The sequence below is a fragment of the Roseinatronobacter sp. NSM genome, assembly GCF_052379845.1.
Taxonomy (GTDB): domain Bacteria; phylum Pseudomonadota; class Alphaproteobacteria; order Rhodobacterales; family Rhodobacteraceae; genus Roseinatronobacter.
Map to the genome: position 1 here is coordinate 1 of NZ_JBQTCF010000021.1, position 56,411 is coordinate 56,411.

54 protein-coding genes, 1 tRNA gene and 1 pseudogene are annotated in these 56,411 nt (G+C 61.0%); 32 read left to right on the top strand and 24 right to left on the bottom strand.

What is annotated here, in order from left to right; genetic code table 11:
* On the bottom strand, positions 1 to 190 hold a 190-nt coding region (locus ACTZWY_RS12190; protein WP_444790989.1), incomplete at its 3' end, for a hypothetical protein.
* A gap of 52 nt (positions 191 to 242) precedes the next feature.
* Between ACTZWY_RS12190 and ACTZWY_RS12195 the strand changes: the two genes are divergently transcribed.
* From ACTZWY_RS12195 to ACTZWY_RS12235, 9 genes are all read left to right on the top strand, one after another.
* A complete protein-coding gene (locus ACTZWY_RS12195; RefSeq protein WP_444790990.1) occupies positions 243 to 1,358 on the top strand; it encodes an MHYT domain-containing protein in 1,116 nt (371 codons plus the stop codon).
* A gap of 165 nt (positions 1,359 to 1,523) precedes the next feature.
* On the top strand, positions 1,524 to 2,378 hold the full coding sequence (locus tag ACTZWY_RS12200; protein ID WP_444790991.1) for an FAD binding domain-containing protein: 855 nt from the start codon (positions 1,524 to 1,526) through the stop codon (positions 2,376 to 2,378).
* A gap of 25 nt (positions 2,379 to 2,403) precedes the next feature.
* Positions 2,404 to 2,895: a (2Fe-2S)-binding protein gene (locus tag ACTZWY_RS12205; RefSeq protein WP_444790992.1), complete on the top strand. Its 492-nt coding sequence runs from the start codon at positions 2,404 to 2,406 to the stop codon at positions 2,893 to 2,895.
* A complete protein-coding gene (locus ACTZWY_RS12210) occupies positions 2,892 to 5,309 on the top strand; it encodes an aerobic carbon-monoxide dehydrogenase large subunit (protein ID WP_444790993.1) in 2,418 nt (805 codons plus the stop codon). The genes ACTZWY_RS12205 and ACTZWY_RS12210 overlap by 4 nt, the downstream gene beginning before the upstream one ends.
* Before the next feature lie 44 nt (positions 5,310 to 5,353).
* On the top strand, positions 5,354 to 6,232 hold the full coding sequence (locus tag ACTZWY_RS12215; RefSeq protein WP_444790994.1) for an AAA family ATPase: 879 nt from the start codon (positions 5,354 to 5,356) through the stop codon (positions 6,230 to 6,232).
* Positions 6,229 to 7,437 (top strand): vWA domain-containing protein, encoded by a 1,209-nt coding sequence (locus ACTZWY_RS12220; RefSeq protein ID WP_444790995.1) that lies wholly within the window; start codon positions 6,229 to 6,231, stop codon positions 7,435 to 7,437. Before ACTZWY_RS12215 ends, ACTZWY_RS12220 begins: the two co-directional genes overlap by 4 nt.
* On the top strand, positions 7,434 to 8,264 hold the full coding sequence (locus tag ACTZWY_RS12225) for an XdhC family protein (RefSeq protein ID WP_444790996.1): 831 nt from the start codon (positions 7,434 to 7,436) through the stop codon (positions 8,262 to 8,264). Before ACTZWY_RS12220 ends, ACTZWY_RS12225 begins: the two co-directional genes overlap by 4 nt.
* Before the next feature lie 120 nt (positions 8,265 to 8,384).
* Positions 8,385 to 8,840: a CoxG family protein gene (locus ACTZWY_RS12230; RefSeq protein ID WP_444790997.1), complete on the top strand. Its 456-nt coding sequence runs from the start codon at positions 8,385 to 8,387 to the stop codon at positions 8,838 to 8,840.
* Positions 8,841 to 9,117: 277 nt separating this feature from the next.
* Positions 9,118 to 9,936, top strand: a complete 819-nt coding sequence (locus ACTZWY_RS12235; protein WP_444790998.1) for a sugar phosphate isomerase/epimerase family protein — start codon at positions 9,118 to 9,120, stop codon at positions 9,934 to 9,936.
* Between the two features lie 285 nt (positions 9,937 to 10,221).
* On the opposite strand, the gene ACTZWY_RS12240 is transcribed toward ACTZWY_RS12235, so the two are convergent.
* From ACTZWY_RS12240 to ftsW, 8 genes are all read right to left on the bottom strand, one after another.
* A complete protein-coding gene (locus tag ACTZWY_RS12240) occupies positions 10,222 to 11,100 on the bottom strand; it encodes a DMT family transporter (protein WP_444790999.1) in 879 nt (292 codons plus the stop codon).
* Positions 11,101 to 11,136: 36 nt separating this feature from the next.
* Complete coding sequence (locus tag ACTZWY_RS12245) at positions 11,137 to 11,904, bottom strand: ABC transporter permease (RefSeq protein ID WP_444791000.1); 768 nt, start codon at positions 11,902 to 11,904, stop codon at positions 11,137 to 11,139.
* On the bottom strand, positions 11,901 to 12,698 hold the full coding sequence (locus ACTZWY_RS12250; RefSeq protein ID WP_444791001.1) for an ABC transporter ATP-binding protein: 798 nt from the start codon (positions 12,696 to 12,698) through the stop codon (positions 11,901 to 11,903). The genes ACTZWY_RS12245 and ACTZWY_RS12250 overlap by 4 nt, the downstream gene beginning before the upstream one ends.
* 60 nt (positions 12,699 to 12,758) lie before the next feature.
* Positions 12,759 to 13,763: an ABC transporter substrate-binding protein gene (locus ACTZWY_RS12255; protein WP_444791002.1), complete on the bottom strand. Its 1,005-nt coding sequence runs from the start codon at positions 13,761 to 13,763 to the stop codon at positions 12,759 to 12,761.
* Between the two features lie 241 nt (positions 13,764 to 14,004).
* Entirely contained in the window at positions 14,005 to 14,334 is a 330-nt protein-coding gene (locus ACTZWY_RS12260; RefSeq protein ID WP_444791003.1) for a hypothetical protein, read from the bottom strand.
* Positions 14,334 to 15,746, bottom strand: a complete 1,413-nt coding sequence (gene murC, locus ACTZWY_RS12265; protein ID WP_444791004.1) for a UDP-N-acetylmuramate--L-alanine ligase — start codon at positions 15,744 to 15,746, stop codon at positions 14,334 to 14,336. The genes ACTZWY_RS12260 and murC overlap by 1 nt, the downstream gene beginning before the upstream one ends.
* Complete coding sequence (locus ACTZWY_RS12270; RefSeq protein ID WP_444791005.1) at positions 15,743 to 16,843, bottom strand: UDP-N-acetylglucosamine--N-acetylmuramyl-(pentapeptide) pyrophosphoryl-undecaprenol N-acetylglucosamine transferase; 1,101 nt, start codon at positions 16,841 to 16,843, stop codon at positions 15,743 to 15,745. Before ACTZWY_RS12270 ends, murC begins: the two co-directional genes overlap by 4 nt.
* A 1-nt stretch (position 16,844) precedes the next feature.
* Positions 16,845 to 18,023: a putative lipid II flippase FtsW gene (gene ftsW, locus ACTZWY_RS12275; protein ID WP_444791006.1), complete on the bottom strand. Its 1,179-nt coding sequence runs from the start codon at positions 18,021 to 18,023 to the stop codon at positions 16,845 to 16,847.
* A 234-nt stretch (positions 18,024 to 18,257) separates the two neighbouring features.
* On the opposite strand from ftsW, the gene ACTZWY_RS12280 reads away from it, so the two are divergent.
* Entirely contained in the window at positions 18,258 to 18,995 is a 738-nt protein-coding gene (locus tag ACTZWY_RS12280) for a hypothetical protein (RefSeq protein WP_444791007.1), read from the top strand.
* 278 nt (positions 18,996 to 19,273) lie between these two features.
* Here the strand turns inward: ACTZWY_RS12280 and ACTZWY_RS12285 are convergent, their stop codons facing one another.
* From ACTZWY_RS12285 to ACTZWY_RS12295, 3 genes are all read right to left on the bottom strand, one after another.
* Positions 19,274 to 21,562 carry a right-handed parallel beta-helix repeat-containing protein gene (locus ACTZWY_RS12285; RefSeq protein WP_444791008.1) on the bottom strand — a complete coding sequence of 763 codons (2,289 nt, stop codon included), beginning with the start codon at positions 21,560 to 21,562 and terminating at the stop codon, positions 19,274 to 19,276.
* A 393-nt stretch (positions 21,563 to 21,955) separates the two neighbouring features.
* Complete coding sequence (locus ACTZWY_RS12290) at positions 21,956 to 22,357, bottom strand: DUF4864 domain-containing protein (protein ID WP_444791009.1); 402 nt, start codon at positions 22,355 to 22,357, stop codon at positions 21,956 to 21,958.
* A 59-nt stretch (positions 22,358 to 22,416) separates the two neighbouring features.
* Positions 22,417 to 23,994, bottom strand: coding sequence for a lysine--tRNA ligase (locus ACTZWY_RS12295; RefSeq protein WP_444791010.1), 1,578 nt, complete (start codon positions 23,992 to 23,994; stop codon positions 22,417 to 22,419).
* 128 nt (positions 23,995 to 24,122) lie between these two features.
* Here ACTZWY_RS12295 and ACTZWY_RS12300 point away from each other — a divergent pair, with 128 nt between their 5' ends.
* The 9 genes from ACTZWY_RS12300 to ACTZWY_RS12340 all read left to right on the top strand — a co-directional run bounded on the left by ACTZWY_RS12300 (position 24,123) and on the right by ACTZWY_RS12340 (position 33,049).
* On the top strand, positions 24,123 to 24,545 hold the full coding sequence (locus ACTZWY_RS12300; RefSeq protein WP_444791011.1) for a tellurite resistance TerB family protein: 423 nt from the start codon (positions 24,123 to 24,125) through the stop codon (positions 24,543 to 24,545).
* Positions 24,546 to 24,630: 85 nt separating this feature from the next.
* Positions 24,631 to 25,170 (top strand): RNA polymerase sigma factor, encoded by a 540-nt coding sequence (locus tag ACTZWY_RS12305; protein ID WP_444791012.1) that lies wholly within the window; start codon positions 24,631 to 24,633, stop codon positions 25,168 to 25,170.
* A 5-nt stretch (positions 25,171 to 25,175) separates the two neighbouring features.
* Positions 25,176 to 25,925, top strand: a complete 750-nt coding sequence (locus ACTZWY_RS12310; RefSeq protein ID WP_444791013.1) for an anti-sigma factor family protein — start codon at positions 25,176 to 25,178, stop codon at positions 25,923 to 25,925.
* A 253-nt stretch (positions 25,926 to 26,178) separates the two neighbouring features.
* Positions 26,179 to 27,486: a sulfite oxidase gene (locus tag ACTZWY_RS12315; protein ID WP_444791014.1), complete on the top strand. Its 1,308-nt coding sequence runs from the start codon at positions 26,179 to 26,181 to the stop codon at positions 27,484 to 27,486.
* Positions 27,487 to 27,501: 15 nt separating this feature from the next.
* Positions 27,502 to 27,855 carry a hypothetical protein gene (locus tag ACTZWY_RS12320; RefSeq protein ID WP_444791015.1) on the top strand — a complete coding sequence of 118 codons (354 nt, stop codon included), beginning with the start codon at positions 27,502 to 27,504 and terminating at the stop codon, positions 27,853 to 27,855.
* A gap of 173 nt (positions 27,856 to 28,028) precedes the next feature.
* Entirely contained in the window at positions 28,029 to 29,063 is a 1,035-nt protein-coding gene (locus ACTZWY_RS12325; protein ID WP_444791016.1) for an AI-2E family transporter, read from the top strand.
* Between the two features lie 6 nt (positions 29,064 to 29,069).
* The gene (locus ACTZWY_RS12330) at positions 29,070 to 29,768 is read left to right on the top strand and encodes a chromosomal replication initiator DnaA (RefSeq protein WP_444791017.1); all 699 of its coding nucleotides are present in this window, start codon (positions 29,070 to 29,072) and stop codon (positions 29,766 to 29,768) included.
* Positions 29,769 to 29,861: 93 nt separating this feature from the next.
* Positions 29,862 to 30,812, top strand: a complete 951-nt coding sequence (locus ACTZWY_RS12335; protein ID WP_444791018.1) for an META domain-containing protein — start codon at positions 29,862 to 29,864, stop codon at positions 30,810 to 30,812.
* A gap of 65 nt (positions 30,813 to 30,877) precedes the next feature.
* Positions 30,878 to 33,049: an RNA degradosome polyphosphate kinase gene (locus ACTZWY_RS12340; RefSeq protein WP_444791064.1), complete on the top strand. Its 2,172-nt coding sequence runs from the start codon at positions 30,878 to 30,880 to the stop codon at positions 33,047 to 33,049.
* 76 nt (positions 33,050 to 33,125) lie between these two features.
* Here ACTZWY_RS12340 and dapD read toward each other — a convergent pair whose 3' ends face one another.
* Positions 33,126 to 33,956 carry a 2,3,4,5-tetrahydropyridine-2,6-dicarboxylate N-succinyltransferase gene (gene dapD / locus ACTZWY_RS12345; protein WP_444791019.1) on the bottom strand — a complete coding sequence of 277 codons (831 nt, stop codon included), beginning with the start codon at positions 33,954 to 33,956 and terminating at the stop codon, positions 33,126 to 33,128.
* A 114-nt stretch (positions 33,957 to 34,070) separates the two neighbouring features.
* On the opposite strand from dapD, the gene ACTZWY_RS12350 reads away from it, so the two are divergent.
* Positions 34,071 to 34,874 carry an LOG family protein gene (locus ACTZWY_RS12350; RefSeq protein ID WP_444791065.1) on the top strand — a complete coding sequence of 268 codons (804 nt, stop codon included), beginning with the start codon at positions 34,071 to 34,073 and terminating at the stop codon, positions 34,872 to 34,874.
* 282 nt (positions 34,875 to 35,156) lie between these two features.
* Here the strand turns inward: ACTZWY_RS12350 and ACTZWY_RS12355 are convergent, their stop codons facing one another.
* The 5 genes from ACTZWY_RS12355 to ald form a co-directional block, all read right to left on the bottom strand.
* A complete protein-coding gene (locus ACTZWY_RS12355) occupies positions 35,157 to 35,582 on the bottom strand; it encodes a TIGR01244 family sulfur transferase (RefSeq protein ID WP_444791020.1) in 426 nt (141 codons plus the stop codon).
* Between the two features lie 18 nt (positions 35,583 to 35,600).
* Positions 35,601 to 36,035 (bottom strand): DUF6691 family protein, encoded by a 435-nt coding sequence (locus ACTZWY_RS12360; RefSeq protein WP_444791021.1) that lies wholly within the window; start codon positions 36,033 to 36,035, stop codon positions 35,601 to 35,603.
* Entirely contained in the window at positions 36,035 to 36,466 is a 432-nt protein-coding gene (locus tag ACTZWY_RS12365; protein WP_444791022.1) for a YeeE/YedE family protein, read from the bottom strand. The genes ACTZWY_RS12360 and ACTZWY_RS12365 overlap by 1 nt, the downstream gene beginning before the upstream one ends.
* Before the next feature lie 72 nt (positions 36,467 to 36,538).
* Entirely contained in the window at positions 36,539 to 37,402 is an 864-nt protein-coding gene (locus tag ACTZWY_RS12370; protein ID WP_444791066.1) for an MBL fold metallo-hydrolase, read from the bottom strand.
* A gap of 91 nt (positions 37,403 to 37,493) precedes the next feature.
* On the bottom strand, positions 37,494 to 38,612 hold the full coding sequence (gene ald / locus ACTZWY_RS12375) for an alanine dehydrogenase (protein ID WP_444791023.1): 1,119 nt from the start codon (positions 38,610 to 38,612) through the stop codon (positions 37,494 to 37,496).
* 138 nt (positions 38,613 to 38,750) lie between these two features.
* Between ald and ACTZWY_RS12380 the strand changes: the two genes are divergently transcribed.
* Positions 38,751 to 39,209 carry an Lrp/AsnC family transcriptional regulator gene (locus ACTZWY_RS12380; protein ID WP_444791024.1) on the top strand — a complete coding sequence of 153 codons (459 nt, stop codon included), beginning with the start codon at positions 38,751 to 38,753 and terminating at the stop codon, positions 39,207 to 39,209.
* Between the two features lie 51 nt (positions 39,210 to 39,260).
* Here the strand turns inward: ACTZWY_RS12380 and mscL are convergent, their stop codons facing one another.
* Positions 39,261 to 39,644: a large conductance mechanosensitive channel protein MscL gene (gene mscL / locus ACTZWY_RS12385; RefSeq protein WP_444791025.1), complete on the bottom strand. Its 384-nt coding sequence runs from the start codon at positions 39,642 to 39,644 to the stop codon at positions 39,261 to 39,263.
* A 204-nt stretch (positions 39,645 to 39,848) separates the two neighbouring features.
* Here mscL and ACTZWY_RS12390 point away from each other — a divergent pair, with 204 nt between their 5' ends.
* The 4 genes from ACTZWY_RS12390 (at position 39,849) to ACTZWY_RS12405 (ending at position 44,168) form a co-directional block, all read left to right on the top strand.
* Entirely contained in the window at positions 39,849 to 40,502 is a 654-nt protein-coding gene (locus ACTZWY_RS12390; protein ID WP_444791026.1) for a protein-L-isoaspartate O-methyltransferase family protein, read from the top strand.
* A gap of 63 nt (positions 40,503 to 40,565) precedes the next feature.
* Positions 40,566 to 41,948: a TolC family outer membrane protein gene (locus tag ACTZWY_RS12395; RefSeq protein WP_444791027.1), complete on the top strand. Its 1,383-nt coding sequence runs from the start codon at positions 40,566 to 40,568 to the stop codon at positions 41,946 to 41,948.
* A 98-nt stretch (positions 41,949 to 42,046) separates the two neighbouring features.
* Entirely contained in the window at positions 42,047 to 43,198 is a 1,152-nt protein-coding gene (locus ACTZWY_RS12400) for a PQQ-dependent sugar dehydrogenase (RefSeq protein WP_444791028.1), read from the top strand.
* 133 nt (positions 43,199 to 43,331) lie between these two features.
* Positions 43,332 to 44,168 carry a bifunctional allantoicase/(S)-ureidoglycine aminohydrolase gene (locus ACTZWY_RS12405; RefSeq protein WP_444791029.1) on the top strand — a complete coding sequence of 279 codons (837 nt, stop codon included), beginning with the start codon at positions 43,332 to 43,334 and terminating at the stop codon, positions 44,166 to 44,168.
* A gap of 12 nt (positions 44,169 to 44,180) precedes the next feature.
* On the opposite strand, the gene ACTZWY_RS12410 is transcribed toward ACTZWY_RS12405, so the two are convergent.
* On the bottom strand, positions 44,181 to 45,323 hold the full coding sequence (locus ACTZWY_RS12410; protein ID WP_444791030.1) for a FliM/FliN family flagellar motor C-terminal domain-containing protein: 1,143 nt from the start codon (positions 45,321 to 45,323) through the stop codon (positions 44,181 to 44,183).
* A gap of 204 nt (positions 45,324 to 45,527) precedes the next feature.
* On the bottom strand, positions 45,528 to 46,133 hold the full coding sequence (locus tag ACTZWY_RS12415) for a lytic transglycosylase (protein ID WP_444791031.1): 606 nt from the start codon (positions 46,131 to 46,133) through the stop codon (positions 45,528 to 45,530).
* Positions 46,134 to 46,322: 189 nt separating this feature from the next.
* On the opposite strand from ACTZWY_RS12415, the gene gatB reads away from it, so the two are divergent.
* From gatB to ACTZWY_RS12430, 3 genes are all read left to right on the top strand, one after another.
* A complete protein-coding gene (gene gatB, locus ACTZWY_RS12420; protein WP_444791032.1) occupies positions 46,323 to 47,837 on the top strand; it encodes an Asp-tRNA(Asn)/Glu-tRNA(Gln) amidotransferase subunit GatB in 1,515 nt (504 codons plus the stop codon).
* Between the two features lie 201 nt (positions 47,838 to 48,038).
* Positions 48,039 to 48,509, top strand: a complete 471-nt coding sequence (locus ACTZWY_RS12425; protein WP_444791033.1) for an acyloxyacyl hydrolase — start codon at positions 48,039 to 48,041, stop codon at positions 48,507 to 48,509.
* Between the two features lie 95 nt (positions 48,510 to 48,604).
* A complete protein-coding gene (locus ACTZWY_RS12430) occupies positions 48,605 to 49,003 on the top strand; it encodes a DUF4177 domain-containing protein (protein WP_444791034.1) in 399 nt (132 codons plus the stop codon).
* Here ACTZWY_RS12430 and ACTZWY_RS12435 read toward each other — a convergent pair whose 3' ends face one another.
* Positions 49,004 to 49,261: a BolA family protein gene (locus tag ACTZWY_RS12435; protein WP_444791035.1), complete on the bottom strand. Its 258-nt coding sequence runs from the start codon at positions 49,259 to 49,261 to the stop codon at positions 49,004 to 49,006. It lies immediately after the preceding gene.
* Between the two features lie 133 nt (positions 49,262 to 49,394).
* Between ACTZWY_RS12435 and ACTZWY_RS12440 the strand changes: the two genes are divergently transcribed.
* Positions 49,395 to 50,030 carry a J domain-containing protein gene (locus ACTZWY_RS12440; RefSeq protein ID WP_444791036.1) on the top strand — a complete coding sequence of 212 codons (636 nt, stop codon included), beginning with the start codon at positions 49,395 to 49,397 and terminating at the stop codon, positions 50,028 to 50,030.
* 204 nt (positions 50,031 to 50,234) lie between these two features.
* Here ACTZWY_RS12440 and ACTZWY_RS12445 read toward each other — a convergent pair whose 3' ends face one another.
* Positions 50,235 to 50,432 carry a hypothetical protein gene (locus ACTZWY_RS12445; RefSeq protein ID WP_444791037.1) on the bottom strand — a complete coding sequence of 66 codons (198 nt, stop codon included), beginning with the start codon at positions 50,430 to 50,432 and terminating at the stop codon, positions 50,235 to 50,237.
* A 174-nt stretch (positions 50,433 to 50,606) separates the two neighbouring features.
* On the opposite strand from ACTZWY_RS12445, the gene ACTZWY_RS12450 reads away from it, so the two are divergent.
* The 3 genes from ACTZWY_RS12450 (at position 50,607) to ACTZWY_RS12460 (ending at position 55,505) form a co-directional block, all read left to right on the top strand.
* Positions 50,607 to 50,681: transfer RNA gene (locus tag ACTZWY_RS12450), tRNA-Gly, on the top strand.
* Between the two features lie 404 nt (positions 50,682 to 51,085).
* Complete coding sequence (locus ACTZWY_RS12455) at positions 51,086 to 54,733, top strand: vitamin B12-dependent ribonucleotide reductase (RefSeq protein WP_444791038.1); 3,648 nt, start codon at positions 51,086 to 51,088, stop codon at positions 54,731 to 54,733.
* Positions 54,734 to 55,019: 286 nt separating this feature from the next.
* A complete protein-coding gene (locus ACTZWY_RS12460; RefSeq protein WP_444791039.1) occupies positions 55,020 to 55,505 on the top strand; it encodes a TniQ family protein in 486 nt (161 codons plus the stop codon).
* Positions 55,506 to 55,531: 26 nt separating this feature from the next.
* Here the strand turns inward: ACTZWY_RS12460 and ACTZWY_RS12465 are convergent.
* Positions 55,532 to 56,245, bottom strand: a pseudogene (locus tag ACTZWY_RS12465) (ATP-binding protein); the annotation flags it as partial.
* Positions 56,246 to 56,411: the final 166 nt, after the last annotated feature.

Below are 56,411 nucleotides of genomic sequence, written 5' to 3' on the forward strand. Positions count from 1 at the left end.
CCGGAAAAGATTGAAGCCATGCACGGGAATTCGTCCAAATTATGCTATAAACAATTGAAAAATAACGAAAATAAATTCGGAAAAAATATTCGGCCTTTTCACCCTGTGCGACCCGCAGCGCCGTTTGGGCGCCGTTGGGTGATTCCCCAGGCGCGCGGCCCAACACCAACGCCATACTTGTGAGGGCCATGAACGCGTGCTAGCGGTTGGTGCCTGCTTGGGGTCTGGGAGGGACTTGAGCCGTGCTTGATTATACACATGACACGACACTGGTCATTGCGTCATTGGCGGTGGCGTTGATGGCGGGGTTTACCGGCCTTTCGCTGACGCGCGGTGCATCCGCGCTGCCCTTGGGGCAACGCAAGCTTGCTGTGGTGATGGCGGCTATTTCCCTTGGCGGGGGCATCTGGTCCATGCATTTTGTGGCCATGCTGGGCCTGCAGCTGCCGATTCCCTTCTATTATGATGCGCTGACCACCTTGATGTCAGCCCTGCTGGCTGTGCTTATGACGGGTGTGGCGCTACTGGTTGTGCATTTCGGAACCCGCACGCAGGCGCGCATTGTTCTGGCCGGCGTCGTTGTGGGTATTGGCATTCCCGCGATGCATTATATCGGCATGTCAGGCATGCAACTGTGCAGGCCGGTCTATTCGGTCGCGGGTGTGGGTGCGGCGCTGGTGATTTCGGTTGCGCTTAGCGTGGTGGCCTTTGTGATAACCTATTCCAGACGCGAGCGGCTGAATATCATCATGGGCACGCTTGGCTTCGGGCTGGCGGTGTTTGCGGTGCATTTCATTGCGATGGCGGGCACGGGATTCGTGGCGCAGGGCGGTGTATCGGGTGCAGGCCCCATCATCAGCAATTCCGCGCTGGCCTTCGGGGTGACGGTGGCGGTGTTCCTGATCTCGGGGGCGTTTTTGCTGACAGGGGTGACGTTCCTGCCCGCCCCCGTCCCCGCCAGCACGGCCCCGGCACCCGATACGGCCCCGCCACGCCCCCCCGCAATGGACCCCCTGCCCCGCGATGCCGTGAAGGTGCCCTATGAAAAGGACGGGCGCACGCAGTTCATTGACGCACAAGACATCGCCGCCATCCGCGCCGAGGGGCATTATACCTTGCTCTATGCACAGGATCAGAAGCTGTTTTGCCCATGGCCCATCACCATGGCGGAAACGCGCCTGCCTGTGGATGATTTCATACGCACCCATCGCAGCTATCTGGTGAATCGTCGCCATGTCACGGGGTTTGAACGCAAGAAGGATACCGGCGTGTGTTATTTCGACACAATGACCGCGCTGGACAAGGTGCCCGTCAGCCGCGCCCGGCTGGGACAGGTGCGCGACTTTCTGGGGCTGTAGCGCGGCCCCTGCGCGATTGCTGCAGCTGCATACGCCGTTCGTGCGCTGAATTCGCATTTCGTGCAAATGGCCGCGAAACTGGCGCGGGGGCAATCGATTGACAAAATGTCGCAGGCTAGCGTCCCGCCATGGCGGCGCAAGCTGCCCCAATTTTGGGAGGAAGACATGATACCAGCCGCGTTCGAGTATCACCGGCCATCGGAAATCGGTGCCGCACTTGACCTGTTGCAAACCCATGGCGACGAGGCCCGCGTTCTGGCCGGTGGCCACAGCCTGATTCCAATGATGAAACTGCGTATGGCCGCGATCGAACACCTGATCGATTTGCGCGACATCGCCGACCTGCGCGGCATCCATATCGATGGCACGCAGATTCGCCTTGGCGCAATGGTCACCCAGTCAGAGTTGATCACCCATGAAGAACTGGTCAGCGCCGCCCCCATCCTGCGCGAAGCGGCCTTGCAGATTGCCGACCCGCAAGTGCGCTATATGGGCACTGTGGGCGGCAATGTGGCCAATGGCGATCCGGGAAATGACATGCCCGGCCTGATGCAGGCCCTTGGCGCCGAATTTGACCTGGCAGGCCCGTCCGGCACGCGCACAGTTGCCGCGCGGGATTTTTATGAAGCCGCCTATATGACCGCGCGCGAAGATGATGAGATTCTGACCGCCATTCGCTTTGACGCCACACCGGGCGGTTACGCCTATGAAAAGCAAAAGCGCAAGATCGGGGATTATGCGACCGCCGCCGCCGCTGTGCTGATCACCCGCGCGGGCGACAGTGTTGAAACCGCGTCCGTGGCGATGACCAACCTTGCCGACACGCCCATCTGGTCGCAAGCCGCCGCTGACGCGCTGGTTGGCACGACATGCGACGCGCGCGCCATTCGTGCAGCCACCGACGCCGCGCTGGCCGATATTGACCCCACCGAAGACAACCGCGGCCCCGTTGAATTCAAACGCCATGTGGCGGGAATCATCATTTCACGCGCGATTGCCCGCGCCTGGTCGCGCGCCTGACCCGCGCCAGAAAGGAACAGCCATCATGTCCAAGACAGCCATCAAACTGAACGTCAACGGCAAGACCGAGGAACTTCTGGTCGAACCGCGCGAATTGCTGATTTATGTGTTGCGCGAAAAACTGAACCTGACCGGCCCGCATGTGGGCTGTGAAACCAGCCATTGCGGGGCCTGCACTGTGGAGATTGACGGCAAATCCGTCAAATCCTGCACCATGTTCGCCGTGCAGGCGGACGGAACGGAAATCACCACCATTGAGGGGCTAAGCACGCCCGACAATCTGCATGTTCTGCAACGCATGTTCCGCGAACATCACGGGTTGCAATGCGGCTATTGCACACCGGGCATGATTACCCGCGCCCACCGCCTGCTTCAGGAAAATCCCAACCCCACCGAAGAAGATGTGCGTTTCGGCATTGCCGGCAACCTGTGCCGCTGCACCGGATACCAGAACATCGTCAAATCCATCCTTGCCGCCGCAGCAGAAATCAACGCCGCACAGGAGGCCGCAGAATGAACGACATGACCCCGGACCGTGACGACCGTATTGCCAACCTCAAGGGGATGGGCTGCGCGCGCAAGCGCGTCGAGGATGCCCGCTTTACCCAGGGCAAGGGCAATTACGTCGATGATATCAAGCTTGCGGGCATGCTGCATGGTGACTTCGTGCGCTCCCCCTATGCACATGCGCGGGTGAAATCCATCAACGCCGAAGCGGCCCTTGCCCTGCCCGGCGTGATTGCGGTGCTGACCGCCAAGGACCTGGAGCCGCTGAACCTGCACTGGATGCCCACGCTAGCGGGCGACAAACAGATGGTTCTGGCCGATGGCAAGGTTCTGTTCCAGGGGCAGGAAGTGGCGTTTGTCGTGGCCGAAGACCGCTACATCGCCGCCGATGCCGTCGAACTGGTTGAAGTGGAATATGAAGCCCTGCCCGTTCTGACAGACCCGTTTGCCGCGCTGGAAAGTGACGTTGTCCTGCGCGAGGATCTGGCAGGGCAGGACAGCGGCGCCCATGGCCCGCGCCGCCATCACAACCACATTTTCCTGTGGGAAGAAGGCGACAAGGACGCCACCGAACAGGTGCTGGACAGCGCCGAAGTGGTGGCCGAAGAAATGGTCTATTACCACCGCACCCACCCTTGCCCGCTGGAACCTTGCGGGTCCGTGGCCAGCATGGACAAGGTGAATGGCAAACTGACCCTTTGGGGCACGTTTCAGGCCCCGCATGTGGTGCGCACAGTGGCGTCGCTGCTGTCAGGGATTGAGGAACACAATATCCGCGTCGTCTCGCCCGATATTGGCGGGGGCTTTGGCAACAAGGTGGGGGTGTATCCCGGTTACATCTGTTCCATCGTGGCCAGCATTGTCACCGGCCGCCCCGTCAAATGGGTCGAGGACCGGATGGAAAACCTGATGGCCACGGCATTTGCCCGCGATTACTGGATGCAAGGCAAGATTGCCGCCACCAAGGACGGCAAGATCACCGGCCTGTGGTGCCATGTGACCGCAGACCACGGCGCATTTGACGCCTGCGCGGACCCCACCAAGTTTCCCGCCGGTTTTTTCCATATCTGCACGGGCAGTTATGACATACCCGTGGCCTATGTGGGTGTTGACGGGGTCTATACCAACAAGGCACCGGGCGGCGTGGCCTATCGCTGTTCGTTCCGCGTGACCGAAGCGGCCTATTTCATCGAACGCATGATTGAAGTGCTGGCCATTGAACTGGGCATGGACGCGGCAGACCTGCGCGCCAAGAACTTCATCCGCGCCGACCAGTTCCCCTATACCTCGGCGTTGGGGTGGGAATATGACAGCGGGGATTATCACACGGCATGGACCAAAGCGCTGGAGGCTGTGGATTATGCGGGGCTGCGGCGCGAACAGGCCGACCGCGTGGCCGCCTTCAACCGCGGCGAAACCCGCAAGCTGATGGGCATTGGCCTGACGCATTTCACCGAAATCGTGGGCGCAGGGCCGGTCAAGAATTGCGATATTCTGGGCATGGGCATGTTTGACAGTTGCGAAATCCGCATCCACCCCACGGGCAGCGCGATTGCCCGCCTTGGAACCATTTCGCAAGGACAGGGCCACGCCACGACATTTGCACAAATTCTGGCAACTGAAATCGGCATTCCCGCCGACAGCATCACCATTGAAGAAGGCGACACGGACACGGCCCCTTATGGCCTTGGCACTTACGGGTCACGGTCCACGCCAGTGGCAGGGGCCGCCACGGCCATGGCCGGGCGCAAAATCCGCGCAAAAGCACAGATGATCGCGGCCTATCTTCTGGAAGTGCACGACAATGACGTGGAATTCGACATTGACCGTTTCGTGGTCAAGGGCGTGCCCGAACGTTTCAAAACGATGAAGGAAATTGCCTATGCGGCCTATAATCAGGCCATTCCCGGCATTGAACCGGGGCTGGAGGCCGTAAGCTACTATGACCCGCCCAACATGACCTACCCGTTCGGGGCCTATATCTGCGTCATGGAAGTGGATGTGGACACCGGCGAGCATGAAATCCGCCAGTTCTACGCGCTGGATGATTGCGGCACCCGCATCAACCCGATGGTCATCGAAGGGCAGGTGCATGGCGGCCTGACCGAAGCGCTGGCCATCGCCATGGGTCAGGAAATCGCCTATGACGACATGGGCAATTGCAAGACCGGCACCTTGATGGACTTTTTCCTGCCCACCGCATGGGAAACGCCCCATTACACCACCGACCACACGGAAACCCCGTCCCCGCATCACCCGATCGGGGCCAAGGGGGTGGGCGAAAGCCCCAATGTGGGCGGCGTGCCTGCGTTTTCCAATGCTGTGCATGATGCATTCCGCGCGTTTGGCCTGCGCCAGGCGCATATGCCCCATGACCATTGGCGCATCTGGAAAATCGCCAACCAGCTTGGCCTGCACGGCTGAAAGGACAGGGGGCGCGCGGACCACCCGCGCCCCCGTTTGACCCCATGGAAAACCCCCAACTCCTGACCGAAAAACTGCGCGCGCAGGGCTATGTCGCCCATCCCGACCTTGCCATGGCGCTGCATCTGTCGCTGACGCTGGGCCGCCCGCTGCTGCTGGAAGGGGCGGCAGGCGTGGGCAAGACCGAAATCGCGCGCGCGCTTGCTGCAATGCTGGACACCGAATTGCTGCGCCTGCAATGCTATGAAGGGCTGGACGCCGCGCAGGCCATTTATGAATGGAACTACCAGCGGCAATTGCTGTCCATCCGCGCCGCTGTGGAAGATGGCGAATCGGCCCGTCAGGCCGAATCTCGCATCTTTTCAGAAGACTACCTGCTGGAACGCCCGCTTCTGGCCGCAATCCGGCGCGAACGGCCCCCCGTGCTGCTGATTGACGAAATCGACCGCGCGGATGAGGAATTCGAGGCTTATTTGCTGGAAGTGCTGTCGGATTTTCAGATCACCATTCCCGAACTGGGCACCATCACTGCGACATCGCGCCCCCATGTCATCCTGACCGCGAACGGCACGCGCGATCTGTCAGACGCGCTGCGCAGGCGGTGCCTGTATGCCTATGTCGACTATCCCGACCGCGACACCGAACTGGCCATCCTGTCCACCCGCTGCCCTGATATTGACGCCGCCCTTGGCCGCCAGATCGTGGGGTTTGTTCAGGCCCTGCGCGCTGAAGATCTGGAAAAGAAACCCGGCATTGCCGAAATGCTGGATTTCGCCGCCGCCCTTGGCGGGCTTGGCGTCAATGATCTGGGCGCGGACGCGGCCGCATTGGCGGCGGCACTGGCCACGTTGCTGAAAACCCAATCCGACCGCGCCGCCATCCCGCCCGAAGTGGCCGCGCGCCTTGCAGGCCGCGCCGCATGAGGCGCGACCTGACCCTGAAACGCCCGTCCCGCGCCACCCGCTTTGCCGCGCGCGACCCCGGCCCCGCTGCGCGGCTGGCGGGGTTCATGGCGCATTTGCGCGGCGCGGGGTTTCATCTGGGGGTCGCGGACACAGGGCTTGCCATGGCCGCCCTTGCCGGGCTGGACGATCTGGCCCCCGAAACCGTGTGCCGCGCGCTGAAAGCGGTCTGTGCCAGCGATGCGGATCAAGTCGCGCGCTTTGACGATCTGTTCAACGCCTTCTGGCTGAATAACGGGCGCGTGCGGGCGCGCATCACGCAATCGCGCAGCACCGGCACGGACCGCCAGCGCGCGGGCCGCACAGGCTGCGGCATGGCAGGCGGCACCGGCAAGGCCCATGCCCCCGATGACGGGCAGGATGATGGCAACAGCGAAAGCGGCGGCACCGGGCGGTTGATGGCCACAGGCGTTGCCAACCTGATGCGCCGTGATTTGCGCGAACTGGTCAGCCCTGATGATATTCGCCATGCCGAAACCCTTGCCGCGCGGTTGGGCGCGGCCATCCGCGACCGCCGGTCCCGGCGCAGGCGCGCCGCACGACGCGGGCGCGGCGTGGATTTGCGCCGCACCCTGCGCGCGGCCCTGTCCACAGGCGGCGAACCCCTGCACCTGCACCGCCGCACCCGCCCTGACCGGCCCGTAAAACTGGTGGTTCTGTGCGATGTGTCGGGGTCCATGCTGGCCTATACGCGCCCCTATCTGGCGTTCATCACGGGGCTTACGCGCGCGGACCCCACCGCAGACGCCTATCTGTTTCACACGGGCCTTGTGCGCATTACCACTGCGCTGCACGATGACGACCCGCTGCGCATGCTGAACCGGCTGTCGCTTCTGGCCGAAGGGGTTGGGGGCGGGTCGCGCATCGGGGCCAATCTGGCCCTGTTCGCGCGCAGCTACGCGCGCCGGTTTGTCAACGGGCGCAGCGTGGTTATCATTCTGTCCGATGGCTATGACAGCGCCAGCCCCGAACAACTTGGCCCCGCGCTTGCGCAGCTGAAAAAGCGCGGCTGCCGTATCATCTGGCTGAACCCGCTGAAGGGGTGGCGCGACTATGCGCCAATTGCGGGCGGCATGGCCGCCGCACTGCCCCATCTGGACCTGTTCGCCCCCGCCACCACCCTGGCCGATCTGGCCCGACTGGAACCGGAGCTTGCCCGCCTATGACCCTGTCCGCCACTGCCCATGACCGCCTGAACCGCGAAATGGACCGCCTGCGCCGCGCGGGCCAGCCGTTTGCCATTGCCACAATCGTGCGCACTATTGACGCCACATCTGCCAAACCCGGCGCCAAGGCGCTGATTCTGGCCGATGGCACCCTGGCTGAAGGCTGGGTCGGCGGGGGCTGCGCGCGCGCCGCTGTCGCCCGCGCGGCGCTGGACGCGCTGCGCGACGGGCAGCCGCAATTCGTGTCCCTGCGCCCGTCCGACCTTCTGGATGCCGAAGGGGTCAGCGCCGGTGACAACCGCGACGGCATACGCTTTGCGCGCAATGACTGCCCGTCCAAAGGGTCGATGGATATTTTCGTGGAACCCGTCCTGCCCCTGCCGCAACTGGTCATTTGCGGGGCGGGGCCTGTGGCGCTGGCGCTGGCCGATCTGTCGGCGCGGTTCGACATGCACCGCACGCTATGCGCCCCCGGTGCCCTGCCCGTCCCCGCCCCTGATGTTGACACCTGCGTGGACAGTTTCGCCTTCGACACAGCGCCTGACCGCCAGCGTTTTGTTGTCATCGCAACCCAAGGCAAGGGCGATGACGCGGCTTTGCGCGCCGCGCTGGCCTGCGGGGCCGAATATGTGGCCTTCGTGGGCAGCAAGCGCAAATTCGCCACCTTATCTGCGCGCCTGCAATCCGATCATGGCATTTGCGCGCAAGCGCTGGCGCGCGTTCATGCGCCTGCAGGGCTTGACCTGCACGCCATAACCCCCGAAGAAATAGCCTTGTCGATCCTTGCACAAATCGTCGCAACCCGCCGCAAGGGGCGGCGCACATGACAACCCTGCGCAAGTTCCTGTCACGTTGCTGGCCACGGCTAAGCGCCGAACACGCCGAATTGCTGGCCAAGATCAAGTTTCCCTGCTGTTAAAACACCCAAGAAAAGAAAGAGGCACCCCATGGACCTTCAAGACGAAATCCTGATCCCGGCACCGATTGAAACCGTCTATGCCGCGCTGAACGACCCCGAAATCCTGCAAGCCAGCATTCCGGGCTGTGAAGAACTGGTCAAACATTCCGATACCGAACTGGAAGCCAAGGTCACGCTGAAAATCGGGCCGGTCAAGGCGCGGTTCGGGGGCAATGTCACCCTGAATCCCGAAGACCCGCCGCGCCGCTTCTCGTTGACAGGCGAAGGGTCAGGCGGGGCTGCGGGCTTCGCCAAGGGCGGCGCGACCGTGGAACTGGAAGAACAGCCCGACGGGCAAACCCTGCTGCGCTATGAAGCGCGCGCCGAAATTGGCGGCAAGCTGGCGCAACTGGGCAGCCGGTTGATACAGGGCACCGCCAAGAAACTGGCGACAAAATTCTTCGCTGATTTTTCCGAAGCGGTGCAGGCGCGCGAAACAAGCTGACGCCACATCCTGCGCGGCCATAACCGGCCGCGCGCCCCTGTCCTGTTTCCCCCCCGTCACGCCATTTGCGAAAATCCCGCGCGCGCCCCCGCGCGGGGCCAAAACGGGTTTCCATTTGGTCCGGTTTTGCGATAGCGATAATGCAACCTTGCCTTGTGCCCCGGTGACGCGGCGTGTTTTGCCTATGTGGCCCGCGCAGCACATATCGGGCTATGGCTACTGGACCGGTGGACCGCATGCGCGCCGCGCATATGGCCATCAGATGAAAGGACATGGATTGACAGTTCCGGCAATTGGCGCAGCAATGCTGCTGCACAACATGGACATTCTGCGCGACTGGCTTTTCGACACGGACCGCCCCATCGAGATTCAGGATTTCGTCGGCCCCGATGTCATTGCAGGCGACACAACCGCACTGGTGCAGGACTGGCAAACCGCGCTGCGGGGCCATAAGGGCGCGCGCGGCATTCACGGGCCATTCTTCGGGCTGGACCTGTCCAACCCGGACATGGACATGCGCGCCATCATTCAAGCCCGCCTGAACAAGGGGCTGGATATTGCCCATGCGCTGGGGGGGCAGTGGATGGTTGTGCATTCGCCCTTCACCTTCTGGCACAGCCTGAATTACACCAATTACCAGTTTTTGCGCGAAAGCCTGTTTGATGCTGTCGCGGATTGTCTGGACCCCGTGCTGAAACGCGCGGCGAATGCCGGTGTGACGCTGGTCGTTGAAAATATCGATGACACAGCCCCTGCCGACCGCAGCGATCTTGTTGCGCAGATCGCCCACCCCAATTTGAAACTGTCGGTGGATACCGGCCATGCCGATCTGGCGCATGCCAATTATGGCGCGCCCCCGGTTGTGGATTTTCTGAACCATGCGGGCCACAATCTGGCGCATGTCCATTTGCAGGATGTCGACGGCCATGCCGACCGCCATTGGCACCCCGGCGACGGGCGCATCAACTGGCGGCCGGTTATGGACCTGCTGGGCAAGCACCCTTCGGCGCCCCCGCTGCTGCTGGAAGTGCGCAACAACCAACACCGCTTTCCACAGACCGCCGCCTTTCTGGAAGGGCTGACCGCACGAGCGTAACGACAGCAGACAACGCGCGGGTTTGGCCTTTTGCCGACATTGGGAATGCCCCAAGGCGCGGAATCAAGGCCGCAGGCCGCCGCGCCATCGGCGGGCCGTCCCGCGGCCTGCCGATGACCTGAAGGTGTGCCAAGCGCTTGATGTCAGGAATATGTCGCCTGGATAAACTGCATTCCTATACCGTGGGATCGGCAGACCCCGGCCCGCCGATAGCGCGGGCTATGTCCAAGTGCGAAGGGCAGCTTCAGGCCCAACCCGCGCGTGGCCCACCGCCCGTCACATGCTTTACCGCACCAGCATCCGGTTGCGGCGCAACTGCCACATCACCACCAGATTGGACAACAATAATACCGCAATGACCACCGCGCCCCCCACCAGCGTCAACTCTCCGGGGTCTTCGCCCAACAAGACCCAGACCAGAATCGGCGCAAGGATGGATTCCAGCAAAATCAGCAACGTCACCTCGGCCGAGGTGATATAGCGCGGCCCCAGTGTCATCAGCGAACTGGCAAACGTGATGAACGCACCATGCCCCAGCAACAGCCACCATTGCGCCGACACCGGCCCCATGATGTCGGCAAAAGGCGCCAGCACCAGTGCAGACCCCAGCAGCGCCACCGGCAGTAACGGCATGGTGGGACGCCCGCGCAATTTGCGCAAGGCGGTCATGGCACTGGCAAAACAAAACGCCACGCCCACCGCCATCAGGTCGCCATGCCAATGCGCGCCTGCCGTTTTCTGCGACCCCGCCAGAATGATGGCCATGCCCACGAACACGCCCCCCATTGTCCACATCATGCGGCGGCTAATGATTTCGCCCAGAAAAACACGGCTCAGGATGGCCGCAAAAACCGGCATCGTGGCAATGATGAACACCACATTGGCCACACTGGTCAATGTGACCGCCAGCACAAACCCCGTGGCCGATGTGCCAAAAAATACCACATAGGTCAGCCCCGCGCTGCCACTGCACAAAACACTGGCCACCGCGCTGCGCCCTTGGGTCGCCAGCACAAACAGCATGATGAAAGCGCCCGATGTCAGGTTGCGCCAGAAGGCAATCGTCAGGCCGTCCGCATCAATCAACCGCACAAACAGGGAATCGGGCACAATGAACAGGACACCAAGGCCCGTGATCAGCAACCCTTTCAGGTGATCATTCATAAGGGCATCAAGCGCCAGCCCTGCAGCGGTGTCAACCTATCCCGGTGCACGTTCGGCCCAGCCAGCAAAAATCTTCTCCAATGCGACGACGAAATAATACAGAACAATCCCCAGAAACGCCAAGGCGATCAGCACGGCAAACATCAGCGGAAAATCCGAATTGGTGCGCCCTGAATCGAACAACGCGCCCAAACCCCGCCCATGCGGGCTGACAATCTCCATCAGATTGGTGCCAATAAACGCCAGTGTCACGGCCACTTTCAGCGCACCAAAAAATTCCGGCAGCGTTTTGGGCAACGCGATTTTCCAGAAAATCGTGGCCTGTGACGCGCCAAGGCTGCGCAGGATGTCGCGGTATTCCGGTTCCAGCGTGGACAGGCCAATGCTGACCGACACCGCAATAGGGAAGAAGGAAATCATGAAGGCCAGAAGCACTGTGTTGAAATCATGCTGCCCCACAAACATCAACGCGACAATCGGCACCACTGTGGCCTTCGGGATGGCATTGAACCCCACCAGCAACGGATACAGGGCATCGCGCATGGTGCGCGAAAACCCCATAACCATGCCCAGAAGCGTGCCAAACACCACCGCCAGAAACAGCCCCACCACTGTGCGCCACAGCGTTTGCCACCCCATCGACAGAAATAATGGCCAATGGCGTTCAAACGCAGGCGGCAGGTCGGACGGCGCGGCCATCTTGAACCGTGGCCAGCCATTGAACCATACCAGCCATTCCCAGAACAGCAGGAACACCACCACGGCAATAACCGGCACCACAAAGGCGCGAATATGCTTGTTCATGTCGTGCCCTCCTCGGCGGGGCTGCGCCCTTGGGCAATCTGGATCTGGTGGCGCAGAATATTCAACTGTTCCGCCGCCACAGGGGTATAAAGATCCTCCAGCGTGCGCGGCCCGCGTGACGGAACCTCCAGCACATATTGCGTGCGCGCCGGACGGCCCGACAGCACCACCACCTGATCGGCCAGAAAAATGGATTCGCGCAGATCATGGGTAATCAGCACGCCGGTAAACGGTTCACGTTCCTTCACGCGGTGCATGGTCTGCCACAGGTCCTCGCGGGTGAACGCATCCAGCGCGCCGAAGGGTTCATCCAGAATCAACACATCGGGCTGATGGATCAGCGCACGGCACAGGCTGGCGCGCTGGCGCATACCGCCGGACAACTCTGACGGGCGCTTGTCCTCAAACCCTTCCAGCCCGACCAGCGACAGCAGGAACCGCGCGCGATCCTCGGCCTGTTTTCTCGACAGTTTTGATGGCACAATTTCCAGCGGCAACAACACGTTTTTCAGGATCGTGCGCCATTCCAGCAGCACGGGGTTCTGAAACGCCATCCCCACAGTGGATCGCGGCCCCTTCACGCGCTCGCCATGCAGCCACACTTCGCCCTCATCAGGCTTCATCAGGCCCGCAATCAGCCGCGTCAGCGTGGATTTGCCACAGCCCGACGGGCCAACCACGGCCACGAATCCCCCTTCGGGAACGGATATTTCCAGCCCGTCCAGCACCGGCAACGGCCCGGCATCGGTCTGATAGGCGTGTTTCACGCCTTTGATTTCGATAAGAGTCTGCATCCCGCCCCCGAACATGTCCGAACCAGCGCAACCCGCGCTGCGCTGGCCGTATCCCTCAGATCAATTCAGCTTGAACCCGCCTTCGGGCAGGAACGCATCCGTGAAATAATCCGATGCATCAGGTTCGGTCTGATACTCATAGGTCAGCTTGATCTGCTCCAGCGAATTGGCAAAACGGTCAGCGTCAATAATGCCCATGCCATTCTCCAGCACCCAATCGGTCACCACCGAATCCGCCAGCGCCAGCTCCAGACGGCGCAATTCCAGCTCGCCATCCATCGCGGGGTTGCGGCTCACCAGCGCGTCAATCGCGGCGGCGGGGTCTGCAATCGTATCCACCCAGCCCTTGGCCACGGCCTCAAGGAAGCCCGACACGGCATCAGGGTTTTCCGCCGCAAAATCGGTATTGACGATGATCACATTGCCATAAAGGTCAACACCGTGATCGGCCATCAGAATAACTGTCAGGTCCTCTTCGGGCACACCCAGCCGCGCCGTGCTCAGAAACGATGTGAAGGAAAATCCCGTCACCGCATCAACAGTGCCTTCCGCCAGGGACGGCTCGCGCGTGGGGAACCCCACAGGCTCAATGGTGACCGCACTGGCATCAATGCCGGTTTCGGCCACAAAAATGGGCCATTGCGCGAAAGCGCCATCAGGGGGCGGCGCGCCCAGAATGCGCCCTTCCAGATCGGACGGGGTTTCAATCCCCAGCGACTTGCGCCCCACAATCGCAAAGGGCGGCTTGTCATAAACCATCATCGCCCCGATCACCGGCGCATCAGGGTTCTGGTCAAGGAATTTGATCAGGCTGTTGATATCGGCAAACCCTACAGGAAATGCGCCAGTGGCCACTTTGGGAATGGCATCCAGACTGCCCTGCCCCGCGGTCACTTCCACCTCCAGGCCCGCATCCGCAAAATAGCCCTTGTCGATGGCCACAAAATAAGGCGCCGACGGCCCCTCGAACCGCCAGTCCAGTGCGAATGGCATGCTTGTCTGCGCATGCGCGGAAACCGCAACGACCCCAAGGCCGATTGCAGCACTCATAGTGCGGTGGAACATCCAGAACCCTCCTGTTGATCTTACGTCTTTTGCGTAAGTGGTGTTTGCCAAAGTGTCATGGCACGGCTGCAGCCGCCCGCGCGCACCCCACCACATTGCCGCATTCTTGGGCATCTTCGGAATGGATGCAAGAAAATTGATCACATAGAAAATCACCCGCAGCCCGCGCATTGCCGCGTCACACTGCTTTCATTCTGGCAAAAATATCCACCGGGGTTTCTGAAGGGGGGCGTGCCCCCCTTCAGGCAGGGGGTTTGGGGGGCAGCTGCCCCCCAAGCCACCCTCGGGATACTGAACGCCGCGCGCGCAGCCATCCCCCTGCGCCGCCAAGCAGCACCCCCAACAAGGCAGGCAGCACAAAAACCGACAGCATTATCGCCATTCCCAGCCCCCCCATCTGCCCCGCATGGCCGCGCAGCGACACAAACATCCCGGCCACGGCCAGCACATGGCCCAGCACAACTGCCCCGAAGGCCCGCCGCCAGCCATTGCGCAGCAGCACATAGCCCAGCACCGCGCCCGCGAAGACCGCCGCCGCCATGAACAGATAGATGCGCGCTTCCGGTCCCATCAGGCCGCTTTCGCCTGCAGGCGTGGCAACAATGCATGCGCCCAGCCCGAAATCGTCCCCGCCCCAAGGCACACCACCATATCGCCCTTGCCGGCATGCGCGCGCACCAGCGCTTCCAGATCATCCTCTGTGGTCACCGCAAACGCTGCGCGATGTCCATGCGCGGCCAGCCCTGTCAGCAAATCATCACGGCTGGCCCCTGCAATCGGGTCTTCACCGGCGGCATAGACCGGCGCAATCCCTACCACATCGGCTTCATTGAAGCAGGTGCAGAAATCCTCGAACAGGCTCGACAGGCGCGAATAGCGGTGCGGCTGGTGCACCGCAATCACGCGCCCCTGTCCGCCCAGCGCCTGCCGCGCCGCGCGCAGCACGGCAGCAATTTCAACCGGGTGATGGCCGTAATCGTCAATGATGGTCACGCCCCCCACTTCGCCCACACGGGTAAAGCGGCGGTTCACGCCCCCGAAACCGGCAAGTGCCGCGCGAATTTCCGCGCCATTCATCCCCAGATGGCGCGCCGCGGCCACAGCAGCCAGCGCATTGGACACATTATGGTCGCCGGGCATGGGCAGGCTGCACCCTTCAATCACGCGCCCTTCATCCTGATACGCAATATCGAAATGCGCGACGCCCTTTTCATAGCGCAGGTTGATCGCGCGAATATCGGCCTGCGCATTGAACCCGAAGGTCACCACACGCCGGTCGGTGATCTTGGCAACCAGCGCCTGCACTTCGGCATGATCGGTGCAGCAGATGGCCAGCCCGTAAAACGGTATGCCTTCGACAAAATTCAGGAACCCGCGGCGCAGCGCATCGAAACTGCCCCAATGTTCCATATGTTCGGGGTCAATATTCGTGACAATCGCAATGGTTGCAGGCAGCCGGTTGAACGACCCGTCGGATTCGTCAGCTTCAACCACCATCCATTCGCCCGCGCCTGCGCGCGCATTGGACCCGTAGGCATGGATCACGCCCCCGTTTATCACTGTGGGGTCCAGCCCGCCACGGTCCAGAAGCGTGGCCACCATGGTGGTGGTGGTGGTCTTGCCATGCGTGCCCGCCACTGCGATGTTGGACCGCAGGCGCATCAGTTCCGCCAGCATTTCAGCGCGGCGCACCACTGGCAGGCCCGCGCGGCGCGCCGCCGCCAGTTCGGGGTTGTCGGGCTTGATGGCCGTGGACACCACAATCACTTCGGCATCGGCCACATTTTCGGCGCGCTGGCCAATGAAGATTTCCGCGCCCAGTTCGGCCAGCCGGTCGGTTATGGCCGTGGCCTTCAGGTCGGACCCCTGCACGCGGTAGCCATGTGTCATCAGCACTTCTGCAATGCCCGACATGCCAATGCCCCCGATCCCGATAAAATGGATCGGGCCAATATCGGTTGGCAGTTTTGTGGCGGGGCTCATGGCTTTTCCTTTCGGGCAAGGGCTTCGACCAGTTCTACCAGATGCTCGGTCGCATCTGCACGACCTGCCGACAGCGCGGCGCGCGCCATGGCTTCGGCCGCTTTGGGGTTGGACAGGATTGACATCAGGCTTTCGGTCACTGCGCCCGCATTGAAGTGCGTTTCAGGAAACACCACGGCCGCATCCACCCGCGACAGCATTTTGGCATTTGCCGCCTGATGGTTGCCTGTGGCCGCCGCATAGGGCACCAGCACGCTGGGTCGGCCAATCACGGAAATATCGGCAACCGACGACGCGCCCGCACGGCTGATGACAAGCTGGCATTCCGACAGGCGGCGGGGAATATCCCCGAAAAACGGCGCAACCTCGGCACGCACACCGCCCGCTTCATAGGCGGCAATCACGCGCGCAATATCTTCTTCGCGGGCCTGATGGGCCACTGTCAGGTTGCGCTTCAGCGCGTCAGGCAGGGCGGCAATGGCAGCGGGCACCACATCTGACAGGATGCGCGCGCCTTGTGATCCGCCAATCACCAGCAGGTCCATGGGGTAATCGCCGGGCGCAATATAGCCTGCGCCCGCGCGGTCGCGCACGTCAGCGCGCACGGGATTTCCGGTAAACACCGCCTCCACCCCGTCGGCGCCCTGAACAGGCCATGTCCCACAGGCCAGCGCAGTGACCCGCTTTGCAAAAAACGCGTTCACCTGCCCCAGAACACCGTTTTGTTCATGGATCATGCGCGGCACACGCAGCACCACCGCCGCCGCCAATGCAGGCACCGACGGATAGCCGCCAAACCCCACAACCACGCGCGGCCGGTCCAGCACCATGCCCGCCACCGCGCGCAATATACCAAGGCCCAGCCGCAATGGAACCAGCACCCTGGCCGCAAGCCCGCCGCGCGCGAAGGTCGCGGCGCTGACTGTGTCAACCCGCACCGCCTGTGGAAACCCGCCCGCATAGCGCGCGCCGCGCGCATCGGTGGACAGCTTCACCCGCCAGCCCCGCGCCAGCAGCGCTTCGGCCAGCGCCTGTGCGGGGAACATATGCCCGCCAGTGCCCCCGGCAGCAATCAGAACAAGCGGTGGTTTGGCCATATCAGCCCCCTGACCCCAGCCCACGACGCGACAGGATTTCGCCGATCTCGCCCTGCGGTCTGGTGCGTGTGAATGCCAGCAACATACCAATTGCCATCCCTGTCGCAAGCAGCGACGACCCGCCATAGGATACAAACGGCAAAGTCATCCCCTTGGATGGCAGCAGGCGCACGGCAACGCCCATATTGATCATGGCCTGAATGGAAAATACCGCAACAATGCCCGTCCCCGCAAGGCGGATGAACACATCGCGTTCCCGCATCAGCCGGAACAATGACCGCAGCAGGATCATGGCGTATAGCCCGATAATGAACAACACCAGAATAAACCCGTATTCTTCGGCAGCCACCGCGATGATAAAATCGGTATGCGCATCGGGCAAGGACCATTTCACGCGCCCTTCGCCCACACCTGCGCCGAAAAACCCGCCTTCCGATATGGCGTTTTGCGCATAGCCCATCTGGGTGCGCGGGTCCACGTCAGGGGCCAGAAACCCGTCAATGCGGCGTGCAAAATGTTCGGATGAAGTATAGGCCGCCCAGCCCCCCGCAACCACCAGCCCCGCAAACCCCACCAACAGCACCATGGGCGCACCGGCCACGAAATACATGATCATCCAGCCTGCCGCGATCAGCGCGGCCTGTCCGAAATCCGGCTGAAGCGCCAGCATTGCCACCACCAGAAACGTGAATCCGAAGGACAATGCGCGCCCCGGCGGGCCATTGAGGTCTTGCGATGATGCCATAAGCCATGCGGCAAACACCGCCAGCATGGGCTTCAAAAACTCGGACGGTTGGAACGACCCGAAGCCAAGGCTGAACCACCGCGTGGCCCCCTTGCCGAAATCCGTGCCGAAAAACGGCAGCAACATCAGCGCCAGCAAACTGGCGAAAAACCCCACCACAGCGAAACGGCGTATGCGTTCGGGCGAACACATGGACAGGCCCAGCATGGCCACCAGACCCAGAATACCGAAAAACACCTGTCGCTGGACATAGTAGAACGGCGGCAACCCGTTACGCGTGGCCAGTGGCGGCGATGCCGCAAGCCCCAGAAGCAGCCCCACCGCCATAAGCAACAAAACCCCTGTCAGGGTCATCTTGTCGATTGTGCGCCACCAGCGTGGAAGGATAGGGTCCACCACGCGCATGGGCGCGGTGCCATAGACCATTTCTGTCATGCGACTGCCTCGATAGAACCGCGAATTGCCTGTATAGTGCCTGCTTGCGCCCGATTTGTCGGGTCTGTGGGCGCAAGTCTAACCCGAACGCGTGTTTCAATCCAGCACAAACACGCGCCGCCGCGTCACAGCCGCGTGCGTCAAACAGGTGAAAACCGGTCCCCTGCTGCAACTAGGGCTTGAACGGCGCACCACACAGGCCCACAAGGAAGCAAGGATTGAAAGCACGTTTTTATGCAGATCAGAAGGCATATTCAGGACATATGGCTGCAGGTATTTCCGCCGCCCCCCTTTGACATGCGCGATGATTTGCCCGTGCCGCCCCTGCCGCGGGGCGGACCGGCGCAAACCAAGGCCGCGCTGGATGCCTATCTGGATGTTCTGCTGGCAGATATTGCCAATTATGCGCCCGCCGCTGTGCCCTCGCTGATTGTCACAGGCGCCATGCGCTGCGGCAAGACGCTGGTGGCGCGCAGGGTCGCGCGGCGCAACGGGATGTATCATGTGCCCGGTGACAGGCTGCGCAAGGCAACCTTCCGAAACAGTGACGAAGCCACGAAACAGCGCGTCATCAAGTATATCAGCAAACGCCTGCTTCTGGCCCATCCAACGGGGTTGGTTCTGGACAGCACCATTTTTCTGGATCGCGGCGTCACAGTGCCCCATTGGGCCAGCACGCGTGGCATTCCCTGCGTGGCCATCGGCTATGCGCAAGATAACCCCGCGCGCAAGGCCCAAAGCATGATCGCCTTTCGCAAAACTGCCAAGTGCTGGACATCGCGCAGCAAATCAGATGCGGATATGCACAAACTTGCGCGCCAGATCATCTGGCGCAGCAAGGAAATCAAGGCCGTGTGCGCCACACAGGGCTGGCCCTATTTCGATCTGGAAGCCGCCGCATTCAGCCGCGAAAAGCGCCGGGTGGTCTATGCCATTGAAACGCTGCTGCACCATGGGCGCACTGCCCCGTGATTGCGGGTGTTTCTGGCCTGAAGCCGCCCTAAGCGCTTGGAGAAAGCCCGCGCTGTCGGCGGGCCGGGGTCTGCCGATCCGACGCCAGTGAAGTTCACTTTATGCAGGCGGCATACTCCGACTTTCAAGGCTTGGCGCGCCTTCAGGGCATCGGCAGGCCGCAGGACGGCCCGCCGATGGCGCGGCGGCCTGCGGCCTTTGCTCCGCGCCTTGGGGCAGTCCCAATGACCGCTTCAGGCCAAATTAGCCAGCCCGCAGTTCCATCTGACAGGATACCGCTATAGCGGGCGGTCCACGCGCATGGTGACAATCGCGCGCCCCCGTGTGGCCACCGGCCATTGCAACCGCGCCTGATTGCTGTCGGGCCCCTGATTGACCTGCACATAGGGCGCATCATAGCGGATTGCATCGCTGCTATCGCGCGCGGCCTCTTCCATGACCACCGATGTTACCGTGCGCACGCGCCCGCCAAAGGGCATTTTGTCGCCTGAACCAATGGTCCAGCTGGTGGCTGCGGTGTTTTGTTCATGAATGATGACCGCCGGGCTTTCGGTCGGAAAATCCACGCCATTGAAGCTGTTGTCCTGAAACAGCACATTGCGGAAACGGTTGTATTCCAACCCCGCAAAGGTTGTGTCCACGGCCTCTACACGGTCAATGGCATTGCCCGACAGGCGAAAGACATTGCCCTGCACCACCAGCCCCTGAATGAAATGCCCCGCGCCATAAGGCTTGAACACGATATAGCGAAACCACGGGGCCACGCTGATGGCAAAGAAAATATTGCCCGTCACCGTCAGCCCCCCGAAGGAAAAGCCACTGCTGTGGTCGGGGTATGGGTCATGTTCATTGGTCATTTCAATGAAACAATTGTCAATGTAATTGCCCGTCACGGTGGTTTTGACATTGCCCGCGCTTAGCACAAGCCCTGCCTGGCGTATGCCCGCTGCAGTGGTGTCGCCCTGGAAGAAATGGTTACCGCTGACAATATGGCCACTGCCCGCCATCACCCCGAAATGCGCCCATAGCACCACGCGGTTATTGCGTATCTTGGCGTCATTGTTGTTGACGTTGAACGCAATAACAGTGCGATCCTGGGAATTCAGCGGCATTTGCGAACTGCTGAACTGGCAATTGTCGATCATCAACCCCTGACAAGCCACCCCAATGGACGTGATGGCGCGGTCGCGCGGGCGGTTGAAATCACATTGATGGAAGCGGAAAATGCGCCCCCCTTCGGCCAGCATGACCGCTGATGCACGCCCCCGGCAGATGAATTCCAGATTATGGAATTCAAAATTGCGCAGGCTGGAAAAGCCTGAGAAATCCAGCCCGTAGCGGTAGCGTTCAAAGGTGAAGTCCTGCGTCATCGCGCCCCCGTGCAGCGGCAGGCTAAGCGTCAGCGTGCCCGCCGCCACATTGCGCGACCGCACATAAACTTCGCGGCCCACGCCCACGCCACTGACGCGCGCGCCCACCGGAATGGCTGCCACATTGCTGATACCGCTTAGCAGTAGCGGGCTGGTGGGGGTATAGGTCGCAACTGCGGTTACGGTTTCGGTCGCCCAAGCGGGGTTGTCGATGAAATCAAGCTGCCCATCCGCCAGCACCCTGCGGCGCGATGTATCGTCATAGCCTGCCAGCGCGAACACATCGACAGGGCCTGTCAGCGGCACGCGCCGCCCCTTCAGGTTGAATTCCATATGTTCATTGCTATGAAACAGCGCCTGCAGCCCTTTGCGAAAGCCCGCCTCGGCGGTGCCGAAGGCCGCTTCATAACCTGTCAGGTCGAAATTTTGCTGCAGGATCAGCACAGTCTGGGGGTCCATGGCCAGCGTGCCGCGAAACACCGCAGGCATGGGGATCGTCAGGTCGTCGCCAATGGCAAACACCCCTTCGGACACCAGCAGGCTTCGCCCGTTTGCCGCCGCCATGGCCGCCAGAAACGCCGCGCGATCATCGCTGACCCCATCGCCCTGCGCGCCGAAATCGCGCACATCGACAAGGCCCAGCAGGTCGCGGGTATACAGGGCGGTAATATCTTCGATGATCAGGTCGTCAATGCGCACCACCCCGCCGGTGGGTCCGGTCAGGTCCAGTCCCAGATGCGCGATGCTTACCGATAGCGGCCAGACCATGTCCACAGACGGGCGCGCCCCTGTGCCGATAATGGCCTGCACTTCGACAATCTGGCCAAAGGTGGTCAGCGTGGTTTGCGCGCCAGTGGTGGTCAGGCCGGTAATTTCGGTGCCGCCACTGTTCCCCGCCCATGCGGCGATGCGCACATTTGGCATGACCCCGGCCATGGCCTTGATGCGCGCGCGCACCCGCAAGTAGCTTCCGGGCAGGATTGGCACTTCGCCCCTCCAGCGCAGGCGCGTTGTGGCACTGATTTTCTGCACCTCCAGTGCGCCGCCGAAATCGGGGTCGGCGGGCACGAAGGCGGCGAAAGCGGCCGCGTCATAGGTGGGTGTTCCGGGGCGGCCTGTGGTTTGTGACCACTGGTCCAGACCTGCCGAGAACGGCGGGGGCGTGATTGCCTGCGGGTTGGTAACGGCCAGGTTCATGAAAGACCCTTTCTTGTCAGTCGATGTGCTGCAATCGGATGACAGGGCAGGGTGTCGTTCTGCCTGACCAATCATCCGGACAGCGCAGACTGTATCAAGGGTGCGTTAAATCACGTTGAGGGCAGCGTGCGCTGCTTCTGTGGGGCAAGGCGTGGTTGGCCTGAAGGGGACGTTGGCACTTGGATGAAGCCCGCGCTGTCGGTGGGCCGGGGTCTGCCGATCCAGCGTTATAGGGATGCAGTTTATCCACGCGGCATATTCCTGACATCAAGCGCTTGGCACGCCTTCAGGTCATCGGCAGGCCGCGGGACGGCCCGCCGATGGCGCGGCGGCCTGCGGCCTTGATTCCGCGCCTTGGGTGACAGCTTCAGGCCATGCGCCCCCCCCCCCGCATCAGACCCCCCTTTCAGCGGCCCTTAGCAACTGCACGCCGTCAATTTGCCAGCCGTCACCCGCTGGCACCATCTGATAGGCCAGAAAGTGCAACCGCCCCTGCGCATCGCGGATCATGACACGCTGAACCACACCGGCGGGGGTTTGGGACTGCTCCAGCATGGTGACTTCTTCAGGGCGATAGACCATCGGATAGCCGTCCTGCACCATCGCGCCAAAACGCTGCGGTGTTCCGAACAGGCGTTTTATATCGGGGCTGGCATAGCTGAAGGCGCGGTCAAAATCATCGGCCTGAAGTGCTGCAATCTGGTTTTCGATAATCTGGCGTATACCGGCAACGTCTTGTGCCTGCGCGGTGGTGACCACCAGCACAAGACCCATGGCCGCAAACAAGGCCCGCATGGTGTTTCCCTTTCACGACAGGATTTTCATCCTACGCAAAAGGGGTGCGCGCAGATCACTTATGCCAGTTCCCCCGCAAGGGCGCGGTCAATCAGGGCAACTGTTTCATTCACGCCATACAGCGCGATGAACCCGCCAAAACGCGGCCCCTGCGACTGTCCCAGCAACACTTCATACAGGGCCTTGAACCAGTCGCGCAGGTTTTCAAACCCGTGATCCTTGCCAACAGCGAAGGCCAGCGTCTGCAATTCCTCGGCGTCCAGCCCGCCTTGCCAGTCGCGCAACCGTGCGGCCAGATCTTCCATGGCAGTGCGTTCCAGCGGCGCGGGCGCGCGGAACTGGCGCGCGGGCGCCACGAAATCACGGAAATAGGCCAGCGCGAACCCTGCCGCCTGATCCAGATCAGGGTGTGTTTCGGGGGTCGCGTCAGGCGCATAGCGACGGATGAATCCCCAAAGCCCTTCTTTGCCCGTGGCCCCCGCGACGGACGCCAGGTTCAGCAACATCGCAAAACTGACCACCATATTGGACACAGGCGGGGTGCCTGCGTGAATATGCCAAACCGGATTGGCCAGTTGCTGTTCCAGCGTCTGGTCAGGAAAGGCGCGCAACTGCTGGTGATATTCATCCACCGCCTTGGGGATCACATCCCATGACAGGCGCTTGGCGGTGCGCGGCTTCAGGAACATGTAATAGGACAGCGATTCTGTGCTGGCATAGGTCAGCCATTCATCAATCGTCAGGCCGTTGCCTTTGGATTTGCTGATCTTCTCGCCGTTTTCATCCAGAAACAGCTCATAGACATAATGTTCCGGCTTCCGCCCGCCCAGAATTTCGCAAATGCGGTCATAAATGGGGGTGTTGGTCGAATGGTCCTTGCCATACATTTCAAAATCGACATCCAGCGCCGCCCAGCGCGCGCCGAAATCGGGCTTCCATTGCAGTTTCACATTGCCGCCTGTGACTGGCAGCGTCCATTCCCGCCCGTCCTCATCGTCAAACGTAATCGTGCCATTCTTGCCGTCCACATGCTTCATGGGCACATACAGAACGCGGCCCGTTTCGGGGTGGATGGGCAGGAAAATGGAATAGGTCTGCTGGCGTTCATCACGCAGGCTTTTGAGCATGACCGCCATGATGTCGTCATAGCGTTCAGCGGCCCGCAACAGCACTGCGTCAAACTGGCCGGATTTGTAGAATTCAGTCGCGCTGATGAATTCATAGTCAAACCCGAACGTGTCCAGAAACCGGCGCAACATGGCGTTGTTATGATGGCCGAAACTCTCATATTTTCCAAACGGGTCCGGCACCGATGTCAGCGGGCGTTGCAGATGTTCGCGCAGCGCCACAGGGTCGGGGACATTCTCGGGCACTTTGCGCATGCCGTCCACATCATCGGAAAAACAGATCAACCGCGTGGGCACATCACATAGCGCTTCAAACGCGCGCCGGACCATGGTTGTGCGCGCCACCTCGCCAAAGGTGCCGATATGCGGCAGGCCCGACGGGCCATAGCCCGTCTCGAACAGCACATAGCCCTTTTCCGGGGCCGTGCCCTTGATGCGCGCAACCAGTTTGCGGGCCTCCTCAAAGGGCCAGGCTTTGGATGTCAGGGCAGCATCGCGCAGTGCAGACATGGGCACATCACTTCCTTGTGGGGGGACAATAACACCCCCACTCCCTATTGCCCCTTGGCGGCCGCGTCAATATTCTGCGCCCGAAACAGCTACCCCGCCCAAACACAGCTACCCCGAAGGACCGCAGCATGCAGCCTCTGCCCCACCCCCTCTCCCCGCAGGATTGTCTGGTTGCCCTGATGATCGCTGTCTCGGCGGCGGATCAGGAAATCCGCACCGCCGAACTGGTGGCCATACAGGCGCTGGTGAATCACCTGCCCATCTTCGGGGAATATGACGCCGACCGCATCAAGACCATTGCCCAAACCGTGTTCGACCTGCTGGAAGAAGAAGACGGGCTTGATGCGCTGTTTGGACTGGTGCGCGAAAACCTGCCCGACAAACTGAATGAAACGGCCTATACCATCGCCTGCGATGTGGCCGCGTCGGACGGCAAACTCTCCCAGGCCGAATTGCGCCTGCTGGAAGAAATCCGCCATGAATTGCAGATTGACCGCCTGCATGCGGCGGCCATTGAACGCGGCGCGCGCGCACGCCACATGCGCCTGTAGCCCCCGCCACCGCCTCTGCATCAGAAACAGGCTGACAAATTGTCGCAGCCGCGCTACCCTGCCCCCCGAAGCAGGAGGGCCGCCAATGTCGAACCAGCGCCACCATGACGCGCTTCTTGCCTTGCGGCGGCGGCTGTTCGGGTATGCCTGCGCGCTGTGCCCGGACATGGCCAGCGCCGAAGATCTGTATCAGGACGCCATGCTGCGCGCGATGACGGCGCGCAGCGTCCCAACAGACCAGACTGCGTTTCGCGTCTGGGTGTTTCGCATCATGCGCAACCTGTGGGTCGACAGGCTGCGCGCCGCCGGGCGCCTGCCGGACCTGACAACCGATGACGCAATTGACGGCAATATCGCCATTGACCGCGCCGATGATCTGACCGTCAACCGCCTTGCGGTGCGACAGGCCTTCATGAAACTTGCCAAACCCCACCGGGACGTTCTGGCACTGGTGGACATCGCCGGTTTCAGCTATGCCGAGGCCTCAGAAATTCTGGACGTGCCACAAGGAACCATCATGTCACGCATCAGCCGCGCCCGCGCCAGTCTGGCCCACAGCCTGCAAGACAACGACAAGGTCGTGGCGCTGCCACTGGCGCAGGGCAAACTGGGCATCAGGGGCTGACAGGAATGGCCAGCCAATCCTTCCCCAACGAGATGCTCAACGCGTTCGTCGACGGGGCCTTGCCCCCCGACCAGACGGCAGACCTTCTGGCCGCCATGGCCCGTGACCCCAGCCTTGCGCGCCATGTCGCCATGCTGCAGCGGCTCAAAACCGCCCTCGCCACCCTTGATGATGCCATGGACCCGCCGCCCCTGCCCGCCCCCCCGGCGCGCAAACCTGCGCGCATGCGGCACGCATTGGCCGCTGCGGCACTGCTGGCCCTTGTTGCGGGCCTGGCATGGCACAGCCAGCCGCGCATGCCCGCCAGCCCCGACACGGCCCCCACCACCACGGCACTGGCGGCCCATCACGCATGGGCCGGCACGCCCGCCCCGAACACACCCACCCCCATGCCCGCCGCCTTCGACTGGCTCACGCCGGTCATGCAGGCCACCGGCCTGCAACTTGCGCATGCACAACAGGGACCAAGCGGCCTGCATCTTGGGTTTATCGGGGCCAATGCCTGCAGACTCAGCCTGTTCATCCAGCCACAAGACCAGCCCGACACCGCGCTGGACATCCAGTTGGACCAGCATCTGCAACAGGCAGGCTGGACCACATCAGGGCTGCAGTTTCGCATTGTCGCCCTTGACATGGACCTGTCGCGCTTTGCCACCATCGCAACCACGGCGCATACCAAAAGCCGCGACCACCTGCCCGCCAGCGCAGCCCAGATCGCACTGATCAATGCCGCGCGGCTGCCCTGTCTGGCCTGACCCCGCCACACCCGCCCCCTGCCCGCTTCATGTTCATTCTGGCCCAAATATCCTCAGGGGGTGAGGGCCGCAGGCCCGAGGGGGCGCGAGCGCCCCCTTCTTCCCCCCAGCCAAGCCACCGCCCCGCAAACCCCCGCCCCCCCACAAATTTATTTTCCACCGCAGGGAATAATATGCATCCTGCGCTCGTCTTTACTCATATGGGCATCTGATTGGTGCGCATATGGCTCTGGACATGGGAGGATGGAACAGCATGCCACAGAAAGAACGCGGGCTTATCGAACTTTACAATGACGATCCCGAACGCGCGGAATATCTGGTTTTCGGGCGCAAGGCGGGGCCGGACCGGCGCGGGTTTCTGCGCGGGGCGGGGCTGGCCTCTATGGGGGCGGTGCTGGGCACGACCATTCCCTTCAGCGCCAATATGCCTGCGGGCCTGATGCCTGCCGCGCTGGCCGAAACCATCAATGAATTCAGCATCGACTCCAAACATGCCGATATGATCGTGCATAACGACCGGCCCATGAATGTCGAAGCGGCCGCGCATCTGCTCGATGACGACATCACACCCGCGGCGCATCACTTCATCCGCAACAACGGGTCGATGCCCATGCCCATGAGCAAGGCTGACTGGCGGCTGAAAATCGACGGCGAGGTGAATGAGGAGCTGGAGCTGTCCTATGACCAGCTGATGAATGATTTTGAACTGGTCACCATGCAGGCGCAGCTTGAATGTGGCGGCAACGGGCGCGCGGGCTTCAACCCGCTGCCGCGTGGCAATCCGTGGTCCATCGGGGCCATTGGCAATGCAGAATGGACAGGTGTTCGGTTGCGCGACATTCTGCGCCGCGCGGGGCTGAAGCCGTCGGCGGTGTATACGGGCCATTTCAGCTATGATGACCATTTGTCGGGCGACCCTGACCGTCAATCCATTTCGCGCGGCGGCCCGATCGACAAGATGATGGACCCCAGCACCATCATCGCGCTGAAGATGAACGGCGCGGATATTCCCATTGAACACGGCTATCCAGCGCGCATCGTGGCCCCCGGCTGGGCGGGGTCGGTCAGCCAGAAATGGGTCACCCGCATCTGGGTGCGCGACCGCGAACATGACGGGCCGGGCATGACGGGGCTTAGCTACCGCATCCCGCGCTATCCTGTCGAAGCAGGGGCAGAAGTCCCGCATGAGGATATGATGGTCATGGGGTCCATGATCGTGAAATCCGCCATCACCAACCCTGTGGCGGGCGCCGAAACGCGTGCGGGCGCGCCTTTTGCCATTCGCGGGCAGGCCTGGGCCGGGGACAATCATGTGGTGAAGATGGAAACCTCGATCGATTTTGGCGCGACATGGCAGGTGGCACAGGTCCACGCGCCCGCCAACCGCTATGCGTGGCAGCGCTGGGAACAGACAGTCATTCCGCCCATGGCCGGCTATTACGAGGTATGGGCCCGCGCGACCGACAATCAGGGCAACAGCCAGCCCATGGTTGTGCCCGGCTGGAACCCGCGCGGGTATCTGAACAATGCGTGCCACCGCATCCATTTTACCGCCGTGTAAGGACAGCAAACCAACATGAAAACCCTGACTTCAACTTGCGGGGCGGCCTTGGCCGCCGCCCTGCTCACTTTGGGCGCGCCGGTGCAGGCCAGCCCCGAGGAGCCGCGAATCACTTCCCTTGCCGATGTCCCGGAGGATTTCGAGTTCTACCCCCTGCCCCCCGGTGAAGGGGTAGACGAAGTGTATTACAGCTGCATCGCCTGCCACAGCCTGCGCACCGTCACCAATGGCGGCTATTCACGGCGCGTGTGGGATGAGTTGCTGGACTGGATGGTTGCCGATCAGGGCATGATGGACCCTGAACCCGACATACGCGAAGTGCTGCTGGACTATCTGTCCACCTATATCGGCGAAGACTGGGAAGGCTAGCCCACCCTGTTCGGGTCATGGTCATGGTTGTAGCCAAGGCACAGGCGCGCCCCATTCGCACGGGCGCGCCTGTTCTTTTACGAGGGTGCCGCCGCAGACCACTTGCACGCAAGCTGGCGCCGCGCGATATGGGACAGGGAACACAACACCCGCAACCGGACTGGAACGCCTTGATGCCTATGCGCACACAAATCGCCTATTGGGGTATTGCCAGCCTTGGCTTCATTGCCCTGCTATGGGTCATGGGCGATGTGTTGCTGCCCTTTGTGACAGGGGCCGCGATTGCGTATTTCCTGAACCCTGTGGTGTCGCGCCTGACGCAATCGGGCGTGCCGCGTGTTCTGGCAGTGGCGGGGTTGATGTGTCTGGCGCTGGGGGTGGTTGTGCTGGCGGGGCTGTTGGTCATTCCCGCCGTAACCGCGCAGCTTGTGCAGTTCAGCGAAACCGCGCCCGACCTGCTGCGGCAGGCGCAGGCGTTTCTGACGCAATATTTCCCCGATCTGGAAGAGACGCTGCAAACATCGCTTGCCGCCATGGGCGAGGCCAGCCGCGACCGCGGTGCCGCCCTTGCGCAAGGTCTGCTGCGCGGGGTGTCGGGGGTGGTCAGTGCAGTTGTGTTTCTTGTCATCACGCCGGTTGTCGCGTTTTACCTTTTGCTGGACTGGCCGCGTGTCATGCGCGGGGCGGACGATCTGCTGCCGCGCCAGCACGCGCCCACGCTGCGCAGCCTTGGCGCGGATGTGGACCTTGCCATTGCGGGCTTTGTGCGCGGTCAGGTGACCGTATGCCTGATTCTGGCGGCCTATTACGCCAGCGCGCTGGGGCTGGCGGGGCTGGATTTCGGGCTGGCCATCGGGGTGGTGGCGGGGTTGATTTCCTTCATCCCCTATATCGGTGCCATTGTGGGCGGGGTTCTGGCCATTGGCGTGGCGCTGTGGCAATTCTGGGGCGAGCCGGGCATGATTGCCGCAGTGGTCGCCATTTTTGCCGTGGGGCAGGTGCTGGAAGGCAATATTCTGGTGCCGCGCATTGTGGGAAATTCCGTGCGGTTGCACCCTGTTTGGCTGTTGTTCGCCGTGTCGGCCTTTGGCAGTCTGCTTGGATTTACCGGTATGTTGATTGCCGTGCCGGTAGCGGCGGCGATTGGGGTTCTGGTGCGCTTCGGGATCGCGCAATACCAAAACAGCGCGCTTTACAGGCAGGAGTGACAGACCATGACATCCCCGCCCTTGCGCGCCGGACAAATCCACCTGCCGCTGGCGCTGCCCACTTCCTATGGGCGGGCGGATTTCGTGCCCGCACCGTGCAATGCCCAAGCGCTGCACATGATCACACAAGGCAACTGGCCTGCGGGCAAACTGGTTCTGACAGGGCCAGAAGGGGCGGGGAAGACCCATTTGCTGCATGTCTGGGGCGCAGAACATAACGCGGCATTGCTGCGCGCGCGCGATCTGGACAACGCGGATGTGCCTGCCCTGGCACAGTGCGGGCGCGTGGCGCTGGATGATGCCCATCAGGTTGCAGGCCACCCCGCACGCGAAGCGGCGCTGTTTCATTTGCACAACCTGCTGGCGGCAGGGGGCGGGGATGTGCTGCTGACGGCCCGCGCGCCCGTGCGCGATTGGGGCCTGTGCCTGCCGGATCTGGCGTCACGGTTGCAGGCAGCGGCGCATGTGGGGCTGGCCGCCCCCGATGACGCATTACTGGCGGCGGTGCTGACCAAATTGTTTGCAGACCGGCAAGTGACTGTGCCTGACACGCTGATCCCCTATCTGCTGGCGCGGATGGAACGGTCCCTTGGCGGGGCACAGGCGCTTGTCGCACGGCTGGATGCCGAAGCGCTGGCGCGCAAGAAGCCCATTTCGCGCAGTCTGGCAGCCGAAATTCTGAACGACCTGGACGATCCCGAATAAGTGAGCGCGGCGCATTTCGCGCGCCCCCCTCTTGTGTGCGGCACGGGCGCTGCATAAGCTTCATGAAGTCCATTTTTCATGCCGGAGGCCGCCTTGATCCGTTTCTTTGCACTGTGCATTTTCCTGCTGTCCGGCCTGTCCAGCGCCCCCGCCGCTTTTGCAGAGGACTCGCTGCGCCTGATTGCCGGGCAAGTCACAGTGCTGGAACGACTGGCCCTGCCCGATGACGCGGTGCTGATGGTCGATATCAGCGACCAGACCGATACAAGTGTGGCCAGTTTCCGCCAGCCCACGGATGGCGCCCAAAGCCCGTTTGCCTTCGAAATTGAAGCGCCGGCGGATCAGGCGCTGGTGTTGCGCGCGGGTCTGCGCGCGCTGGATGACGTGGTGTGGCTGACCGAACCTGTGGTTATCGCCGCCGGGGCGGACGCGCTGGACCTTGGCCCCATCCGCGCCCTGCGCACCCCGCCCATGGGGTTTGCATCCCTGCTGGCATGCGGCACCCAGTTGGTTGAGCTGGGCTTCTTGCCTGATGATGTGCGCCTGCGGTTCAATGAACAGCTGATCGTCATGACGCCCGCGCCTGCCGCGTCGGGCGCGCTGTTCACCGCCCCGGACACCCCTGCCACGTCCATTCACATAAAAGGCGACACGGCGCTGTTGCGCATTGACGGGGCGGAACTGGCCGAATGCATGCTGATGCGCCCGGAATTTGACATCACCCAAGGGGTCTGGAACATTACGGCCATCGGGGACAAGGCAGCGGTGTTCCCGTCCCGCACGGAACTTGTCTTCTACCCTGACGGCCGCATGAGTGCGACAGTGGGCTGCAACAGGTTGATTGGCGGGTATCGGCGGCATGGCGGCATCTTGTCTTTCGGGCAGATTGCCAGCACGCGCATGGCCTGCCCTGATGGCATGATGGACCAGGAACAGCGCTTCACCACAATGTTGCGCCGCGTGGACGGCTACCGCGTTGCGCCCGACAGCGGCAGGCTGACATTGCTGGCAGGGGGGCAACCTGTCATTTCCGCCCGCCGTTAACGCCCCCTTCTGGCCGCAATAAAACTGTCACATTCCAGCGCTATCAGGACGCCATGACCCAGACCATTCGTTCCGCAAATTTCCTGAACACCCCGTTTCCGGCGGCACAAACGCTTGACGGGTTCGACCCCAGCGGGCCGGAACGGTTTTTCAACCGTGAAATGTCATGGCTGGCCTTCAACTGGCGGGTGCTGGAAGAGGCTATGAACCCCCGTGTTCCCCTGCTGGAACGGGTGCGGTTCCTGTCCATTTCAGCGGCCAATCTGGATGAATTCTACACTGTGCGGGTTGCGGGCTTGCGGCAACTGGCACGCGCGGGCAACAGCACCCCGTCCGATGACGGGCGCACCCCGGCGGAACAGTTGGTCATGATCAATGACGACGCCCGCCGCCTGATGGAAAAACAACAAGACGTGTGGTCCGTTCTGCGCCCCCTTCTGGCGGAAGCGGGCATGGCCATTCTGTCGCATCAGGACCTGACACCAGATGACCATGCCGTGGTGGCGCAGTATTTTCTTGAAAACGTGTTTCCGGTGCTGTCACCGCTGGCCATTGACCCCGCGCACCCGTTCCCGTTCATCCCGAATGCGGGGTTTTCGCTGGCCATGGAACTGGAAGACAAGCGCGGGCGCAAGCTGAATGCGCTGGTGCCCGTGCCCGGCCAGATTGACCGTTTCCTGCGCCTGCCCGGTGGTAGCATCCGCATGCTGCCCCTTGAGGAACTGATCCTTGCGGAAATGAACAGCCTGTTCCCCGGCTACAGGCTGCTGGGGTCGTGCACATTTTCCGTGCTGCGCGACAGCGATCTGGAAGTTGAAGAAGAAGCCGAAGATCTGGTGCGCGAATTCGAAGTGGCGCTGAAACGCCGCCGCAGGGGCGAAGTTGTGCGCATGAAGATTTCCGCAGGTGCCCCGCGGGATTTGCGCGATATGGTCATGGAAGAACTGGAAGTGTCCGACACCGAAGTGGTCGAGGTGCAAGGCATCATGGGAATTTCCACCCTGAAGGAACTGGTGGTCGATGACCGCCCCGACCTGATGTGGCCGGGTTTCACCCCGCGCGTGCCCGAACGGGTGCAAGACCACCATGGCGACATGTTCGCCGCCATTCGCCAGAAAGATATGCTGCTGCACCACCCCTATGAAACTTTCGACATGGTGGTGCGTTTTCTGGAACAGGCCGCGCGCGACCCCGATGTGCTGGCCATCCGCCAAACCCTGTATCGCACATCGCGCAACAGCCCCATTGTGGCGGCGCTGTGCGAAGCCGCCGAAGCGGGCAAATCCGTAACTGCGCTGGTTGAACTGAAAGCGCGCTTTGACGAAGCCGCGAATATCCGCCAGTCGCGCAGGCTGGAGCGTGCGGGCGCGCATGTGGTGTACGGGTTCGTGAACTACAAGACCCATGCGAAAATCAGTGCCGTGGTGCGCCGCGAAGGCGACAGGCTGGTAACCTATACCCATTTCGGGACCGGAAATTACCACCCCATCACCGCGCGTATCTATACTGACCTGTCGCTGTTCACCTGTGACGCGGCGCTGGGGCGCGATGCGACGCGCGTGTTCAATTATGTGTCCGGCTATGCCGAACCCGCCTTGCTGGAAAATCTGGCGATTTCGCCCATAAGCCTGAAGCAGCGCCTGCTGCAAATGATCGCCGTCGAGGCAGAGCACGCCCATGCAGGCCGCCCCGCACAGATCTGGGCGAAGATGAATTCCATCATCGACCCTGATGTGATTGACGCGCTGTATGACGCCAGCCGCGCAGGGGTGGAAATCAGCCTCGTTGTGCGCGGCATTTGCGGGTTGCGGCCGGGCATCAAGGGCTTGTCCGAGAATATTCGCGTAAAATCCATCGTGGGCCGGTTTCTGGAGCATTCGCGCATTGTGTGTTTCGGCAACGGCGCGGGCCTGCCATCGGAACAGGCGCGGGTGTTCATATCGTCCGCCGACTGGATGGGGCGCAATCTGGTGCGGCGGGTGGAAACGCTGGTGGAAATCAACAACCCCACGGTCAAGGCGCAGATCGTGCGGCAGGTGATGGCCGCGAATCTGGCGGATGAGGCGCAAAGCTGGGTTCTGCAACCCGATGGCCCTGCCCTGCGTGTCCTGCCCCGCGAGGGCGAGGAGCGCCGCCTGTTCAACTGCCACCGTTTCTTCATGGAAAACCCGTCCCTGTCGGGGCGCGGGTCCGCAGGGGCCGAAGATGTGCCTGAACTGACCCATGACGATGACTGAGGCTGCATAATGCGCGCAGAAAAAAGGCGCGCCGTTCTGGCGCACCTTTTCGGTGTCATGCCTTCGGGCGGCAGGGTCAGTCGCGCAACAATTCGTTGATGCCGGTCTTGGACCGTGTTTGCGCATCCACGCGCTTGACGATGACCGCGCAATACAGGTTCACCCCGTTCTTCGATGGCATGGTGCCCGACACGACCACCGAATAGGGCGGCACTTCGCCATAGGTGACCGCGCCGGTTTCGCGGTCCACAATCTTGGTGGATTTGCCGATATAGACGCCCATCCCCAGAACGGACCCTTCGCGGATGATGCACCCTTCCACAACTTCCGACCGCGCCCCAATGAAGCAATTGTCTTCAATGATGGTGGGACCGGCCTGCATGGGTTCCAGAACCCCGCCAATGCCCACACCGCCCGACAGATGGACATTCTTGCCGATCTGCGCGCAGCTGCCCACTGTGGCCCATGTGTCCACCATGGTGCCGCTGTCCACATAAGCGCCAAGGTTCACGAAAGACGGCATCAGCACCACGCCGGGCGCGATATAGGCGGATTTGCGCACCACGCAGTTGGGCACTGCGCGAAACCCTGCTGCGCGCCATTGCTGCGCATCCCAGCCCTTGAACTTGCTGTCCACCTTGTCCCACCAGCCGCCCCCCTGCGGGCCGCCCGATTGGGGTTCCATATCCTTGATGCGAAAGCCCAGCAGCACCGCTTTCTTCGCCCATTGGTTCACATGCCACGCGCCCGTGTCGCGCCGTTCGGCCACGCGCAAGGTGCCGTTGTCCAATGCGTCCAGCGTCGCTTCAATGGCGTCGCGCGTGGCACCGCCGGTGTCTGGGGTGATGCTGTCGCGGGCATCCCACGCGGCTTCGATTGCGGTTTCAAGCGCGGCAGTGTCGGTCATCGGGGACTCCATTCCTCTGGTCATCGGTTGGGCTTGGCTATAGCCTTGGGGCGAACAAACCGCAACTTCCCCGCGCGATCGGAGGCCCTTTTGAACGAGAACCCCAAATACCGTATCTTTCCTGACGCAAGCGAAGACATCCAGCACTGGGACGACATTCCCGATACGGCACAAACGCGCCATCCTGCCTATCGTCTGGCATTTGCCGACAAGGATTTCATGCTGCGCGATGAATTGCGCCCTGTGCGGCTGCAACTGGAATTGCTGAAGCCCGAATTGCTGATGAATGAACGCGGTATCCGGTCAACAATCGTCATGTTCGGGGGCGCGCGCATTCCCCGCCCCGAAGCTGCCGGGCAGGCCAGCACCCCCACCCTTGCGGGGCTTGCGCGGTTTTATGACGAAGCGCGCGAATTTGCCCGCCTGATGACATTGCGATCCGTGCAAAGCTACGGGCGCGAGGATGTGATTGCCACAGGCGGCGGCCCCGGTGTGATGGAGGCAGGCAATCGCGGTGCCAAGGATGCGGGCGGCATGTCCATTGGCCTGAATATCGTGTTGCCGCATGAACAGGCGCCGAATTCATATGTCACGCCTGACCTGTGCTTCAACTTCCATTACTTCGCCATCCGCAAGATGCATTTCCTGATGCGCGCCAAGGCGATTGCAGTGTTTCCGGGCGGGTTTGGCACGCTGGACGAATTGTTTGAAACGCTGACGCTGATCCAGACAGAACGCATGCGCAAAATGCCCTTCGTGCTGTTCGGGCGCGACTTCTGGCAGAAGATCATCAACTGGGACGCGCTGGCGGACGCGGGCACCATCAACCCCGAAGACCTGAATTTGTTTCATTTCGTCGAAACTGCGGCCGAGGCGATCGAGATTATCGACACTTTCAAGCCTGACGGGTGTGATTAACGAAAAAGGGGCGGATTTTGGCCTGAAGCAGACATTGGGAATACCCCAAGGCGCGGCGCAAAGGCCGCAGGCCGCCGCGCCATCGGCGGGCCGTCCCGCGGCCTGCCGATTACTCTGGTGGCGCGCCAAGCCTTGAAAGTCGGAGTATGCCGCCTGCATAACGTGAACCTCACTGGCGTCGGATCGGCAGACCCCGGCCCGCCGACAGCGCGGGCTTTATCCAAGCGCGCAGGGCGGCTTCAGGCCATTTCCAACAACCTTGCACCATAAGCCAGCATTTCGCTAGCCCTTGGCCAACTGTTCCAGTGTCGGGCGGAAGGGTTCCAGCGCGTAGCCGAACTTCGCGGGAATTGCGATCAACTCATCCGTGGGGCGCGTGCCTGCCTGGCTAAGCGCCCAAACAATCGAAGACCGGTTGCCCGACGCGCAATAAGCCAGCACCGGGCCAGTGCTGGCTTTCAGCGCGTCCCCTTGCGCGGTGACATTCTCCATGGTGATGGCCCCGCCCACCACCGGATTGACCACAAACTGCAAACCCGCCGCTTCCACCGCGCGGCGCAGGGCGTCGGCCTGCACCTCCGGGGGAATTTCGCCATCGGGGCGGTTACAGATAACCGTGGTAAACCCTGCCTCGGCGATGGTGGCCACATCATCAGGGGTAATCTGGGGCGATACGGCGTAGGTGTCGGTCAGGTGTCGAATGTCCATCAACTGCTCCTGCAAGGGTCAAACTGCGGCAAGTTTATCTATGCGCATACGAAGTGGTGGTGTGACCAGCATACCCGCGATCATGGCAAGGATAAAGACGATCCCGCCTGTCCCCCCCCAACTAAGCGATGCAATCGCAGGACCAGGGCACAACCCCACCAGCCCCCAGCCCGCGCCAAACAGCACTGACCCCACAACAAGGTTATGGCCCAGCCGCGGGTCCGGGCGCGCCGGAAAAGGCAGGCCAACCAGCGATTGCGCCCGCCGCGTGGTCATGTTCCACGCCACCAGCATGGGCAGAATTGCCCCGCCCAGCACGAATGCCAGCGTCGGGTCCCATGCGCCGAAAATGTCCAGCCAGCCCTGAACCTTGGTTGTGTCGGTCATGCCCGACACCAGCAAACCCGCACCAAACAGCCCGCCAGACGCGGCGGCAAGCAACAGACGTTTCATCAGATCACCCCCAGAAGGTGGCGAAACAGCACCATCACGATACCGCCTGCCAGCAGATAGAACACTGTCGACACGATCCCGCGCAGGGAAAACCGCGAAATGCCGCACACCCCGTGACCGGATGTGCAGCCATTGGCCAGCCTTGTGCCAATGCCCACCAGCAGCCCGCCTGCAACCACAATCCACAGGTTGCTGGTGATGTTGGTCGTCACCTCGACGGTATAGAAGGGCAGCAGAAGCGCGGGCACCACCACCAGCGCCGCCAGAAAGGCCAGCCGTTCATCCCAGTTGGACAAGCCGCTGCGGTCCACAAGGCCGCCGATAATGCCGCTTGCCCCCATGATGCGCCCGTTGCCCAGCAGAAATATGGCCGCAGACACCCCAATCATCAGGCCGCCCGCAAGGCCCCATATCCAGTCTGTTTCAATCATGTTATATGTCCTGTTCGCATGGAAGCGCGGCAGATGTGACTGCCGCGCCTGTATCTGTAATGTTTGTTGGAATCAAAGCTTGTTGACGGGCACTTTCAGATAGACCGTGCCGTTTTCTTCGGCGGGCGGCATCTGGCCTGCGCGCATATTCACCTGCAGCGATGGCACAATCAGGCGCGGCATGGCCAGTTGTGCGTCGCGTTCATTGCGGGCACGCACGAAATCGTCCTTGGACTTGCCTTCGCCCACATGTTTGTTCAGGCGCTTTTGTGCGCCCACGGTGGTTTCCCATGCATAGGTGTCGCGCCCTTCGGCCTTGTAGTCATGGCCCACAAAAATGCGCGTCTCATCTGGCAGGGACAGGATTTTCTGCACCGAGTCCCACATCGTGTCCGCTGACCCGCCGGGGAAATCGCACCGTGCCGTGCCGAAATCGGGCATGAACAATGTGTCGCCCACGAAGGCCGCGTCACCGATCACATAGGTCAGGCAGGCAGGCGTATGGCCGGGGGTGTGCATGACGTCGCCGCGCATCTGGCCAATATGGAAGCTGTCGCCATGTTTGAACAGCGCGTCAAATTGCGACCCGTCGCGCTGGAACTCGGTGCCTTCATTGAACACCTTGCCGAATGTGTCCTGCACCACGCGGATATTTTCGCCAATGGCAATCTTGCCGCCCACACGTTCCTGAATATAGGGCGCGGCGGACAGGTGGTCGGCATGGACATGGGTTTCCAGCAGCCATTCCACTTCATAGCCCTTGTCGCGCACAAAGGCGACAACCGCATCGGCAGACCGCGTGTCTGTCCGGCCAGAGGCATAGTCGAAATCCAGAACCGAATCCACGATTGCGCATTTCGCACTGTTGGGGTCGCGCACCACATAGGTAACTGTAAAGGTGGCTTCGTCAAAAAAGGCGGTGACTTCGGGGGCCATGGTGGGTTCTCCGTTTTTCATGTCTTGTCCCCAATATAGTCACCACAAAACATATTGCAATAATAGAATGTTTATTTATCCACGCCCCCACTTACACTTTCAGCGCCATGGACGGGGACAACACGTCAATCCCCTGCGCCTTGCCAACAGCGTAATACGTCAGATGTCCAGCATGGGTGTTCAGACCAGCCAGAAAATGCGCGTCATCCTCGCAGGCCTGCCGCCACCCTTTATTGGCCAGCGCCAGCATGAAGGGCATGGTGGCATTGCCCAGCGCAAGGGTCGAACTGCGCGCCACGGCACCGGGCATATTGGCCACGCAATAATGCATGATGCCATCAACGTCATAAATTGGGTCGGCATGTGTGGTCGGGCGCGAGGTTTCAAAACACCCGCCCTGATCAATCGCCACATCCACCAGCGCCGCGCCGGGCTTCATGTCTGACAGTTGCGCGCGGGTAATCAGCTTGGGGGCTTCGGCACCGGGGATCAGCACTGCCCCAATGACCATATCGGCCTGTTCGACCAGTTCAGCCGTGTTGCCCCTGGACGCATAGCTGGTTTTGAACACCCGGCCAAACACATCATCCAGATGGCGCAGCCGCGAAAGCGACATGTCCAGCACGGTGACATCCGCGCCCATTCCTGCCGCAATGCGCGCAGCATGGGTGCCCACAACGCCGCCGCCGATCACAACCACCCGCGCAGGCGCAACACCGGGCACGCCGCCCATCAGCACGCCGCGCCCGCCATTGGCCTTTTGCAAGGTCCACGCGCCCACCTGCGGGGCCAGCCGCCCCGCCACCTCGGACATGGGGGCCAGCAGCGGCAGGCCACCTGCGCGGTCCGTCACAGTTTCATAGGCAATGGCCGTCACGCCACTGTCCAGCAAATCGCGGGTTTGCGGCGCATCGGGGGCCAGGTGCAGATAGGTGAACAACACCTGCCCTTCGCGCAATTGCGCCCGCTCGCCCGGCTGCGGTTCCTTGACCTTGACCACCAGTTCCGCGCGGGCAAAGATTTCTTCTGCCGTGTCCACAACCTGCGCGCCCGCCGCAAGGTAGGCGCCATCGTCAAACCCCGCGCCCTGTCCGGCGCCGGTTTCAACAATTACGTCATGGCCATGCGCAAGCGCTTCTTGCGCGGCAACCGGCGTCAGGCCGACACGGTATTCCTGCGGCTTTATTTCTTTTGGGCACCCAATCAACATTCTGAACCTCCCTTTTTCCTATAGCGACACAATAATCGCCGTATTCGGGTGAATTCTTGACATTTCCGCGCATGAAGCGCTAAACGACGACAGATTTTCGCGCCAACAGCCCCTTTTTCGGAACAGGATTGCGCTGCGATGCAGCTAGACGACACCGACCGCCGCATTCTGCGTGTCTTGCAAAAACAAGGGCGCGTGACGAATGCGGAACTGGCCGAACTGGTCAACCTGTCGCCATCAGCATGCCACAGGCGGGTGCAGCGGCTGGAAGCGGACGGTATTATTGCAGGCTATGTCGCGCTGCTGGACCGCAAGCGCATTGGCCGCGCAACAGTGGTGTTTGTGGAAATCAAACTGTCAGGGCAAAGCGATGAAATTCTGGACGCGTTCGAACGCGAAGTGGCGCGTGTGCCCGACATTGTGGAATGCCACCTGATGGCAGGAACGGCAGATTATTTACTGAAGGTCATTGCCGCTGACAGCGACGATTTCGCGCGCATTCATCGCCGCCACTTAAGCCGGTTGCCCGGTGTGGTGCAGATGCAATCTTCCTTTGCGTTGCGCAATGTGGTCCAGACAACGGCCATCGACATATGACCACGGGCCGCGCCAGTCGCCGCCCGTGATGGAATGCACACAGCGCGGGCGTCACCGCGCCTTCAGGGAATCCCGAATTTCGATCAGAAGTTCCTCGGTCGTGGGGCCTTTGGGGGCTTCGGGTGCAGGCGCTTCGGGTTTGCGGCCCAGCGCGCTGATGCGGTTCACGGTTCTGACCAGCAGGAACACAACCCATGCCACGATCAGGAACTTGATGACCGCGTTGATGAAATTGCCGATCATGAACTGGGCCTCGCCCAGCCCGAAGCTGACAGCGCTGAAATCAACACCGCCCACGAAAATACCGATAAGCGGGTTCACCAGATCATCCACCAGTGATGTGACAATCGCCGTGAAGGCCGCGCCGATAATGATACCCACAGCCATATCCATGACATTGCCGCGCGTGATGAAGGTTCTGAACTCTTTAAGCATTCGTTTCTCCTGTTACCAAACCCTTATGCTTATGCACTGGCACAGACCGCGCGGGAAGGCCGGATTAACCAGTTATGTGGCAAAATCAGGGCCTATGACCACGCTATCATTTGCACAAACGCGTTTTCCCCGCGACGGATATTGCGAGGGCGCGCGTTCTGTGGCAAGGAACTGTTACGCAAACCAAACTGGAAAGTTCAGTAGATGCCGGATTACGCAGCGCGCCGCACCATCATGGTTGATACCCAAGTGCGCCCCTCGGATGTCACAAAATTCCCCATCATCGACGCCATGCTGCGCACCCCGCGCGAAGTGTTTGTGCCAGATACGCTGCGCGAAACAGCCTATATGGGTGAAAACATCCCCTTGGGCGACGGGCGCGTTCTGCTTGACCCGCGCACATTCGCAAAAATGCTGGATGCGCTGGCGCTGACGCCGGGGGAACTGGTGCTGGATATTGGCTGCGGGTCGGGGTATTCTGCGGCCATTGTGGCATTGATTGCCCAAGCTGTGGTCGCTGTTGAATGCGACGATGCGCTGGCCCATGACGCCGAAACGGTTTTGCCGCAGGTTGGCGCAGAAGCCGTGATCCTGCACAAAGGCCCGCTGACAGAGGGCGCGCCCGATCACGCCCCTTATGATGCCATGATCGTGCAAGGCGGTGTGTCAGAATTTCCCCAAACCCTTGTCGGGCAATTGCGCGAAGGCGGGCGTGTGATCTGCCTGTTCATGGAAGGGCAATTGGGGGTTGTGCGCCTTGGTGTGCGTCAGGGCGATCAGATTGCATGGCGTGATGTGTTCAACGCCGCCGCCCCCGTGTTGCCGGGATTTGAAAAACAGGAAGCCTTCACTTTCTGACCGGATCGGGCGGCGCTGAATTCGCCCGATCAAGATACTCGAGCAAAGCTTGAAAGGGCAGAAATGTTCAGACCCACACTTACCGCATTGGCCATTGCCTGCAGCACCGCACTGTCCGGGGCACCCGCGGCCGCACAATCGCTGGCCGACACTTTCATAACCGCCTATCAGAATTCGGACCTTCTGGAACAAAACCGCGCGGTTTTGCGCGCCGCAGATGAAGATGTGGCGCTGGCCGTGGCGTCGCTGCGCCCGGTCCTGAATTTTGTGGCCCAAGCCCGCGGGCAGAAACAAAGCGCAGGCCAGCAGCGCGAATCCCTGACCGCCTCGGTCAATCTGTCAGCCGAAATTACACTGGTGGATTTTGGGCGCGGCGCGCTGGCGCGTCAATCCGCCGAAGCGCTGGTCATGGGCACACGGCAGGCGCTTTTGAATGTTGAACAACAGGTCTTGCTGGATGCCGCGCGCGCCTTCATGGATGTGCGCAGCGCCGTGGAAACCGTAGCCTTGCGGCAAACCACGATGCGCCTGACGCAACAGGAACTGAACGCCGCGCAGGAACGGTTTGAACTGGGCGAGATTACGCGCACAGATGTGTCGCTGGCTGAAGCCCGCCTTGCCGCCGCGCGCAGCCAGCTTGCCGCCGCCGAAGGGGATCTGGCTGTCGCCCGCGAGGAATATAAACTGGTCACCGGGCGTCACCCCGGACAGTTGCGCCAGCCCCCCGCCCTGCCCGCGCTGCCCGCCACGCTGCAGGCCGCGCAGGAGATTGCGCGCCTGACGCACCCATCGGTCAAACAGGCCCAGTTCGAGGTGACGGCCGCCGAACTGAACGCCGAACGCACTGCCGCGCAACGCCATGGCAGCGTCACAGCTGATGCCAGTGTGGGGGTCACCACCGATCTGCTCAATAGCGGGCCGGCCACGCGCTCTGCATCAGCCGGGGTGCAGTATCGCCGCCCGTTGTATCAGGGGGGTGCAATCAGCGCCCAGCACCGTCAGGCATTGGCACGCCGGGATGCCGCACGTTCCGGCCTGCACCGCAGCGTTGCGCAGGTTTTGCAAAATGTCGCTGTGCAATGGGCCAATCTGGATGTGGCCCGCGCGCGTATTGCCGCAGGCCAGCAACAAGTGCGCGCTGCCCAAAGCGCCTTTGACGGAACACGCGAAGAAGCCCGCCTTGGGGCGCGCACCACGCTGGATGTGCTGAACGCCGAAAACGACCTGATGGACGCGCGCACAGTGCTGTTGCAATCGCAAGCCAGTGTGCAGGTGGCCAGCTACGGGTTGATGGCGGCCATGGGCTTGTTGACAGTGGATCATCTGCGCCTGGGCATTCCGACCTATGACCCGGAAGCGTATTTCAACGCAGTGCGCAACGCCCCTGTCACATCGCAGCAAGGCGAGGCGCTGGACCGCGTTCTGCAGGCGATCGGGCGGGAATAATCCCGCCCCTGTGACCGCTGCACAAGCTGTTGTGATTTGCTGTTACGGCGCGACATGTCATGCTTTGGGGCGCAATCCCCGAAACAAGTAGGACAGACATGCGCAAAGCAACATACAGTTTCCCCACCGCCTGTGCGGTTGTGGCCGTATTGGCACTGCCTGCAACTGCCCAGCCCGCGTTTGAAGTGGACACAGTTGCCACGGGCCTTAGCAACCCTTGGGCCATGGCATTTCTGCCCGGCAGCGATGAGATGATCATCACCCTGCGCGGCGGCGATATCGTCATCCTGAACCCCGATAGCGGCGCGATGCAGCCCATCAGCGGCGCCCCCAATGTGGATACACGCGGACAGGGCGGGTTGCTGGACATTGCCCCCGCCCCTGATTTCACGCAATCGGGGCTGGTCTATATGACATGGGCGGGCCGCGTTGACGGGCAGAATTCGACAACCCATCTGGGCCGCGCGCGGCTGGACCGCGAAGCGAATGCGCTGGTGGAACTTGAGGTGCTGCACGCGGTCAGTCCCGCAGTCAACTCGGGGGCGCATTTCGGGTCGCGCATTGTGTTTTCTGACGGGCATGTTTTCGCAGGCTTCGGTGACCGTGGGTCCAAGGATTTCGGGCCGAACCATATTTCGCAAGACCTGACCAGCGAGAATGGCGCGGTCATTCGCCTGACGCTGGACGGGGATATACCCGCCGACAACCCGTTTGCAGGGCAGGACGGGACCGCAGGCGCGATCTGGTCCTATGGCCACCGCAACATTCAGGCCATGACCCTGCACCCCGACACCGGTGATATCTGGCTGGCCGAACATGGCGAGGCGGGCGGCGATGAAGTCAACATTGTTCAACGCGGCGGGAATTACGGCTGGCCACTGGCCGCCAATGGCGTGACCTATCGCGGCGGAGAGCGGTTTGCCGCGCCCCATCAGGACGGGGACGGGTTCATTTCCCCCGCCCATGTCTGGCCTGCAGGGCGCGATGACCACTTCCCGCCATCGGGCATGACCTTCTACACCGGCGATGCCTTTCCTGACTGGCAGGGCCATGTGCTGATCGGCAACCTGCTTCATCAATATCTGGGCCTGTTTTCGGAAAATAACGGCACGCTGGAACCTGTGGCCCGCCTGCTGGACGGCGCGGGGCACCGCATTCGGGATGTGGCCATAGGCCCGCAGGACGGGTTTATCTATGTGCTGGCCGACGGGAACAATGCCCCGCTGATGCGGCTTGTCCCGCGGTCCTGACCTGACGCCCTGACCTGACGGGGGCAGTTTGGGCAATTCTTCGGGAATTCAGGAAGCTCTGTCAGGAAAAACCGTGCTGGCATGGCCCAATGCGGCCATGCTACGCAGGTCTACCCCCGAAGGAGCGCAAGAAATGACCCAAGGTTCACCGCACAGGCCCCGATACCATGTTCCCACAGGGGGGTTACCGCCACAGTCGCAACTGACGACCGACCGCGCCATGTTCACCGAAGCCTTCGTGGTTATCCCCAAAGGCACATTGTCGGATATTGTGACCAGTTGCCTGCCCTTCTGGACCGGGGCGCGGTTCTGGGTGCTGGCCCGCCCGCTAAGCGGGTTTGCCGAAACATTCTCGCAATATATTGTCGAACTGGCGCCCGATGGTGGCAGTGACCGCCCCGAAACCGACCCCCACGCCGAAGGGGCGCTGTTTGTCGTGGAAGGGGGGCTGACGCTGACAGTAAACGGGACCACCCACGACCTGACGACGGGCGGTTTTGCCTTTGTGCCCGCAGGCAGCGACTGGACAGTGCGCAACCCCAACGGGGCGAAGGCGGTGTTTCACTGGATTCGCAAACGCTATCAGGCGTTGGACGGGCTGGCCCATCCCGAAGCGTTTGTTGCGCAGGATCAGGACATCCCCCCTGCCGCCATGCCGGACACAAACGGCGCATGGGCCACGACCCGGTTCATGGACCCCGCAGATATGCGCCATGACATGCATGTTACCATCGTGACCTTGCAACCGGGCGCCAGCATTCCGTTTGACGAAACCCATGTCATGGAACACGGGCTGTATGTGTTGCAGGGCAAGGGCGTTTATCACCTGAACCAGCAATGGGTGGAAGTGGAAGCAGGGGATTTCATGTGGCTGCGCGCCTTCTGTCCGCAGGCCTGTTATGCAGGCGGCCCACAGCCGTTCCGATACCTGCTTTATAAGGACGTAAACCGCCACGCGCCGTTGCCCTGACGCGCGCAGCGGTCACGGCACGCCGTCGGCATTGGTCGAAAACGGTTCTGATTCAGCGTCTTGCTGACCGACCATGGGGTCATCAGGGGTGAACGGCCCGTCAAGGTTCATGTCAGGGGCGGCCATACCACCAAGGGCCGCGTCATAGGGGGCATCCGGCCCATCAGCATCAGTCACCGCAAAATCCGGGGCGCTGTCTGCGGTGTCAAACGCAGGCGCATCATCGCCCGCGAAGGAAATTTCCCCCGGCAGGACACGCGCAGCGGAAACCGGCAGCGTGAAGGGAACGTCATGGTCATCCAGCATTTCGCCGGGCTGCGAGGTCAGGCGCACTGCGCGCTGGCCGCGCGCCTGCCCCAACCGCGCCTTGGCAATGACATGGCCGTTCAGCGTTTCCAGCGACAGCGCTTCCAACGCACTTTCGGGCAGGCACAGCACATCCCCGCGCGTCAGTGTTGATACGGCGGAAAGCTTCATCTGCATGCGGCATAAAACAGCGTCAAGCTGCACTTCGCTGGCTGTGACGGTTGCAGCCAGACGCGTGCCCCAATCTTCTTTTTGCGCATCGGGCTGCGACGCGCTTGCGGGTTCGTGCACGAAGGCCATATCGGGCAGGATAAGATACAGGCTTCCTTCGCGGGGTCCTTGGGCGAATTGCACCCCCATCCGCACAATCTGATAGGGCACATCTTCCAAAAGCACACCAAGCGGGCGCGGATCATCCAGAAATGAGCCGTAAACATACCCGTCGAACTGGTCCCGCTGCGGTGCCCCGTTCAGACGCTGGGCAATGTGCTGGAACAACGAATCGATCAATGGGGCCAGCAGCGCGGCATCGGTGCGTGTGGGTTTGCGCAGTGCAGGCACGCTGTCGGAAACACGCGCCGTTGTCACTGCTTCCACCAACCCAGCCATCAGGTTGTGGCACATCACCACCAGACCAATCTGCCCTTCCACACCATCCAGCAGGGACAAGAACATGCCCGGTTCGGCAATTTCCACAACCTCCGCCAAGCTGGCGGGATACATTTTCACCGACGTCGCCGTTGCGTCCAGCCCCCGGCGTGTCCGCGCCATACGCCCGAACGCAACACGAACTGCCCCGTCGAACACCGCGGATTCCGCATTGGCCGCAGCCCGCGCACGCGTTGCCATCCTCGCCAGAGGATTTTGCCGGTCTGTCCGGTTGGTATGTTCCGCTTCTGCCTGATCCATCGTGCATTGCCACCCGTTTGCCATTGATCATTGGCGCAAAAAGGTTAGCAAAAACTGAAATTCCCGTCAGTTAAATGCAATTTTGCGGTGTCCTTGCACCGCAGCGGTGCAGTTCATAGCCGATGCACACCGCAGCGGTGGAGTTCATACCTGACATGCTGGCAAGGTGCGCGTGAAACCCGCGATATCATTGCGCTTACTTGCGTCGCGCAAGGGCGGCCAATCCTTGGCCACGCCCCCCCACCGGCCGGGGCTGCCAGCGACCACCTGATCGCGTTCCACCGCCTGCGCTGCAATGCGCGCCGCACAGCGCAGATTCGTCGCGCCGTCATAAAGCCCGTTGGGATGGCTAAGGTCACAGCCGTAAAACCGCGCCGAGGTTGGCCAGATTTGCAGCAAGCCGCGATACCGCCCCCCGGCCCCTGCGGCGTCTGGCCGCCATGTGCTTTCATACCCTGCCAACCCCGAGAAAAGCGCCGTCCAGAAGGCCTTGCGCCCGTCAGCATCGGCTGATTCGTATCCGGGGCAAAAGGTGTCGATATCGTCTGGAACGGTTTCGACCAAGGCGCGCCCTTCGTGATCAAGGGCGTCAAACTTGGCGGCGGTCCACAATGTCGCCTCGGGGCGGTGGTCCCAGCGGGTGACGATTTCCGCCCCCGCGCTTTGGTCGGTGGCCTGAACCATGCAGCCCCCAAGAAGGGTCACCAGTCCGGCGACCGCCAGCAGGCGCATAGGCATTAAACGGGTCATCTGATATCCGAAGGTTGCACAGCGCCCTTCTGCGCTGCAGCGCGGCAGTGTCCGATTCGGCACTGAAACACAATTCACGCCCCCGCGCCCCCCCCACAATAGGCGAAACCTTGCCCAAGCCGCCCCCTTGCTGCGCGCGCGCACTGCCGCTAGAAGGCACAAGCAGGACAGCCACAGGAATATGCACCCATGCTTGATCTGACCTATGACGCACCCGAGATCAAAACCATATCCGGCGCAACCGGAGAATGGGAACTGGTCATCGGTATGGAAATTCATGCCCAGGTGTCCAGCCGGTCAAAGCTGTTTTCAGGGGCCTCGACCCGCTTCGGCGCGGAACCCAATTCCAACGTGGCCTTCGTGGATGCCGCAATGCCCGGCATGCTGCCGGTCGTGAACGAATTTTGCATTGAACAGGCCGTGCGCACCGGGCTGGGGCTGAAAGCGCAGATCAATCTGCGGTCTGCTTTTGACCGCAAGAATTATTTTTATCCCGATCTGCCACAGGGCTATCAGATCAGCCAGTTATACCACCCGCTGGTGGGCGAAGGCGAAGTGCTGGTGGAAATGGGACCGGGGATTGCGCGTCTGGTGCGCATTGAACGTATCCATGTCGAACAGGATGCGGGCAAAAGCATTCATGACATGGACCCGAACATGTCTTTCGTGGACCTGAACCGCACCGGTGTCGCGCTGATGGAAATCGTCAGCCGCCCCGATATTCGCGGGCCGGAAGAAGCGGCCGCCTATGTCACCAAGCTGCGCCAGATCCTGCGCTATCTGGGCACTTGCGACGGGAATATGCAAAACGGCAATCTGCGCGCTGATGTCAACGTGTCTGTCTGCCGCCCCGGCCAGTATGAAAAATATCAGGCCACGCAGGATTTCGGCCATCTGGGCACGCGCTGTGAAATCAAGAACATGAATTCCATGCGCTTCATTCAGGCCGCAATTGACTATGAGGCCCGCCGCCAGATTGCCATTTTGGAAGATGGCGGAAGCGTGGTGCAGGAAACCCGCCTGTATGACCCGGACCGCGGCGAAACACGGTCCATGCGGTCCAAGGAAGAAGCGCATGATTACCGCTACTTCCCCTGCCCCGACCTGCTGCCGCTGGAAATTGAACAGGCGTGGGTCGATGACATTGCCGCCAGCCTGCCGGAATTGCCCGACGAAAAGAAGGCGCGTTTCATGCGCGATTTCGGCCTGACGGATTATGACGCCAGCGTGCTGACCGCCGATGTGACCAATGCCGCATTCTTCGAGGCCGTGGCAGAAGCGGCCGGCGATGGCAAACTGTCCGCAAACTGGGTCATCAATGAATTGTTCGGCCGCCTGAAGAAAGAAGGGCATGACATCAGCGCAAGCCCTGTCAGCACCGAGCAGTTGGCGGGAATAATCAAGCTGATCAAATCAGGCGATATTTCGGGCAAGATTGCCAAGGATGTGTTTGAAATCATCTATACCGAAGGCGGCGATCCGGCGCAGATCGTGGAGGACCGCGGCCTGAAACAAGTGACCGACACTGGCGCGATTGAAAAGGCTGTGGATGATATTATTGCAGCCAACCCCGCGCAGGTGGAAAAGGCAAAACAGAACCCCAAACTGGCAGGCTGGTTCGTCGGGCAGGTCCTGAAATCCACGGGCGGCAAGGCCAACCCCCAAGCCGTGAACGAAATTGTCGCGGCGAAACTGGGCCTGTAGCACCCGCAAGGGGCTGCTGCGCGGACACGGAATAGTTGCAAAAAAAACACCGCCTCCGGGCGGTGTTTGTGATTTCATTGTCTGAAACCCGTTTTTGGCGTATCCGGTAGCGTCGCGTCACGGGTTTTAACCGCGCCGCACCACCAGAGCAGCACACCATCCCGGCGCAGAACATGCGCCCAAAAAGTCGAGTTGTATAACATGAACCTGTTGAAATCCGCGCTTGTCGCGCTTGCGCTTGTCGCCTCGCCCGCCCTTGCCGAAAGCCCCCGGGTGTTTGGCAGCGTTGGAACCCAGTTTTCGGTCAATTCCGCCGAAGCCCAGCTTCGCTACATCGGAGAACCGTATTTCTGGGGGTTGCAGCCCGTTGTCGGCCTGTCATTGGCGCGCAACAATTCCGGCTATGTGGGCATAGGGGCCGCATATACATGGCGCGCCCAGGACAGCGGCCTGTTCGCCCGGTTTACAGGCATGGCCGGTATTCACAAACGCGGCAGCGGGCGCAATATGGGCGGGCCTATGCAGTTTCGCACAGCGCTTGACGTGGGTGTGGCCACCGCTTCGGGCATGGAATTCGGCATCGGGTTGGACCACCGTTCCAGTGCGGCCATTTACAAACCCAATCCAGGGCTGAACACCGCCTATCTTTTCACGACTGTGCCATTGCGCTGATCGTCAAGGGCCATATTGTTGCACCTTGCTGCGGTCTACCATACACGCAGCAAGGGCTATGCCCCAGTTGGTAACGCGTTAAAGACAGGAATGCCATGCAGTCTTATGAATATCTTGCAGTGCCCGCCCCCGTGAAGGGACAGAAGGTCAAAGGGCTGAAAACCCCTGCCGAACGGTATGCCCATCAGCTGACACTTCTGCTGAATGATCTGGCCCGCGAAGGGTGGGAATACTGGCGCGCGGACTGTCTGCCCAGCGAGGAACGCAAGGGCCTGACTGGCACCACGACTGTTCACAACAACATGCTTGTGTTTCGCAGGCCAAGCGCGGAAACGCTGGCAGAGCATCCGCAATTTACAGAAACCCGCGTATCGCCAACCCTGCCTGCGGAACCGGCGCTTGGCGTTCAATCAGGGCCGCGCCCGATACACGAATCGCGCCGCGAACCCCAATTTCGTGAAAACGCGCCGCGCAACGACACCCCCGAATACTGATCAGGCCCCAATATCCAGCGAGAGCGCATGAATGCGAGCCACAAGCTCCGCACCTAATGCGGCATGAACCGCACGGTGGCGCGCCAGTCGGGACTGGTCACGAAACGCATCTGCGCGGATGACAACATTGAAATGGGTTTCCCCGCCTTCGCGCCACCCCGCGTGCCCGCGATGGCTTTCGCTGTCATCGACGACCTGCAACTGCACCGGCTTGAACGCCGCTTGCAGATTTGCCTCGATCTGATCACGAATATGCATGGTTTCACACAGCCCTCTTCTAACCTGACGAAAATATAACTAAGCTGCTGCCTCCGAGTCGGAAAGGGCTGCGCTGCATTTTCACGACAAATACCCGACCAAGATCAGACACAGGCAACAGCAGGTTTTAGGCATGGATCGCAAATCCCCTTTTGATTTTGATATTCGCGCGTCCAGCGACAAGAAAAAACGCACGCGCGGGCGGCGTGGGATGTCGGGGGCGTGGGAAACCTCTGTCCGGCAATGCGAACATCCCGGCTGCGAGGAGTCCGGCCAGTATCGCTGCCCGAAATCGCCGGACCAACTGAACGAATACCTTTGGTTCTGCAAGGAACATGCCCGCGAATACAACCTGAAGTGGAACTACTTTGATGGGCAGAGCGAAACCGAAATGCTGGACGCGATGGAACATGACCGCGTTTGGGGGCGCGCCACGCAGCCACTGGGCAGCAAGGACGAACGCATGGCATGGCAACGCCTTGGCATCGAAGACCCCCATCAGGTGCTGGGCGACAAGGCCACGCGCAACCCCGGCAGGCCCACAAGCGGCGCGGCGTCACGCAAGCTGCCGCCGACCGAACGGCGCGCGCTGGAGATACTGGACGCCCGCGACACCTGGACCCGACCGGAGATTCGGAAGCAATATAAAAGCCTTGTGAAAGACCTGCATCCCGACCGCAATGCCGGTGCCAGAACCGACGAGGACCGTTTGCAAGAAGTCGTCTGGGCATGGGACCAGATCAAGGAAAGCCGGAATTTCCGCGACTGACGGGCTTGACGAATCGCGCGGCGTGCAAGGCATACCGCGCGGCGGACATGGGCTGATGGTCTGACGGCCAATCCCCCGACCGGCACAGGCCACGCCGCAAACGCGGCGCACCCGTCCGGCCCGTGGCAAGCGTCATGTGCAGTGATCTGCGGTCACGGCCCGGCGCAACACAGGCTTTCGTCCAGTCCCCCCCCGCCTTGCCGGTCACCCTGCGCGGCGGGATGACCACGGCCATACGCCAGAAAGCGCGCTGCCCGCCTGGCCCGACCGCGCATTGGCAGCGATATCCAGACCGTCAAGAACCCCCTCCAACTGGCGTATGGCGCGCAAGTCGGTGATGATGTCTGTGACCGTGATCCGGCGATTAGAAAATGCACTATCCGTTGCGTCACGTTCAGGCATGACAATCCCTTTCATGTTTGGGGACGAATCCCCTGCTTCCAGTGTGGACGCGGAAGCTTATGAATTGGTTATCGCTGCGAATTCTGACAGCCAGATGAAAATTTAGCGGATTATCGGCTTTTCCCTCTTGCGGCGGGAAAGGATAGTTTGTAAATCGCGCTTACCGAGAACGGGGCGGGCGTAGCTCAGGGGTAGAGCATAACCTTGCCAAGGTTAGGGTCGTGAGTTCGAATCTCATCGCCCGCTCCAATTTCGAAAACAGGCGGCCTTCGGGCCGCCTTTTTCGTTTTTCGCCCCGGATTCCCCCCACACCCTACATGCCCCTTTTGTGCCCGCCCGTGATGATGGCCGTCGCAAAAAGGTCAAGATGTTTTTCAATCTAAACGCGCAAATATTTCCGTTGACGGACACCCCCTTCATACGTCAGATTGTGGATGTCGCCGCAAGACCCACTAGATGTAGTGAATCCATCCACGACATGAAGGTGGGCAACGGGACAGGGAATAGGAAAAGCCAATACGCAAAACACCGGGAAACACCACCGGTGAAACCCGCGTTTTGTGCCATGTCTGGCCCCTGCCCCTTGAAATTGCGGCAAATTCAAGCGGGCATGACCCGTAAAACCGTGAAGCGAAAAAAGGGACGTCAGGCAGATGATCATCGAGCGGCACTTTACCAATGCAGGACAAGACGCCTATGCGGCGCTGGAATTCACCACAACCGTGTCAGAGATTCGCAACCCCGACGGAACAGTGGTGTTTCGCAATGACGCGGTAGAAGTGCCCGCCACCTGGTCGCAAGTCGCGTCTGATGTGATCGCGCAGAAATATTTCCGCAAGGCGGGTGTGCCTGCACGCCTGAAACGTGTTGCCGAAAAGGGCGTGCCGGAATTCCTGTGGCGGTCGGTGCCCGATGAAAAAGCACTGGCCGAATTGCCTGAAGATGAACGCTTCGTGGGCGAAACATCGGCCAAGCAGGTTTTTGACCGGCTGGCGGGTGCCTGGGCCTATTGGGGCTGGAAGGGCGGCTATTTCAAAACCGAGTCCGATGCGCGCGCCTATTTCGACGAAATGCGCTTCATGCTGGCCGCACAGATGGCAGCCCCCAACAGCCCGCAATGGTTCAACACCGGCCTGCATTGGGCTTACGGCATCGACGGCCCAAGCCAGGGGCATTTCTATGTAGACCCCTTCACCCATAAACTGGTGAAGTCAAAATCCAGCTATGAACACCCCCAGCCCCATGCCTGCTTCATCCAGTCTGTCAGCGATGATCTGGTCAATGAAGGCGGGATCATGGACCTGTGGGTGCGCGAAGCGCGCCTGTTCAAATATGGTTCCGGCACAGGAACCAACTTCAGCTCACTGCGTGGTGAAGGTGAGAAACTGTCGGGCGGCGGTAAATCCTCCGGGTTGATGGGTTTCCTGAAAATCGGTGATCGGGCCGCAGGCGCGATCAAGTCGGGCGGGACCACGCGCCGCGCGGCCAAGATGGTCATTTGTGACATGGACCATCCCGATATCGAGGAATTCATCAACTGGAAGGTGATCGAAGAACAAAAGGTCGCCTCGCTGGTTGCCGGTTCCAAACTGCACTCGGCGCGTCTGAATGACATTTTCGGCGCAATCCGGGCATGGGATGGCAGCACGGAGGATGCCGTTGACCCGGCAAAGAACCCCGCATTGAAGGCGGCCATCAAGGCGGCCAAAAATTCCATGATCCCCGAAACCTACACCGCGCGTGTGCTGCAATATGCCCGTCAGGGCTATGACAGCATCGAATTCCCGACTTATGACACCGATTGGGATTCAGAAGCCTATATCACTGTGTCCGGCCAGAATTCGAACAATTCTGTGCGCGTCACAGATGCGTTTCTGAAGGCCGTGAAGGATGATTCCGATTGGGAATTGCTGCGCCGCACCGATGGCAAACCCGCCAAAACCATCAAGGCGCGCGATCTGTGGGACCAGGTGGGTCATGCCGCATGGGCCTGCGCCGATCCGGGCATTCAGTTTCACGACACCGTCAACGCATGGCACACCTGCCCAGCAGATGGCGCGATTCGCGGGTCCAACCCGTGTAGCGAATACATGTTCCTTGATGATACGGCCTGCAACCTTGCATCCATGAACCTGCTGAAATTCTATGACAGCCATAGCTTCAACGCCGAAGGCTACATGCATGCCACCCGCCTGTGGACCATCACACTGGAAATCAGTGTGATGATGGCACAATTCCCGTCCAAGGAAATTGCGCAGCGGTCTTATGAGTTCCGCACACTGGGGCTGGGCTATGCCAATATTGGCGGATTGCTGATGAATATGGGCTTTGGCTATGATTCCGCCGAAGGCCGCGCGCTGTGCGGGGCGCTGACTGCGCTGATGACCGGCGTCAGCTATGCCACATCTGCGGAAATGGCAGCAGAACTGGGCGCGTTCCCCGGCTACAAGAAAAACGCCGATCACATGCTGCGTGTGATCCGCAACCACCGCCGCGCCGCCTATGGCGATGACAGCTATGAAGCGGTGAACGTGGCCCCTGTCGCGCTGGATGCGGCCAACTGCCCCGATGCACGGATTGTGGACCTTGCGCGCGCCGCATGGGATGAAGCCCTGACATTGGGCAAGAAACACGGATACCGCAACGCACAATCCACCGTGATTGCGCCCACCGGCACCATCGGGCTGGTCATGGATTGCGACACCACCGGCATTGAACCCGATTTCGCATTGGTCAAGTTCAAGAAACTGGCCGGTGGCGGGTATTTCAAGATCATCAACCAGTCAGTGCCCGCCGCCCTGCGCAAACTGGGCTATAAGGAAGCGCAGATCGCTGAAATTATCGCCTATGCGGTGGGCCATGGCAGCCTTGGGCAGGCACCGGGCATCAACCATACCAGCCTTATTGGCCATGGTTTTGGCCAGGCCGAGATTGCCAAGATCGAAAAAGCCCTGCCATCAGCGTTCGATATCCGGTTTGTGTTCAACCAATGGACCCTGGGCGAGGAATTCTGCCGCGAAACGCTGGGCATTCCGGCAGCCGAGCTGAACAACCCCGGCTTCGACCTGCTGCGCCATCTGGGCTTCACCAAGGCACAGATTGACGCCGCCAATGACCATGTCTGCGGCACCATGACACTGGAAGGCGCGCCACACCTGAAGGACGAGCATATTTCGATCTTCGATTGTGCCAACCCTTGCGGCAAGAAAGGCAAGCGCTTCCTGTCTGTGGACAGCCATATCTACATGATGGCGGCAGCGCAGTCGTTCATTTCCGGCGCGATTTCCAAAACCATCAACATGCCCAACAGCGCCACAATCGAAGAAACGCTGGCGGCCTATGAACTCAGCTGGTCGCTGGGCATCAAGGCGAATGCGCTGTATCGGGACGGGTCCAAACTGTCGCAACCGCTGGCCGCTGCCTTGATTGACGATGATGAGGAAGCCGAGGAAATTCTGGCAAGCGGGTCCACGCAGGAAAAAGCGCAGGTTCTGGCCGAAAAGATCGTTGAGAAGATCATCATCAAGGAAGTCATTCGCCGCGACCGCGCAAAACTGCCTGAACGCCGCAAGGGCTATACCCAAAAAGCCGTTGTTGGCGGCCACAAAGTGTATCTGCGCACGGGCGAGTATACCGATGGCAAGCTGGGCGAGATTTTCATCGATATGCACAAGGAAGGTGCCGGCTTCCGTGCGATGATGAACAATTTTGCCATCGCTGTGTCGGTTGGTCTGCAATATGGTGTGCCGCTGGAAGAATTCGTCGATGCCTTCACCTTCACCCGGTTTGAACCGGCGGGCATGGTGCAGGGCAATGACAGCATCAAGAATGCCACGTCCATTCTGGATTACATCTTCCGCGAACTGGCTGTCAGCTATCTGGACCGCACCGATCTGGCCCATGTGAAACCCACAGGCACCAGTTTCGACGATCTGGGCGCGGGCGAACATGAAGGCGTGCGCAATGTGGCGGAACTGTCCGACGATGCCGCATCCCGTTCGCTGGAAGTGCTGCGGCAGATCAGTTCAACCGGCTATCTGCGCAAACGGCTTCCGCATGAACTGACAGTGCTGCAAGGCGGCCAATCCGTCACGGCCTATGCAACGGACCGCACCACGGCAGTGGCATTGGAAACCAGCCAGTCCGAGACCCTGACCGTCGCCACCATGGACCCGCGCGCCAAGGCCCGCATGCAAGGCTATGAAGGCGACCCCTGCGGTGAATGCGGCAACTACACATTGGTGCGCAACGGGACATGCATGAAATGCAACACCTGCGGCGGGACGAGCGGGTGTAGCTGAGGAGGACATGAAAATGATTGTGTCAGATTTCGGAATTTTGTACGAAATTTCGAAATTGCGGCGAAAAATAATGCGGGGAAAATCCTCAATTTGTGAAGCAATATCAACGTCTTGAATTGGATTTCTTCACTCCGGGGCCTTGTTTTCCGGCAAAATACCCCAGCGGGCGGAGGCAACTCCGCCCGCTTTGCCATTCCGGCGGCGATACCCCCCCCGGAACGGTTGGGGCCGGCCATCTGATGCTGTAAGATCGGCTGCGATTCCAACAAACAGGTCAAGTTTTCCGGTGAAACTCCATTTCCAATCCGACGAGACTTTCGTCAGTTTCGTGAGCCGCTCGGCGCGATCCTTCGGGCTGTCCGGTGCCGAGGATTTGGTCCGGGATGTCGGGGTTTCGCTTGGGTCTTTTCACAAAGGGCATCGGGACACGATCACGAAGGTCGCCAAGGTGCTGGGGGTCGATCCAGAACTGGCATTCGCCCAAAGCTTCCGACGCATCGACGCCCAGAATACAAAGTTGTTGAATATGACCCTGCGGGAAAAGCGGCTCCTGCGGGGGAAGTTGCGGGTCTGTCCGGCTTGTCTGCGGTCAGACATCGGTCCGGAATTGACCGAAACGACAGCCTTTAACGCGTATGCCCGGATGGCATGGTCGATCGCCCCTTTCAAGGTTTGCCCGATACATCGCCTTTTCCTTGTCGACCCACCCGAAGCCGGGGTCAATCATGAGTTCAACCGAACCTGGAAACTGTTGATTGTCACCGAGAACTGACCCACCCGGTTATTATGTTCTGCGTGTCATGTTGGGGTCAATGCTGGTGTTTCCTTCCGTTTCTTTTTTGCCGTTTCGGAGCTGGCCTTGAAGCGGTAGCTGTCGTTGCCAGTCTCCAAAATGTGGCAGCGATGGGTGAGGCGCTCGAGAAGCGCGGTGGTCATCTTGGCGTCACCAAAGACGCTCGCCCATTCGCTGAAGCTCAGGTTGGTGGTGATGATGACGCTGGTGCGCTCGTAGAGTTTGGCTCGAGAAGATGGAGTGAGGAGGATCAGGAATTGATCCGGGCGTGAAGGGGAAAAGCAAATTATCCGGGGGATGATTTGCCCCCGAACGCAATTCCCCGACGAACCAAGGCCCCGCCAGAGGCGCTGAATGGCAAGTATCCCAGCTCGTCCAGGATCACCAAGTCGGTTTTGACCAGCGCCTCGGCGATCTTCCCGGCCTTGCCCTGGGCTTTTTCCTGTTCCAGCGCGTTGACCAGTTCGACCGTCGAGAAGAAGCGCACGCGCTTACGATGATGCTCGATGGCCTGAATGCCGAGGGTCACGCCAAAGGCGTGCTTCCAGCACGACCGCAACATGGGATTTCCCTGTTCCCGGCCCCCCGATCAGCACCACATTCTCAGCCCCATCCAGGAACTCACAGCGATGGAGCTGGCGGACCAAGCCTTCACGGATGTCGCTGGCGGTAAAATCATATCCCGAGAGGTCCTTGTAAGCCGGAAGTGAGACGACTTCTTCAACAGCCCCCCCCCGGATCAATTTCTGGCCCGGCCCATACGCACAAAGGCCGCGACGCGCTCGTAGGATCCGTCATATCAAAGCCCCACGAGCTCTTCATACATCTCCTTCGCAGTGCGGCGATCCTTACGCGTCTTGCGCTGGTTGGCCACAAGCCAGTCTG

What these genes read in the sequence shown, in the direction of transcription:
- ACTZWY_RS12200 (WP_444790991.1), top strand. Translation starts at nt 1,524, where the DNA reads ATGATACCAGCCGCGTTCGAGTATCACCGGCCATCGGAAATCGGTGCC.
- ACTZWY_RS12205 (WP_444790992.1), top strand. Translation starts at nt 2,404, where the DNA reads ATGTCCAAGACAGCCATCAAACTGAACGTCAACGGCAAGACCGAGGAA.
- ACTZWY_RS12210 (WP_444790993.1), top strand. Translation starts at nt 2,892, where the DNA reads ATGAACGACATGACCCCGGACCGTGACGACCGTATTGCCAACCTCAAG.
- ACTZWY_RS12215 (WP_444790994.1), top strand. Translation starts at nt 5,354, where the DNA reads ATGGAAAACCCCCAACTCCTGACCGAAAAACTGCGCGCGCAGGGCTAT.
- ACTZWY_RS12220 (WP_444790995.1), top strand. Translation starts at nt 6,229, where the DNA reads ATGAGGCGCGACCTGACCCTGAAACGCCCGTCCCGCGCCACCCGCTTT.
- ACTZWY_RS12225 (WP_444790996.1), top strand. Translation starts at nt 7,434, where the DNA reads ATGACCCTGTCCGCCACTGCCCATGACCGCCTGAACCGCGAAATGGAC.
- ACTZWY_RS12230 (WP_444790997.1), top strand. Translation starts at nt 8,385, where the DNA reads ATGGACCTTCAAGACGAAATCCTGATCCCGGCACCGATTGAAACCGTC.
- ACTZWY_RS12240 (WP_444790999.1), bottom strand. Translation starts at nt 11,100, where the DNA reads ATGAATGATCACCTGAAAGGGTTGCTGATCACGGGCCTTGGTGTCCTG.
- ACTZWY_RS12245 (WP_444791000.1), bottom strand. Translation starts at nt 11,904, where the DNA reads ATGAACAAGCATATTCGCGCCTTTGTGGTGCCGGTTATTGCCGTGGTG.
- ACTZWY_RS12250 (WP_444791001.1), bottom strand. Translation starts at nt 12,698, where the DNA reads ATGCAGACTCTTATCGAAATCAAAGGCGTGAAACACGCCTATCAGACC.
- ACTZWY_RS12255 (WP_444791002.1), bottom strand. Translation starts at nt 13,763, where the DNA reads ATGTTCCACCGCACTATGAGTGCTGCAATCGGCCTTGGGGTCGTTGCG.
- ACTZWY_RS12260 (WP_444791003.1), bottom strand. Translation starts at nt 14,334, where the DNA reads ATGGGACCGGAAGCGCGCATCTATCTGTTCATGGCGGCGGCGGTCTTC.
- murC (WP_444791004.1), bottom strand. Translation starts at nt 15,746, where the DNA reads ATGAGCCCCGCCACAAAACTGCCAACCGATATTGGCCCGATCCATTTT.
- ACTZWY_RS12270 (WP_444791005.1), bottom strand. Translation starts at nt 16,843, where the DNA reads ATGGCCAAACCACCGCTTGTTCTGATTGCTGCCGGGGGCACTGGCGGG.
- ftsW (WP_444791006.1), bottom strand. Translation starts at nt 18,023, where the DNA reads ATGACAGAAATGGTCTATGGCACCGCGCCCATGCGCGTGGTGGACCCT.
- ACTZWY_RS12280 (WP_444791007.1), top strand. Translation starts at nt 18,258, where the DNA reads ATGCAGATCAGAAGGCATATTCAGGACATATGGCTGCAGGTATTTCCG.
- ACTZWY_RS12285 (WP_444791008.1), bottom strand. Translation starts at nt 21,562, where the DNA reads ATGAACCTGGCCGTTACCAACCCGCAGGCAATCACGCCCCCGCCGTTC.
- ACTZWY_RS12290 (WP_444791009.1), bottom strand. Translation starts at nt 22,357, where the DNA reads ATGCGGGCCTTGTTTGCGGCCATGGGTCTTGTGCTGGTGGTCACCACC.
- ACTZWY_RS12295 (WP_444791010.1), bottom strand. Translation starts at nt 23,994, where the DNA reads ATGTCTGCACTGCGCGATGCTGCCCTGACATCCAAAGCCTGGCCCTTT.
- ACTZWY_RS12300 (WP_444791011.1), top strand. Translation starts at nt 24,123, where the DNA reads ATGCAGCCTCTGCCCCACCCCCTCTCCCCGCAGGATTGTCTGGTTGCC.
- ACTZWY_RS12305 (WP_444791012.1), top strand. Translation starts at nt 24,631, where the DNA reads ATGTCGAACCAGCGCCACCATGACGCGCTTCTTGCCTTGCGGCGGCGG.
- ACTZWY_RS12310 (WP_444791013.1), top strand. Translation starts at nt 25,176, where the DNA reads ATGGCCAGCCAATCCTTCCCCAACGAGATGCTCAACGCGTTCGTCGAC.
- ACTZWY_RS12315 (WP_444791014.1), top strand. Translation starts at nt 26,179, where the DNA reads ATGCCACAGAAAGAACGCGGGCTTATCGAACTTTACAATGACGATCCC.
- ACTZWY_RS12320 (WP_444791015.1), top strand. Translation starts at nt 27,502, where the DNA reads ATGAAAACCCTGACTTCAACTTGCGGGGCGGCCTTGGCCGCCGCCCTG.
- ACTZWY_RS12325 (WP_444791016.1), top strand. Translation starts at nt 28,029, where the DNA reads ATGCCTATGCGCACACAAATCGCCTATTGGGGTATTGCCAGCCTTGGC.
- ACTZWY_RS12330 (WP_444791017.1), top strand. Translation starts at nt 29,070, where the DNA reads ATGACATCCCCGCCCTTGCGCGCCGGACAAATCCACCTGCCGCTGGCG.
- dapD (WP_444791019.1), bottom strand. Translation starts at nt 33,956, where the DNA reads ATGACCGACACTGCCGCGCTTGAAACCGCAATCGAAGCCGCGTGGGAT.
- ACTZWY_RS12355 (WP_444791020.1), bottom strand. Translation starts at nt 35,582, where the DNA reads ATGGACATTCGACACCTGACCGACACCTACGCCGTATCGCCCCAGATT.
- ACTZWY_RS12360 (WP_444791021.1), bottom strand. Translation starts at nt 36,035, where the DNA reads ATGAAACGTCTGTTGCTTGCCGCCGCGTCTGGCGGGCTGTTTGGTGCG.
- ACTZWY_RS12365 (WP_444791022.1), bottom strand. Translation starts at nt 36,466, where the DNA reads ATGATTGAAACAGACTGGATATGGGGCCTTGCGGGCGGCCTGATGATT.
- ACTZWY_RS12370 (WP_444791066.1), bottom strand. Translation starts at nt 37,402, where the DNA reads ATGGCCCCCGAAGTCACCGCCTTTTTTGACGAAGCCACCTTTACAGTT.
- ald (WP_444791023.1), bottom strand. Translation starts at nt 38,612, where the DNA reads ATGTTGATTGGGTGCCCAAAAGAAATAAAGCCGCAGGAATACCGTGTC.
- ACTZWY_RS12380 (WP_444791024.1), top strand. Translation starts at nt 38,751, where the DNA reads ATGCAGCTAGACGACACCGACCGCCGCATTCTGCGTGTCTTGCAAAAA.
- mscL (WP_444791025.1), bottom strand. Translation starts at nt 39,644, where the DNA reads ATGCTTAAAGAGTTCAGAACCTTCATCACGCGCGGCAATGTCATGGAT.
- ACTZWY_RS12390 (WP_444791026.1), top strand. Translation starts at nt 39,849, where the DNA reads ATGCCGGATTACGCAGCGCGCCGCACCATCATGGTTGATACCCAAGTG.
- ACTZWY_RS12395 (WP_444791027.1), top strand. Translation starts at nt 40,566, where the DNA reads ATGTTCAGACCCACACTTACCGCATTGGCCATTGCCTGCAGCACCGCA.
- ACTZWY_RS12400 (WP_444791028.1), top strand. Translation starts at nt 42,047, where the DNA reads ATGCGCAAAGCAACATACAGTTTCCCCACCGCCTGTGCGGTTGTGGCC.
- ACTZWY_RS12405 (WP_444791029.1), top strand. Translation starts at nt 43,332, where the DNA reads ATGACCCAAGGTTCACCGCACAGGCCCCGATACCATGTTCCCACAGGG.
- ACTZWY_RS12410 (WP_444791030.1), bottom strand. Translation starts at nt 45,323, where the DNA reads ATGGCAACGCGTGCGCGGGCTGCGGCCAATGCGGAATCCGCGGTGTTC.
- ACTZWY_RS12415 (WP_444791031.1), bottom strand. Translation starts at nt 46,133, where the DNA reads ATGACCCGTTTAATGCCTATGCGCCTGCTGGCGGTCGCCGGACTGGTG.
- gatB (WP_444791032.1), top strand. Translation starts at nt 46,323, where the DNA reads ATGCTTGATCTGACCTATGACGCACCCGAGATCAAAACCATATCCGGC.
- ACTZWY_RS12425 (WP_444791033.1), top strand. Translation starts at nt 48,039, where the DNA reads ATGAACCTGTTGAAATCCGCGCTTGTCGCGCTTGCGCTTGTCGCCTCG.
- ACTZWY_RS12430 (WP_444791034.1), top strand. Translation starts at nt 48,605, where the DNA reads ATGCAGTCTTATGAATATCTTGCAGTGCCCGCCCCCGTGAAGGGACAG.
- ACTZWY_RS12435 (WP_444791035.1), bottom strand. Translation starts at nt 49,261, where the DNA reads ATGCATATTCGTGATCAGATCGAGGCAAATCTGCAAGCGGCGTTCAAG.
- ACTZWY_RS12440 (WP_444791036.1), top strand. Translation starts at nt 49,395, where the DNA reads ATGGATCGCAAATCCCCTTTTGATTTTGATATTCGCGCGTCCAGCGAC.
- ACTZWY_RS12445 (WP_444791037.1), bottom strand. Translation starts at nt 50,432, where the DNA reads ATGCCTGAACGTGACGCAACGGATAGTGCATTTTCTAATCGCCGGATC.
- ACTZWY_RS12455 (WP_444791038.1), top strand. Translation starts at nt 51,086, where the DNA reads ATGATCATCGAGCGGCACTTTACCAATGCAGGACAAGACGCCTATGCG.